Annotated in this window: 45 protein-coding genes and 4 tRNA genes; 24 read left to right on the top strand and 25 right to left on the bottom strand. The window is 70.5% G+C overall.

The features are described 5' to 3' along the window. Window positions 1-124 precede the first annotated feature (124 nt). From ACFQ53_RS13665 to ACFQ53_RS13645, 5 genes are all read right to left on the bottom strand, one after another. Window positions 125-1,711, bottom strand: coding sequence for a cation acetate symporter (locus tag ACFQ53_RS13665; RefSeq protein ID WP_377860560.1), 1,587 nt, complete (start codon window positions 1,709-1,711; stop codon window positions 125-127). Next, window positions 1,708-2,136 (bottom strand): DUF485 domain-containing protein, encoded by a 429-nt coding sequence (locus tag ACFQ53_RS13660; RefSeq protein WP_377860558.1) that lies wholly within the window; start codon window positions 2,134-2,136, stop codon window positions 1,708-1,710. Before ACFQ53_RS13660 ends, ACFQ53_RS13665 begins: the two co-directional genes overlap by 4 nt. Window positions 2,137-2,249: 113 nt before the next feature. Next, window positions 2,250-3,653: an MFS transporter gene (locus ACFQ53_RS13655; RefSeq protein WP_377860556.1), complete on the bottom strand. Its 1,404-nt coding sequence runs from the start codon at window positions 3,651-3,653 to the stop codon at window positions 2,250-2,252. A 124-nt stretch (window positions 3,654-3,777) separates the two neighbouring features. Further along, window positions 3,778-4,584, bottom strand: coding sequence for an IclR family transcriptional regulator (locus ACFQ53_RS13650; RefSeq protein WP_377860554.1), 807 nt, complete (start codon window positions 4,582-4,584; stop codon window positions 3,778-3,780). Window positions 4,585-4,665: 81 nt separating this feature from the next. Further along, the gene (locus ACFQ53_RS13645) at window positions 4,666-5,763 is read right to left on the bottom strand and encodes a D-2-hydroxyacid dehydrogenase (RefSeq protein ID WP_377860552.1); all 1,098 of its coding nucleotides are present in this window, start codon (window positions 5,761-5,763) and stop codon (window positions 4,666-4,668) included. A 101-nt stretch (window positions 5,764-5,864) separates the two neighbouring features. Between ACFQ53_RS13645 and ACFQ53_RS13640 the strand changes: the two genes are divergently transcribed. Further along, window positions 5,865-6,788: an NAD(P)-dependent oxidoreductase gene (locus tag ACFQ53_RS13640; protein ID WP_377860550.1), complete on the top strand. Its 924-nt coding sequence runs from the start codon at window positions 5,865-5,867 to the stop codon at window positions 6,786-6,788. On the opposite strand, the gene ACFQ53_RS13635 is transcribed toward ACFQ53_RS13640, so the two are convergent. Both ACFQ53_RS13635 and ACFQ53_RS13630 read right to left on the bottom strand, forming a co-directional pair. Continuing rightward, a complete protein-coding gene (locus ACFQ53_RS13635) occupies window positions 6,769-7,089 on the bottom strand; it encodes a hypothetical protein (protein WP_377860548.1) in 321 nt (106 codons plus the stop codon). The two genes, ACFQ53_RS13640 and ACFQ53_RS13635, sit on opposite strands and share 20 nt — an antisense overlap. Before the next feature lie 42 nt (window positions 7,090-7,131). Beyond that, complete coding sequence (locus tag ACFQ53_RS13630; RefSeq protein ID WP_377860546.1) at window positions 7,132-7,674, bottom strand: hypothetical protein; 543 nt, start codon at window positions 7,672-7,674, stop codon at window positions 7,132-7,134. A 186-nt stretch (window positions 7,675-7,860) separates the two neighbouring features. On the opposite strand from ACFQ53_RS13630, the gene ACFQ53_RS13625 reads away from it, so the two are divergent. Genes ACFQ53_RS13625 through ACFQ53_RS13615 form a run of 3 tightly spaced genes read left to right on the top strand, consistent with a single transcriptional unit; the run spans window position 7,861 to window position 9,966 of the window. Continuing rightward, window positions 7,861-8,742 (top strand): WXG100 family type VII secretion target, encoded by an 882-nt coding sequence (locus ACFQ53_RS13625; RefSeq protein WP_377860544.1) that lies wholly within the window; start codon window positions 7,861-7,863, stop codon window positions 8,740-8,742. 52 nt (window positions 8,743-8,794) lie between these two features. Continuing rightward, window positions 8,795-9,316, top strand: a complete 522-nt coding sequence (locus ACFQ53_RS13620) for a hypothetical protein (RefSeq protein ID WP_377860542.1) — start codon at window positions 8,795-8,797, stop codon at window positions 9,314-9,316. Next, window positions 9,313-9,966 carry a hypothetical protein gene (locus ACFQ53_RS13615; protein WP_377860540.1) on the top strand — a complete coding sequence of 218 codons (654 nt, stop codon included), beginning with the start codon at window positions 9,313-9,315 and terminating at the stop codon, window positions 9,964-9,966. Before ACFQ53_RS13620 ends, ACFQ53_RS13615 begins: the two co-directional genes overlap by 4 nt. A gap of 125 nt (window positions 9,967-10,091) precedes the next feature. Here the strand turns inward: ACFQ53_RS13615 and nrdE are convergent, their stop codons facing one another. The 4 genes from nrdE to ACFQ53_RS13595 all read right to left on the bottom strand — a co-directional run bounded on the left by nrdE (window position 10,092) and on the right by ACFQ53_RS13595 (window position 15,175). Further along, window positions 10,092-12,224 (bottom strand): class 1b ribonucleoside-diphosphate reductase subunit alpha, encoded by a 2,133-nt coding sequence (gene nrdE / locus ACFQ53_RS13610; RefSeq protein ID WP_377860538.1) that lies wholly within the window; start codon window positions 12,222-12,224, stop codon window positions 10,092-10,094. Between the two features lie 5 nt (window positions 12,225-12,229). After that, window positions 12,230-12,628 carry a class Ib ribonucleoside-diphosphate reductase assembly flavoprotein NrdI gene (nrdI, locus tag ACFQ53_RS13605; RefSeq protein WP_152352162.1) on the bottom strand — a complete coding sequence of 133 codons (399 nt, stop codon included), beginning with the start codon at window positions 12,626-12,628 and terminating at the stop codon, window positions 12,230-12,232. Window positions 12,629-12,657: 29 nt separating this feature from the next. Then, complete coding sequence (gene nrdH / locus ACFQ53_RS13600) at window positions 12,658-12,915, bottom strand: glutaredoxin-like protein NrdH (protein ID WP_377860536.1); 258 nt, start codon at window positions 12,913-12,915, stop codon at window positions 12,658-12,660. Window positions 12,916-13,519: 604 nt separating this feature from the next. Then, window positions 13,520-15,175, bottom strand: coding sequence for a Gfo/Idh/MocA family oxidoreductase (locus ACFQ53_RS13595; RefSeq protein WP_377860534.1), 1,656 nt, complete (start codon window positions 15,173-15,175; stop codon window positions 13,520-13,522). 21 nt (window positions 15,176-15,196) lie between these two features. Between ACFQ53_RS13595 and ACFQ53_RS13590 the strand changes: the two genes are divergently transcribed. Together ACFQ53_RS13590 and ACFQ53_RS13585 are read left to right on the top strand one after the other, a co-directional pair. Beyond that, on the top strand, window positions 15,197-16,108 hold the full coding sequence (locus tag ACFQ53_RS13590; RefSeq protein ID WP_377860532.1) for a lysophospholipid acyltransferase family protein: 912 nt from the start codon (window positions 15,197-15,199) through the stop codon (window positions 16,106-16,108). Window positions 16,109-16,141: 33 nt separating this feature from the next. After that, window positions 16,142-16,525: a universal stress protein gene (locus tag ACFQ53_RS13585; protein ID WP_152352165.1), complete on the top strand. Its 384-nt coding sequence runs from the start codon at window positions 16,142-16,144 to the stop codon at window positions 16,523-16,525. A 146-nt stretch (window positions 16,526-16,671) separates the two neighbouring features. Here the strand turns inward: ACFQ53_RS13585 and ACFQ53_RS13580 are convergent, their stop codons facing one another. The 3 genes from ACFQ53_RS13580 to ACFQ53_RS13570 form a co-directional block, all read right to left on the bottom strand. Beyond that, window positions 16,672-18,183 carry a catalase gene (locus ACFQ53_RS13580; protein ID WP_377860529.1) on the bottom strand — a complete coding sequence of 504 codons (1,512 nt, stop codon included), beginning with the start codon at window positions 18,181-18,183 and terminating at the stop codon, window positions 16,672-16,674. 149 nt (window positions 18,184-18,332) lie between these two features. Beyond that, entirely contained in the window at window positions 18,333-18,797 is a 465-nt protein-coding gene (locus tag ACFQ53_RS13575; RefSeq protein ID WP_249480913.1) for a Fur family transcriptional regulator, read from the bottom strand. Window positions 18,798-18,955: 158 nt separating this feature from the next. Beyond that, window positions 18,956-19,225 (bottom strand): hypothetical protein, encoded by a 270-nt coding sequence (locus tag ACFQ53_RS13570; RefSeq protein ID WP_377860527.1) that lies wholly within the window; start codon window positions 19,223-19,225, stop codon window positions 18,956-18,958. Window positions 19,226-19,362: 137 nt separating this feature from the next. Here ACFQ53_RS13570 and ACFQ53_RS13565 point away from each other — a divergent pair, with 137 nt between their 5' ends. Both ACFQ53_RS13565 and ACFQ53_RS13560 read left to right on the top strand, forming a co-directional pair. Further along, complete coding sequence (locus tag ACFQ53_RS13565) at window positions 19,363-20,604, top strand: histidine kinase (protein ID WP_377860525.1); 1,242 nt, start codon at window positions 19,363-19,365, stop codon at window positions 20,602-20,604. A 50-nt stretch (window positions 20,605-20,654) separates the two neighbouring features. Beyond that, window positions 20,655-21,473: a response regulator gene (locus ACFQ53_RS13560; RefSeq protein ID WP_377860523.1), complete on the top strand. Its 819-nt coding sequence runs from the start codon at window positions 20,655-20,657 to the stop codon at window positions 21,471-21,473. Between the two features lie 93 nt (window positions 21,474-21,566). Here ACFQ53_RS13560 and ACFQ53_RS13555 read toward each other — a convergent pair whose 3' ends face one another. From ACFQ53_RS13555 to ACFQ53_RS13535, 5 genes are all read right to left on the bottom strand, one after another. Beyond that, window positions 21,567-22,238, bottom strand: coding sequence for an Ltp family lipoprotein (locus ACFQ53_RS13555; protein WP_377860521.1), 672 nt, complete (start codon window positions 22,236-22,238; stop codon window positions 21,567-21,569). A 411-nt stretch (window positions 22,239-22,649) separates the two neighbouring features. Further along, window positions 22,650-22,722: transfer RNA gene (locus tag ACFQ53_RS13550), tRNA-Thr, on the bottom strand. 108 nt (window positions 22,723-22,830) lie between these two features. Continuing rightward, window positions 22,831-24,504, bottom strand: a complete 1,674-nt coding sequence (locus ACFQ53_RS13545) for an alpha/beta hydrolase (protein WP_377860519.1) — start codon at window positions 24,502-24,504, stop codon at window positions 22,831-22,833. A gap of 93 nt (window positions 24,505-24,597) precedes the next feature. Further along, window positions 24,598-25,395, bottom strand: coding sequence for a hypothetical protein (locus tag ACFQ53_RS13540; protein ID WP_377860517.1), 798 nt, complete (start codon window positions 25,393-25,395; stop codon window positions 24,598-24,600). Window positions 25,396-25,397: 2 nt separating this feature from the next. Beyond that, window positions 25,398-26,411, bottom strand: coding sequence for an ABC transporter ATP-binding protein (locus ACFQ53_RS13535; protein WP_377860515.1), 1,014 nt, complete (start codon window positions 26,409-26,411; stop codon window positions 25,398-25,400). A 204-nt stretch (window positions 26,412-26,615) separates the two neighbouring features. Here ACFQ53_RS13535 and ACFQ53_RS13530 point away from each other — a divergent pair, with 204 nt between their 5' ends. Both ACFQ53_RS13530 and ACFQ53_RS13525 read left to right on the top strand, forming a co-directional pair. Beyond that, entirely contained in the window at window positions 26,616-27,812 is a 1,197-nt protein-coding gene (locus ACFQ53_RS13530) for a sensor histidine kinase (protein WP_249480920.1), read from the top strand. Then, complete coding sequence (locus tag ACFQ53_RS13525) at window positions 27,809-28,504, top strand: response regulator (protein WP_377860562.1); 696 nt, start codon at window positions 27,809-27,811, stop codon at window positions 28,502-28,504. The genes ACFQ53_RS13530 and ACFQ53_RS13525 overlap by 4 nt, the downstream gene beginning before the upstream one ends. Window positions 28,505-28,533: 29 nt before the next feature. Here the strand turns inward: ACFQ53_RS13525 and ACFQ53_RS13520 are convergent, their stop codons facing one another. From ACFQ53_RS13520 to ACFQ53_RS13510, 3 genes are read right to left on the bottom strand one after another with little or no spacing between them, the layout of a single operon-like run. Continuing rightward, window positions 28,534-28,905, bottom strand: coding sequence for a metallopeptidase family protein (locus tag ACFQ53_RS13520; RefSeq protein ID WP_377860512.1), 372 nt, complete (start codon window positions 28,903-28,905; stop codon window positions 28,534-28,536). Then, window positions 28,902-29,696: an NADPH-dependent F420 reductase gene (locus ACFQ53_RS13515; protein WP_377860510.1), complete on the bottom strand. Its 795-nt coding sequence runs from the start codon at window positions 29,694-29,696 to the stop codon at window positions 28,902-28,904. Before ACFQ53_RS13515 ends, ACFQ53_RS13520 begins: the two co-directional genes overlap by 4 nt. Continuing rightward, window positions 29,693-30,757 carry an LLM class flavin-dependent oxidoreductase gene (locus tag ACFQ53_RS13510; protein ID WP_377860508.1) on the bottom strand — a complete coding sequence of 355 codons (1,065 nt, stop codon included), beginning with the start codon at window positions 30,755-30,757 and terminating at the stop codon, window positions 29,693-29,695. Before ACFQ53_RS13510 ends, ACFQ53_RS13515 begins: the two co-directional genes overlap by 4 nt. 166 nt (window positions 30,758-30,923) lie before the next feature. Here ACFQ53_RS13510 and ACFQ53_RS13505 point away from each other — a divergent pair. The 4 genes from ACFQ53_RS13505 to ACFQ53_RS13490 all read left to right on the top strand — a co-directional run bounded on the left by ACFQ53_RS13505 (window position 30,924) and on the right by ACFQ53_RS13490 (window position 32,561). Continuing rightward, window positions 30,924-30,996, top strand: a tRNA-Glu gene (locus ACFQ53_RS13505). Between the two features lie 154 nt (window positions 30,997-31,150). Further along, a tRNA-Asp gene (locus ACFQ53_RS13500) sits at window positions 31,151-31,224 on the top strand. Between the two features lie 142 nt (window positions 31,225-31,366). Beyond that, on the top strand, window positions 31,367-32,389 hold the full coding sequence (locus tag ACFQ53_RS13495; protein WP_377860506.1) for an NADP-dependent oxidoreductase: 1,023 nt from the start codon (window positions 31,367-31,369) through the stop codon (window positions 32,387-32,389). Window positions 32,390-32,485: 96 nt separating this feature from the next. Then, a tRNA-Phe gene (locus ACFQ53_RS13490) sits at window positions 32,486-32,561 on the top strand. 87 nt (window positions 32,562-32,648) lie between these two features. On the opposite strand, the gene ACFQ53_RS13485 is transcribed toward ACFQ53_RS13490, so the two are convergent. Both ACFQ53_RS13485 and ACFQ53_RS13480 read right to left on the bottom strand, forming a co-directional pair. Beyond that, window positions 32,649-33,809 (bottom strand): tyrosine-type recombinase/integrase, encoded by a 1,161-nt coding sequence (locus ACFQ53_RS13485; protein ID WP_377860504.1) that lies wholly within the window; start codon window positions 33,807-33,809, stop codon window positions 32,649-32,651. Then, on the bottom strand, window positions 33,809-34,018 hold the full coding sequence (locus ACFQ53_RS13480; RefSeq protein ID WP_377860502.1) for a helix-turn-helix transcriptional regulator: 210 nt from the start codon (window positions 34,016-34,018) through the stop codon (window positions 33,809-33,811). Before ACFQ53_RS13480 ends, ACFQ53_RS13485 begins: the two co-directional genes overlap by 1 nt. 87 nt (window positions 34,019-34,105) lie before the next feature. Between ACFQ53_RS13480 and ACFQ53_RS13475 the strand changes: the two genes are divergently transcribed. Together ACFQ53_RS13475 and ACFQ53_RS13470 are read left to right on the top strand one after the other, a co-directional pair. Then, window positions 34,106-34,705, top strand: coding sequence for a hypothetical protein (locus ACFQ53_RS13475; RefSeq protein ID WP_377860500.1), 600 nt, complete (start codon window positions 34,106-34,108; stop codon window positions 34,703-34,705). Beyond that, entirely contained in the window at window positions 34,702-35,082 is a 381-nt protein-coding gene (locus ACFQ53_RS13470; RefSeq protein ID WP_377860498.1) for a hypothetical protein, read from the top strand. Before ACFQ53_RS13475 ends, ACFQ53_RS13470 begins: the two co-directional genes overlap by 4 nt. A gap of 806 nt (window positions 35,083-35,888) precedes the next feature. Here ACFQ53_RS13470 and ACFQ53_RS13465 read toward each other — a convergent pair. Further along, window positions 35,889-36,497, bottom strand: coding sequence for a hypothetical protein (locus ACFQ53_RS13465; protein WP_377860496.1), 609 nt, complete (start codon window positions 36,495-36,497; stop codon window positions 35,889-35,891). A gap of 136 nt (window positions 36,498-36,633) precedes the next feature. Here ACFQ53_RS13465 and ACFQ53_RS13460 point away from each other — a divergent pair, with 136 nt between their 5' ends. The 8 genes from ACFQ53_RS13460 (at window position 36,634) to ACFQ53_RS13425 (ending at window position 44,750) form a co-directional block, all read left to right on the top strand. After that, window positions 36,634-36,858 carry a helix-turn-helix transcriptional regulator gene (locus ACFQ53_RS13460; protein ID WP_377860494.1) on the top strand — a complete coding sequence of 75 codons (225 nt, stop codon included), beginning with the start codon at window positions 36,634-36,636 and terminating at the stop codon, window positions 36,856-36,858. Between the two features lie 94 nt (window positions 36,859-36,952). Further along, window positions 36,953-39,559: a hypothetical protein gene (locus tag ACFQ53_RS13455; protein ID WP_377860492.1), complete on the top strand. Its 2,607-nt coding sequence runs from the start codon at window positions 36,953-36,955 to the stop codon at window positions 39,557-39,559. Beyond that, window positions 39,559-41,409: a DNA polymerase gene (locus tag ACFQ53_RS13450; RefSeq protein ID WP_377860490.1), complete on the top strand. Its 1,851-nt coding sequence runs from the start codon at window positions 39,559-39,561 to the stop codon at window positions 41,407-41,409. The genes ACFQ53_RS13455 and ACFQ53_RS13450 overlap by 1 nt, the downstream gene beginning before the upstream one ends. A 24-nt stretch (window positions 41,410-41,433) precedes the next feature. Next, entirely contained in the window at window positions 41,434-42,234 is an 801-nt protein-coding gene (locus ACFQ53_RS13445) for a hypothetical protein (protein ID WP_377860488.1), read from the top strand. After that, a complete protein-coding gene (locus ACFQ53_RS13440) occupies window positions 42,234-43,172 on the top strand; it encodes a DUF2637 domain-containing protein (protein ID WP_377860486.1) in 939 nt (312 codons plus the stop codon). Before ACFQ53_RS13445 ends, ACFQ53_RS13440 begins: the two co-directional genes overlap by 1 nt. Before the next feature lie 31 nt (window positions 43,173-43,203). Beyond that, entirely contained in the window at window positions 43,204-43,656 is a 453-nt protein-coding gene (locus ACFQ53_RS13435) for a hypothetical protein (RefSeq protein WP_377860484.1), read from the top strand. Between the two features lie 99 nt (window positions 43,657-43,755). Beyond that, a complete protein-coding gene (locus ACFQ53_RS13430; RefSeq protein ID WP_377860482.1) occupies window positions 43,756-44,259 on the top strand; it encodes a hypothetical protein in 504 nt (167 codons plus the stop codon). A gap of 2 nt (window positions 44,260-44,261) precedes the next feature. After that, entirely contained in the window at window positions 44,262-44,750 is a 489-nt protein-coding gene (locus tag ACFQ53_RS13425; RefSeq protein ID WP_377860480.1) for a hypothetical protein, read from the top strand. Window positions 44,751-44,804: the final 54 nt, after the last annotated feature.

Raw genomic sequence — 44,804 nt, 5'->3', positions numbered from 1 at the left:
GTCGTTATGAGCGCTCATAACGACCACTGCGCAGCACTCAACGGCCTGGGCGGGATCGGGGCGGGGCGGACCGCACACGCCCCGCCGCAGCGCGCATGCGACCCGCCCCAGCGCCCGGCTCCCCTCAGTGCTCCGACGCGCCCTCCGCCCCAGCGCCGGTGAAGGCGCGGACCTCCATCTCGGCGGCCTTCACGTCGTGCTCGGGCGCGGGCTTGGTGACGAGGGTGCCGACGATCCCGAGCAGGAAGCCCAGCGGGATCGAGACGATGCCGGGGTTCGAGAGCGGGAACAGGTCGAAGTCGGCGCCCGGGAACATCGCCTTCTCGTTGCCGGAGACGGCCGGGGAGAGCACGATCAGGATGAGACAGGCCGCGAGTCCGCCGATCATCGAGAACAGTGCGCCGCCGGTGTTGAACCGTCGCCAGAACAGGGAGAAGAGGATCGTCGGCAGGTTGGCGCTCGCGGCGACCGCGAAGGCGAGCGCCACCAGGAAGGCGACGTTCTGCCCGAGGGCCACCACGCCGCCCACGATCGCGAGGATCCCGATCGCGACGACGGTCCAGCGGGCGATCTTCACCTCGTCGTCCGCGGGGACCTCGCCGCCGCGGATCACGGAGGCGTAGATGTCGTGCGCGAAGCTCGTGGCCGCCGTGATCGCGAGCCCCGCGACCACCGCGAGGATCGTCGCGAAGGCGATCGCCGAGACCACGGCCATCAGCACCGGTCCGCCGAGGGCGAGCGCGAGCAGCGGGGCCGCCGCGTTCTCCCCGCCGGGCGTCGCGGGATCCCCGAGCACCTCGGGGCCGACGAGGGCCGCGGCGCCGTAGCCGAGGATCAGGGTGAGCACGTAGAAGATGCCGATGATCCAGATCGCCCAGACCACCGAGCGCCGCGCCTCCTTGCCGCTGGGCACGGTGTAGAAGCGCATGAGCACATGCGGGAGGCCAGCGGTGCCCAGGACCAGCGCGAGCCCGAGCGACAGGAAGTCCACGGGGTTGGGGTACTTCAGGCCCGGCGTGAGGATCGCCTCGCCGTCGGGCGACATCGCGATCGCTTGATCCAGCACGGCGGAGAAGTTGAAGCCATAGCGGCCCATGACCATGATCGCGAGGATCGCGACGCCGACGACGAGCAGCACTGCCTTGATGATCTGCACCCAGGTGGTGCCCTTCATGCCGCCCACGATCACGTAGACGATCATCAGGACGCCCACGACCACCACGGTCAGGGCCGTCGGCAGCTTGCCCTCGAGCCCCAGCAGCAGGGCGACGAGCCCGCCCGCGCCCGCCATCTGGGCGATGAGGTAGAAGAAGCAGACGGCGAGGGTGGTGAGCGAGGCCGCCAGGCGCACGGGGCGCTGGTTCAGGCGGAAGGAGAGGACGTCGGCCATCGTGAACTTGCCGGTGTTGCGCAGCAGCTCGGCGACCAGCAGGAGCGCGACGAGCCAGGCGACGAGGAAGCCGATCGAGTAGAGGAAGCCGTCGTAGCCGGCCATGGCGATCGCCCCGCAGATGCCCAGGAAGCTCGCGGCGCTGAGGTAGTCACCGGAGATCGCGATGCCGTTCTGCGGTCCGGAGAACGAGCGGCTGCCGGCGTAGAACTCGGCGGCGCTCGCCTTCTGGCGGGAGACGCGGAAGACGATGAACAGCGTGAACGCGACGAACAGCGCGAACACGATCATGTTGATGACGGGGTTGATCTCGTGGCTCATCGCAGCTCGCCCTCCTGCCCGTCGGCCGGGCGGGCGGAGTCCTCGAGGATCTCCCCGCTCTCCATCTCGGCGCGGATCGCCTCGGCATGGGGGTCGTAGCGCTTGTCGGCCCACCAGCGGTAGAGCATGGTGATCACGAAGGTGGTGATGACCTGGCCGAAGCCGAAGAGAAGGCCCACGGTGAGGTTGCCGGCGACCTTGATCGCGAAGAACTCGTGGGTCCAGCCCGCGAGGATCACGTACAGCAGGTACCAGACCAGGAACAGCACCGTGATCGGCACGATGAAGGTGAGGAACGAGCGGCGCAGCCGCTGGAAGTCCTCGGACTGCTGGACGGCGAGGCTGCGGGCGCCGACGGAGGAGGGATCTCCGAGCGGGTCGCGGCCCGAGGATCTGGGATCGGGCAGGGATGCGGACTCTGACATGCCGGGCTCCTTCGCTCGGACGTGCACAGGGGATCGCGGGAGGAGACCGCGATGCGTCCAATGTATCGTGCATCACACCTCCGGCGCCGGAGGAGCCCCGGGTGTCGCCCGTGTCAGCGCGCCGCGGCGGCCATGCGGTGGTCGTGCTCCTCCTCGGAGAGCCGCAGGGCGTCGGTCTCCTTCAGCAGGTCACGGCCGCGGGTCTCGGGCACGAGGAACGTCGCGCCGGTGGTGATCGCGGCGAGGGTCGCCATGTAGACGGCGAGCACGATCCAGTTGCTGTCGGTCCAGGCGAGCAGCGCCGCGCCGAGGACGCCCGCCAGTCCGCCCGCGAGGACGGCGGAGATCTCGCGGGCCATCGCCACGCCCAGGTAGCGGTGGCGGGCGCCGAACATCTCGGGGAGCAGGGAGCACTGCGGGCCGAGCATCGAGTTCACGGCGACGCCGATGCCGATGGCGATCACGGCGATCGCCACGGCCTCGGTCCCCACGGACAGCAGGTACCAGGCGGGGAACGTGTACAGGAGCATGAACACGGCGCCGAAGCGGTAGACGGGCACGCGCCCGAAGCGATCGGAGAGGTGGCCGGTGAGGGGCACCGAGAAGATCCCGATGAGACTGCCCAGGGTCACGCCCCAGGCGACGGCGCCCTTGTCCAGCCCGATCGCCGCGGAGGTCACGAAGGCCAGGGCGAGCGACTGGAACATGTAGCTGCCGCCGTTCTCGGCCATGCGCAGGCCGATGCCGACGACCACGCCCGGGCGGCCGGTCGTGAAGATCTCGCGGATCGGGTGGTCGGCGATCTGCTCGTGCTTCTCGAGCTGGACGAAGGTGGGCGTCTCGCGCAGCCGCGCCCGGATGAACAGGGCGATGAGGATCAGCACGAAGGAGGCCAGGAACGGCAGCCGCCAGCCGTAGGAGAGGAAGGCGTCCTCGGGCATCAGCAGGGTGAGCAGGGAGAAGACGAGCCCGGCGAGCAGCGTGCCCGCCTGGATGCCGATGAACGGCAGGGCCGAGAAGAACCCGCGCCGACGCACCGGGGCGTACTCGGCCATGAGCACGGTCGCACCGGCCTGCTCGGCGCCGGCGCCGAAGCCCTGGAGCAGGCGGAGGATCACCAGCAGGATCGGGGCGACGTATCCGGCGGAGTGGAAGGTGGGCAGCACGCCGATCAGGGTCGAGGCGCCGCCCATCAGCAGCACCGTGATCACGAGGATGGTCTTGCGGCCCACCTTGTCGCCGAGGGCGCCGAAGAAGAGGCCGCCGAAGGGCCGGGCCACGAAGCCGACCCCGTAGATCCCGAAGGCGGCGACGGTGTTCATCGCGGCGTTGCCCTCGGGGAAGAAGAGGGTGTTGAACACCAGGGCGGTCATCAGCCCGTACATCGCGAAGTCGAAGTACTCCATCGCGCTGCCGATGGACGAGGAGAGCGTCGCGCGACGCAGGTTCGCGGCGTACTCGGCCTCGGGCATGTCCTGGGCGCCCTCGGGGCGGGCGGAGCGTGGCGTCGAGCTCATGGCATCTCCTTCGATGCGGGCGGGGCGGCCCGAGCGGGCCGGACCGGGCGCGGCCGACGGGGCCGGCCGATGGCCCTACTGTACTCATTCGCGAACGCAGTGCAACCCGTTGAACGCTCGGATCTCAGGGACGGCGCGAGAGGGGGTTGGTGAGCGCGTCGGCGAGCGTCAGCAGCGCGGCGCCGAGCTCGTCGACCACGGCGTCGCCGGCCTCGGAGGCGGCGAGCGCGACGCCCACCGCCATGCGCGGATCACCGGGCTGCCAGGGCTCGAGCGGGACGGCGACGCCGTGGATGCCGGGGAAGGACTCGCCGCGGTCGATCGCGTATCCGCGCCCGCGGCCGGCGCCGATCTTCTCTCGCACCGCTTCGGGGCTGGTCACCGACTCCTCGGTGGTGGGCGTGAAGTCGGCGGCACCGAGCACCGCGTCCACCTCGGCGTCGTCCATGGCGAGCAGCATGGCGTTGCCGACCGCGCAGTGGATGAGCGGCAGGCGGGAGCCGAGCGGGGTGCCCAGGCGCTGGCGGCGCCCCTCGTGGCGGGCGAGGTAGAGGGCGTCGGGGGCGTCCAGCATCGCGATCTGGACGACGTGCCCGCGCAGCACGGGATCGCCCTCCACGGCGGCGAAGAACTCGCGGACCTGGTTGAACTGGGAGGCGAAGGCGCCGCCCAGCTCGGCGGTGCGGATGCCGAGCCGGTATCCGCTCTCGACGCGATCGATCATGCCCTCGTTCTCGAGCGCCTGGCAGATGTTGGACGCCGAGGACTTCGCCATGCCCACCTCGCGCGAGATCTCGGAGAGGGTGAGCGGTCCCCGCGCCCGCTCGAGCGCCCCGAGGATCCGCAGGGAGCGGGTCACGGCGGGCGAGGGATCGCGGGGCTCGGTCGACGGGCTCTCGTGACGGGTGGTCTTCGTGCTCTGGGGCGCCACGGCGCTCCCCTTCCCTGCGCGGTCGACGCGGCGGGCGCCGCGCGGGGCGCTCGCCCCCGTCGGCCCGTCGCGCCGCCGCACTCAGTAGAACTCGACGGTGTCCACGGCGTTGCGCAGCGGGCGCCCGTCGAGGTGGTGGGCGAGGTTGTCCACGAACAGTCGCACGATCCTCTCCTCCTCGCGGGTGTCGAGGGCGGCGGTGTGCGGGCTGACCAGGACATGGGGATGATCCCACAGAGGGCTCGCCGCGGGCAGCGGCTCGGTCGCGAAGACGTCGAGCGCGGCGAAGCCGATGCGGCCGTCCTCGAGCGCGCGCAGCAGGGCGGGCTCGTCGACGACGGTGCCGCGTCCGACGTTCACGAGGATCGTCCCCGGGCGCGCCTTCGCGAGCACGTCCTCGCCCACGAGGCGCTCGGTCGCGTCGGTGCCGGGGAGGGTGAGCACGACGGCGTCGGCGCGGGCGACGGCGGCCGCGAGGTCGTCGATCGGCACGAGTTCGTCGACGCCCTCGACCGCCTCGCCGCTGCGGGTCGTGCCGAGCACGTGGGCGCCGAGCGCGCTGAAGCGCGCCGCGCAGGCCTTGCCGATGCCGCCGAGACCGACGACGAGCACGGTCATCTCGTCGAGGTGCCGCATCTCCCAGCGCTCGCTCCACTCGTGCTCGCGCTGCTGGGCGAGCAGGCGCGGGAGCGACTTCGCGCCGGCGAGCACCCCGAGCACGGCGAACTCGGCGAGCGGGGCGCCGTGCACACCGGCGGTGGTCGTGAAGGCGATGCGCTCGAGGTCCTCGGAGGCGAGTCCGGCGGCGCGCACCTGGGAGCCGCCGCCGGCGGCCATCGTCTGCACCCAGCGCAGGCGCGGGTTCGCGCGGACGGTGCGGGCGAGGGCCGCGGGGTCGACGTCGGGCAGCGAGAAGAGCACGTCGGCCGAGTCGACGAGCGCCTCGTAGTCGGCCTGCTCCTGGGCGGTGCGCACGTGGTCGGGGTCCCCCGCCCAGTCGGCGGGACCGCGGCGGGGCCGGTAGAGGCGATGGTCGTAGGCGACCTCGACGCGCGGCTCGGACTCCTCGATGAGTCGGCACAGCTGATCCGGGAGGTCCACGGCGATGACGACGCGGGGACGCTCCCCGGGCGCGGTGGGGACGGCAGGGGCGGCGTCGGTGGATGCGTGACGGGGCACGGGGAGCTCCTTCGCTCGGTGGGTGGCGGTCCACCCACCCTAGCGGACGTTCAACATGTTGAACACTGTTCCGTCCACTGGTCCCTGGGTAGTCTGCGTCCATGAGCCACGACGACACCGTCCGCCCCGATCCCTCCGCGACCGCCCAGCCCTCCTCCCCCGCTCGCGTGGGCGTGCTGGGCCTGGGGGCCATGGGCCTGCCCATGGCCGAGCACCTCCTCGCGGCGCACGGAGCGCTCACGATCCACTCCCGCACCCCGAAGCAGCAGCTCGTCGACCAGGGGGCCCGCTGGGTCGGGACCCCGCGCGAGCTCGCCGAGGCCTCCGACGCGGTGCTGGTCATGCTCCCCGATCTGCCGGAGCTCGAGGCGCTGCTCGAGGGGGCGGACGGGCTCCTCGCCGGCGCGGGCGAGCTGCTCGTGATGATCGGCTCGACCTCCTCGTCGATCGGCGTCCGCGCGCTCGACGAGCGGCTGCGCGCGAACACCGAGGGCCGGGTGCGCCTCGTGGACTGCCCGGTCTCCGGCGGGGAGGACGGCGCGAGGGCCGGGACCCTCTCGATCATGCTGGGCGGCGAGCAGGCCGACACCGACCGCGCCGCGGCGCTCCTCGCGCTCTGCGGGACACCCGTGCGACTGGGTCCTCTCGGGGCCGGTGAGGTCGCGAAGTCCTGCAACCAGATGATCGTCAGCGCGACCGCGCTCGCCCTCGGGGAGGTCACGGTGCTCGCCGAGCGCAGCGGCCTGGACCTGGACACCCTGTTCGACGTGCTGCAGGGCGGCTACGCGGGATCGAACCTCACGGCCTCCCGCCGCGAGAAGTTCGTGACGGGCGACGACTCCCCCTCGGGCGTCGCGAAGTACATGGTCAAGGACCTCCGCTTCGCCGGCGAGATCGCCGAGGCGACCGGCACCCGCGGAGCCCTCCTGCCCGCCCTGCGCGCGGCGTTCGACGAGCTCGTCGAGGCGGGCCTGGGCGACCGCGACCTCGCGACCACGCGGCGCTTCACCGAGCAGCGGGGCTGAGGGGCACCTGCGGGAGCCTGCGCAGGCGCCGCATGATGTGCGCCGCGACGAAGGGAACCTCGAGGTCGCGGAGGGCGAGGTCCAGCAGCTGGGCCCGATCACGCGGCTGCGCGATCCGCGTCGTCGCGTCGACGTTCTCGTACCGATCCAACAGCGTGGAGATCAGCTCAGGACAGCGCATGCTCTCGTTCGAGGTCTGCGAGATCGTGAGGACCAGCGCACCGCTGCGCCACACGGCGCGGCGCAGGCCCTTGTCGAGAGCGGCGATCGCTCGATCGCGCGCGGATCCGCCGAAGAGCACCGCATGACTTCCCCACCGTCGAGGCGATCGGGACGGCGCCGGTCACGATCGTGGCACGCCACGCGCGCCGTCGGGCGCCCCGTTCTCCTCAAGCGCCGTCCAGGGGTGAGTCCCCACCTCGGACCTCTCCCAGACCGGCAGAAGCTGCTCCTTCTCCCAGCGTCGCTCCGTCGCGCGCAGGGCTCGAAGCCACCGGGGGTACATCCATGGGCGCAGAAGGTTGGCGTTTCCCGGAGCAGCAGTGATGCCAATGCCGGAAATCAGCAACATCACGACGATGACGGCGAGGGCTGCCAGCCCCCCGAGCAGAGCCACGATCGCGTCGAGGTTGGACCCGCCGACACCGAGCAGAGAGAGGAACCCAGCGCACCCGACGCTGAGGACCCACACAGCCGTGACCGGCCACCACAGGAGGAAGAACATCTCTGCGTCGAGTTGGCGTTGTGGCTGCCAGGCTTCCCACCCCCGCACCCAGAACCTCGCTCGGCGCGTGCGACCTCGCCGCATCCAGATCGCCAGGACGAGCAGCATCGCTCCGACGGGGAGGCACGCGAGCTCCAAAGCCGACAACAGCACGTCGGTCACGGCAACTCCTCCTCGGAGCGGGTTCAATGCGTCCGGTTCCACTGGGGACACCGTTCGGACGCACCATCCTGACACCGTCGCAAGATCTTCGCCATGGGGAGTTCTCACCATGGTGCTGCGGAACGCTCCAATTTAGGATCTTGTCCTGCACGCCCCAGGGAACCATAACGGCACAGAGGCAAGGTCATGAACTCATTCTTCGGCATGGACGTCGATTCCGCTCGGGCCCATGCACAGAAGCTGGACGCCTCTGCTCAATCCGTCCTCTCGACCATGGACGCTCTCGACGAGCTGATCAATTCGATTGTGGGCAGCGCGTGGAGCGGCCCCGATGCTGATGACTTCCGGGAGACCTGGGCCTCGCGAGTGCTCGGATCCGGTCATGCCGCCGGGGAGCGTCTGCGCCAGCTCCGTGGCAACCTCCTCGACCAAGCGGACGATCAGGAACGAGCTTCGGGTGCGGAGGCGAGCGACGGAGGACTGGAACCGTTCGGGCCGACCACCACACCTCCGATCGCTCCGCCTTCTGCAGGTCCCATCTCTGCCGCAGCGAACGCCAGTTTCCTCGGGATCGACTTCGGCGACATCTCCTGGGGAGAGTTCGGGTCCAATCTTCTCGAACGGATCGGCATCAGCCCCGAGGACTGGACCGGAGGCATCGTCTCGGGCACACACAGCTTCGCCAAGCGATTCGGCGAGCATGCCATCGGCAAAGTTCCCGGGTTCGTCCCCGTGATCGGTGACGTATTCACCGGCCTCCTCGCGGGGGTTGATCGGTGGAACCAGGACGAGGGTCGCGACGACCTCAGCATCCCCGAGCGCCTCGGGCGCGCGGGGGTGGATGGGATCGCCAACGGCTTCGGTTCATTTGTCGGGGGCGCCCTCGGCTCTGGACTGCTCGGCCTCCTGGGAGTCGGTGGGGGTGCCGTCGCCGGTGCGGAGACAGGCCCAGGCGCCGTGGTGACCGGAGGCGCCGGCGGAGTCGTGGGGCTCATCGCCGGCGATCTGATCGGGGGCTACGTCGGAGCGACAGTCGCTGATGCAGCCGTCGACACGTTCCTCGATTGACGCCCCCTCTCCTCCACTGCCTGCCCGCACAACACGACACGGAGGAAACGCCATGCCAAGCGACGCGAAGTCCGAACACCTCATCTCCGTCGAAGGGCTCCCACCACAGCGCCTCTCTCTGCCCTCGACCTGGCAGCGGACTGCGTCATTCCGTGACCAGGAGCTCGAGCGGCCGGACAGTCAGATCCTCGCGACATTCGTGGAGGACCGCACTCTGGACCCAGCCGTCCGCAGTAGTGCCGTGCTCGCCCGCGTTCGCAGTCTTGGTTCTGCAGACCTCGCGACCTGGCAGGATGCAGTCCTGGCTCGTCGCCTTGACACGTTGCCCGACCTGCAGGTTCTCGAAGGCCGAGCGGCACGCGCCGACGGCGACCCAAGGGGCACCTGGTACACGGCACTGCTGATGACAGATCCCAGCGCGGTCACGCTTCTCGTGCGCTCGTGGTCGCGAATAGTGGATGGGCAGGGCGTGACCTTGACCCTCACGACTCTCCCCACCGTTGACTCCGCATACTCGGAGATGCTCGACTCCATCGCCCTCTCATGGCGATTCGAGAAGGGAGGCCATGCATGAGCACTGCCATCCCACAGTTCCCGACGCTCATCTCAACTGCCGAGGCTCAAGCCCTCCGCTCTCTTCGGAGCGGCGACTTGGAGGCCGGGGATGCGTTCGACGCAGGTGAGCGTCTCGCGGCCGTTCGGCACATCTGTGAAGCCAGCGGCCCGCATCTTCGTCTGGACGTCGCCGCGCCCGGACTGATGACACGGCACGACCTGTATCCGTCCCGATACGGCCTTGCTCGCATCTCATCCGGCCACGACGACGCCGAGGCCGTTGTCGCCCCGGTTCCGTTGCTGCCAGGAATCCTCGCGAGACTCATCGGTCTCGCCCCCACGGCAGCTCCGGATCCGAGCGTCACCTTGGGGCAGGTCCCGGTTGAGTGTCTCGATGCCGTATTTGAAGAGTCGCCCGCACGCTCGGAGGCGGCTCTTGCATACATCGCACGCAACGTCGAGGACCCGAGGGCTGTCGGGACGCACTCGGCACCGTTGCGCCGCCTGTTCAGATTGCGGCGCACCCCAGCGGGGGCCGGGCCGACGGTGATCGGTGGGATCCTCGGCGCCACGTCCATGATCCTCATCAAGGGTGCTCTGCGTCCTGCCAGCTCGACTGAGCTGTTCCGAGCGGTGTTCACCGCTGCTCGACCGAGCCGCTCTCGCTGACCCACGCGGGGACGAGCTCGCCTGCCTCCGCGCGCACGAACGGGCGGGCCTCCCGAAGGAGACCCGCCCGTCGTGGCCCGTCGGCCGTCCGGAGACGGCGCCTGGGGCTCAGAGCTCGCGGAGCGTCACAGCATGCAGCTGACGCAGCCCTCGACCTCGGTGCCCTCGATCGCCATCTGGCGCAGGCGGATGTAGTAGAGGGTCTTGATGCCCTTGCGCCATGCGTAGATCTGCGCCTTGTTGACGTCGCGCGTGGTGGCGGTGTCGGGGAAGAAGAGCGTGAGGCTCAGGCCCTGGTCCACGTGCTTGGTGGCCTCGGCGTAGGTGTCCACGATCTTCTCGTAGCCGATCTCGTACGCGTCCTGGTAGTACTCCAGGTTGTCGTTCGTCATGAACGGCGCCGGGTAGTAGACGCGGCCGATCTTCCCCTCCTTGCGGATCTCGATCTTGGAGACGATCGGGTGGATCGACGAGGTCGAGTGGTTGATGTAGGAGATCGACCCGGTCGGCGGGACCGCCTGCAGGTACGCGTTGTACATGCCGTGGGTCTTCACGTCCTCGCGCAGCTGCTTCCAGTCGTCCTGGCTGGGCAGGTGCACGTTCGAGTTCGCGAACAGCTCGCGGACCTTCGCGGTGCGCGGCTCCCACACCTGGTCGGTGTACTTGTCGAAGTACTCGCCGGTCCCGTACTTCGAGTTCTCGAAGTCGTAGAACGTCTCGCCGAGCTCCTTGGCGAGCCCCATGGAGGCCATGATGGCCTGGTAGGTGACCGCGTAGAAGTACATGTTCGTGAAGTCCAGGCCCTCGTCGGACCCGTAGTAGATGCCCTCGCGCGCCAGGTAGCCGTGGAGGTTCATCTGCCCCAGGCCGATCGCGTGGGACTTGCGGTTGCCCTCGGCGATCGTGGGCACGGACTCGATGTCCGAGGTGTCCGAGACCGCCGTCAGCGCGCGGATCGCGGTGCTGATCGTGCGCTCGAAGTCCGGCGAGTCCATTGCCTTGGCGATGTTCAGCGACCCCAGGTTGCAGGAGATGTCGCGACCCATCTCGTCGTAGGTGAGGTCGTTGTTCATGTGCGACGGGGTCGCGACCTGGAGGATCTCCGAGCACAGGTTCGAGTGGGTGACCTTGCCGGCGATCGGGTTCGCCTTGTTCACCGTGTCCTCGAACATGATGTACGGGTAGCCGGACTCGAACTGGATCTCCGCGAGGGTCTGGAAGAAGTCACGGGCCTTGATCTTCTTCTTCGCGATCCGCGGGTTGTCGACCATCTCGCGGTAGTTCTCGGAGATCGACACGTCCGCGTACGGCTTGCCGTACTCGCGCTCCACGTCGTACGGGGAGAACAGGTACATCGGCTCGTTGTTCTTCGCGAGCTCGAAGGTGATGTCGGGGATCACGACGCCCAGCGAGAGGGTCTTGATGCGGATCTTCTCGTCCGCGTTCTCGCGCTTGGTGTCCAGGAACCGCATGATGTCCGGGTGGTGCGCGTGGAGGTACACCGCGCCCGCCCCCTGACGCGCGCCGAGCTGGTTCGCGTAGGAGAAGGAGTCCTCGAGCAGCTTCATCACGGGGATGACGCCGCTGGACTGGTTCTCGATGTGCTTGATCGGCGCACCGTACTCGCGCAGGTTCGAGAGCAGCAGGGCGACGCCGCCGCCGCGCTTGGACAGCTGCAGCGCCGAGTTGATGCCACGGCCGATGGACTCCATGTTGTCCTCGATGCGCAGCAGGAAGCACGAGACGAGCTCGCCGCGCTGGGCCTTGCCGGCGTTGAGGAACGTGGGGGTCGCGGGCTGGAAGCGGCCGTCGAGCACCTCGTCGACGATCCGGCGGGCCAGCTCCTCGTCACCGCGGGCGAGGGTCAGGGCCACCATGACCACGCGGTCCTCGAAGCGCTCGAGGTACCGCTTGCCGTCGAAGGTCTTCAGCGTGTACGAGGTGTAGTACTTGAAGGCGCCCAGGAACGTCGGGAAGCGGAACTTCTTCGCGAAGGCCTGCTCCGACAGCTCCTCGACGAAGTCGAAGGAGTACTGGTCCAGCACCTCGGACTCGTAGTACTCGTTCTCGACGAGGTAGTCGATCTTCTCCCGCAGCGAGTGGAAGAACACCGTGTTGGGGTTCACGTGCTGCAGGAAGTACTCACGGGCGGCGAGACGATCCTTGTCGAACTGGATCTTCCCGTCGGCCCCGTAGAGGTTCAGCATCGCGTTCAGCGCGTGATAGTCGAGGGACTTGTGATGCTCCACCGAAGGCATCTCGGTCAGTGTCGCCAAAACTCTTCCAATCCGTCGTGGACCTGCTGCACGTCTCGCGGCGTGCCCAACAGCTCGAACCTGTACATGTGCGGGACCCGGCACTTCGCCGAGATGATCTCGCCGGCCAGCCCGTAGGCCTCGCCGAAATTCGTGTTCCCCGCGGTGATGACGCCCCGGATCAGATCCCGGTTGCGCTGATCGTTGAGGAACTTGATGACCTGCTTCGGGACTGCTCCGCGTCCGTTGCCGCCGCCATAGGTCGGCACCATCAGCACGTACTCCTCGTCCATGACGAGGGGATCCTCCGTGCGATGGAGTGGGATCCTGCTGGCCGGCATGTCCAGCTTCTGCACGAAGCGATGGGTGTTGCCGGACACGGAGGAGAAGTAGACGAGGGTTCCCATCCTCCTCACCTCCGCATGATCGGGAGCGCTCAGATGGCTGCGGCGCGGGCGCCCTCGGCGCCGACGGCCGCCACGGCCTTGATCTTGTCGGGGCGGAAGCCCGACCAGTGGTCCTCACCTGCGACCACGACGGGTGCCTGCACGTAGCCCATCGACTTCACGTGGGCGAGCGCCTCGGCGTCCTCGGTGATGTCGACGACGTCGTAGTCGACGCCCGACTTGGTGAGAGCGCGCTTGGTCGCGTCGCACTGGACGCACATGGGCTTCGAGTACACGGTGATGGCCATCGGGCGATGCCTTTCTCGGTGGGGATCGTGTCGCCGGGGCCCGCGCTGCGGGATCCGGTGTGCGAAGGAGGGTGTGTGGGGCGGGGATCGAAGGGTGTTCGACGAGGTCGTCGAGGGGTTCTCGCGGCCTGCCGAGCGCTGCCCTGCGGGATCCGCGCCGACCTCTCCAACACTACACCTAGTGGTGCCCCGACGTCTGCACCACAAGATGTACTGAACTACAAGACTGTTATCCACAATCCGATGGTGACGGACTGTGGATGGACGTGGGTCAGCTGGGGACGAACGCGCATCGTCTGCGCGGATGCTGTGGACAGCGCTGTGGAACGTCCCGATGCACCCCGTCCTACGGTGGACGACGGCTCCCCCGCCGACCCGTCGGACAGTGGCGCGCGCCCCGAAAATCGGTGTCGGATCGGCGTGTCGTCGGCGTGTCGTGCCGCGCCGCCTCCGGACCGCCCCTGCGGGGCCCTTCGTCCACAGTCGGACGCCCTCTCGGCGTGTCGTCAGAACCTCGCCGGCGGGGCACCCCGATGCGGCTCGACATGAGGGCGCAGCTCGACCCCGGAGCACGGGCACTCCGTTCAGTTGCGTGGGGCTCCGGTCAGGAGCGCGGGGGCTCCTCGCCCTCCGTCGTGCCGTCCTCCGCGGCGTCGTCGGCCGCTGCCGCCCAGGCGTCGCCGTCGGCCGGCTCGGTGCGATCGATGCCGGCAGCGGTGGCCTGATGCGGCTCGTCCCCGGACTCGGGGACTGCGGCGCTCGTCGCCTCCGGCTGCGCCGACCGCGCCGCCTCGAGCTGATCGGCGGCCGCGGAGAGGTCCTCGGTCGGTGCCGCGGGCGGGATCTCGCCGGTGCCGGGCACAGGTGTCAGCGGACCGATCCTCACGGAGGTGCTCTCGGCCGACGACGCGGCCGCATCCTCGTCCGATGCGGTCGACGCGGCCGCGGCTTCCGATCCGTCCGGCTCGGCCACGGAGTCGGCGTCAGAGACGACGTCGCCGTCGGCGGACGCCTCAGGCGCCGCGACGGGCTCGTCGGAGTCCTCAGCCTCGCCGGGGCCCTCGGTCGTGCCGGCGTCCGCCGCCTGTTCCGAGGCCTCCTCCTGGTCAGAGGCCTCGTCCTCCGGATCCGCCTCGAGGGATCGGCCGTCGGCCTCGACGAGGGTCCTCAGGACCTCGCGCAGGATCTCGACCTGGGCGAGGGCCTCGGCCGCGCCGGCATGGGGCTCCTTGCCCTTCTCGACGAACTCGTGGAAGGCCTCCCACATGGACTCGGCCGCACCGAGATCGGAGGAGCGGGAGGTGACGACCACGCGGCCGTGCTCCTTCTCGCGCAGGGAGCTGCGCGAGCGCGAGTCCACGAACGACGGCGGCTCGAGCGCGAGGTCGATCCGCTTGCGGGCCGAGAGCACCTCGTAGGTCTCCGAGTACTCGGGGGCGAAGGGGAGGTAGTGCCAGACCAGGCGCACGGGAGCGCCGTCCTCGAGCTCACCCAGCAGCTCGAGGGAACCGGGGATGACGCCCTTGGGCCAGTGGCGCACGGCGGTGAGCTCGGTGAGCGGACCGTAGATGCGCTCGGTGATGGCGAGCTGGTGGGCGATGCCCGTGAGCAGCCCCTTCACGTAGAGGTCGCGATCGCGCTGGGTCGCGCCCTCCCCCGCGCCGGCGACGACGGCCTCCTGCAGGGTCTTGCGACGCTCCTGGCGCTTCTCGGAGGGCAGGTCGTAGGCCGAAGCGGTCACGTGGGCGCGTCCGAAGAGGGGGCCGGAGGCGGGCATCAGCACCTCGTGGTCGATCATGCGCACGTCGCGCGCGCGGATGTTCTCGACCACCTCCTCGAGCACTTCGTCGTACTGCTGCGGGTAGGCCATCATCACCAGACGTCGGCCCACGAGCCGCTCGAAGTCGCTGATCCTGGCGACCTCCTGGGCGGAGTACCCCAGCGGGGGCTCGACGAGCACGGGGATCCCGCGCCGCAGCAGCAGCAGGAGATCCTCGACGTGCAGGCCGTCGGTCGCGAGGACCGCCGCATCGAGGGCGACGTCCTTCGCGCGCACGGCGGTCATGAGGTCGGCGACGGTCTCGAAGCGATGCTCCTCCTCGACGCCCCAGACGTCGGCCGATTCGCGCCGACGCCGCGGCGAGTGGTCCACGAGAGCGGTCACCGCGAAGCGGTCCCAGCGGCGGCGCAGCACGGGCAGATGCACGGCCTGCGCCATCGTTCCGGCACCGATGACGGCGATGTTCAGGATCCTCGGCATGCGGGCGGTTCTCCTCGCGGGATGAGCGGGACGGGCAGGTCACGGGCGGAGCGGGCCGACCAGGAGCCGGAGCGTGCACGGGCGCGCGCGGGCATGCGCGAGGTGCTCGGGCTCCGCGTCCACCGCCGTCGGCACGTGCCGCTGTTCTACCACAGCGCGCTGATCCGGACCCTCGCGCGGCCCGCGCGGCGAGGGCGCCGACACAGGGTGTGGGAGGCGCGACCGAGCGCCGCTATCGTGGTGCCCGTGCCGTTCCTCTACACGCTCACCCGCCCGTTCCTGGGGCCCATGTTCACCGCCTATTGGCGCCCGCGCATCACCGGGATCGAGAACATCCCGCGCACCGGCGCGTTCCTGGTGGCCTCCAACCACCTCGCCAACGTGGACAGCTTCCTCATCCCCGTGGTGTCCCCGCGCATGGTCCGGTTCGTCTCCAAGGACGTGTTCTGGAAGACCGGCGGCCTCAAGGGCCGCATCCAGAAGTGGTTCATGAACTCGGTGGGCACGGTGCCGCTGGACCGCGAGGCGCTGAGCTCCGGCCGGGGCGCGCTCGACGCCGCCCTGGACGTGCTGAAGGCCGGTGAGGGCTTCGGCATCTATCCCGAGGGCTCCCGCAGCCGGGACGGGCTGCTGCACAAGGGTCAGCCAGGCGCGGCCTGGCTCGCCCTCGAGTCCGGCGCCCCCGTCATCCCGCTGGGCCTCGCAGGCACGCAGAACCTGTTCCTGAAGGGCCGGAAGATGCCCACCCGGTACCGTCCCGACATGCGCTTCGGGGCACCGATCGATCTCTCGGACCTGCCGACGGACCTGAGTGCGGGCGCCCGCAGGCGCCTGGCCACCGATCGGATCATGACCGAGATCCAGCGTCTCTCCGGCCAGGAGTGGGCCCCGGGCGCGCAGCCCCGCGGCGCGGGGACCGGCGCGAGCGCATAGGATCGTTCTCCCCGCCCGACACAGGAGGTCAACGTGGCAGTGGTGGTCGGCTTCATCCCCACCCCGGTGGGATTCGACGCGCTGGACACGGCGCGCACCGCGGCCGAGGAGCGCGGCGGCCCGCTGATCGTGGTCAACGTGGTCAGGCAGGGCGACGAGCAGGATCCCCGCCACGCGAGCGAGGGCGACCTCGATGCGGCGGCGGACCGCCTGCGCGGCTCGGCCGTGCGGGTCGACATCCGCCAGGAGAGCAGCGAGGATGACATCGCCGACGTCCTGCTGGACACCGTCGAGCGTGAGAAGGCCGAGCTGCTGGTGATCGGTCTGCGCCGCGAGCGCGACGTCGCCCGGCACCTCCTGGGCGTCACCCCGCAGAAGCTGCTCCTCTCCGCCCCCTGCGACGTGCTCGTCGTCTGAGGGCTTCCCCCTCCTCCGGGGGCTTCCCCCTCGTCCGAGGGTGCTCCGCGCGTCCGCGCGCGCACCGGACACAGCGAGGCCCGGACCCGATCGCTCGGGTCCGGGCCTCGCCCGTGCGGCGGCGTGCTCTCACGCCGCCGGTGGGATCACTCGGAGCGCGGGTCCGCGCCGGGGATCTGGTCGCCGCCGTTCTCGCGCACGGCCTTCTCGATGCGCTCGCCGACCTCCTGGTCGATGTTCTTCCAGTACTGGAAGGCGTTCGAGAGCACCGGCTCGATCACGGTGGCGAGGCCGCCGGAGACGGTCTCGATGAGACGCTCGCGCTCGCCCTCGTCCATGACCTCGCGGACCAGCGTGTGGGCCTGGCCGAAGTCGTCGTCATCGGAGCGCAGGGTGTAGGCCTGGCGCACCAGGGTGCCGTCGGACTCCCAGCCGTTGTCGACCGGGCCCTGGGCGTCCTGGTACGAGCGCCCGAACGAGTTCGGGGAGTACACCGGGGCGTTGCCGCTGTGGAAGAACTCCATCGAGCCCTCCTTGTCGTAGGAGTTGGTCTCCACGACAGGACGGTTCACGGGCAGCTGGTTGAAGTTGGTGCCCAGGCGGTTGCGCTGCGCGTCCGGGTAGGAGAACACGCGGCCCAGCAGCATCTTGTCGGGCGAGACGCCGGTGCCGGGCACGAGGTTCGAGGGGCTGAAGGCGGCCTGCTCGACCTGCGCGAAGTGGTTGACCGGGTTCTGGTTCAGCGTGAAGCGGCCGACGGGGATGCGGGGGTAGTCCTTCTTCGACCAGGTCTTCGTGAGGTCGAAGGGGTTGAAGCGGTAGGTCTTCGCGTCCTCGTAGGGCATGATCTGCACCTCGAGCCTCCAGGACGGGAAGTCGCCGTTCGAGATCGACTCGAAGAGGTCGCGGCGGTGGTAGTCGCCGTCCAGGCCGGCGAGCTCGTCGGCCTCGTCGTTGGTGAGGAACTCCAGGCCCTGCTCGGTGAGGAAGTGGTACTTGACCCAGAACTTCTCGCCGGCCTCGTTGACCCACAGGTAGGTGTGGGAGGAGTAGCCGTTCATGTGGCGCCAGCTCTTGGGCAGGCCGCGGTCGCCCATGAGGTAGGAGACCTGGTGGGCACTCTCCGGGGAGAGGGTCCAGAAGTCCCACTGCATCGTGTTGTCGCGCAGGCCGGAGTCCGGGGTACGCTTCTGGGAGTGGATGAAGTCGGGGAACTTCATGGGATCGCGGACGAAGAACACCGGGGTGTTGTTCCCGACGATGTCGAAGTTGCCCTCCTGCGTGTAGAACTTCAGCGCGAAGCCGCGCACGTCACGCCAGGTGTCGGGAGAGCCGAGCTCGCCGGCGACGGTTGAGAACCGCGCGAGCATCGGGGTCTTGGCGCCCTTCTGGAAGAGGCCGGCCTTCGTGTACTGCGAGACGTCCTCGGTGATCTCGAGCTCGCCGAAGGCGCCGGAGCCCTTGGCGTGCGGGCTGCGCTCCGGGATGCGCTCGCGATCGAAGCGCGCGAGCTTCTCGACGAGGGCGACGTCGTGGAGCATCAGAGGACCGTCGGGGCCGACGGAGAGGGAGTTCGCATCGCTCTCGCGCGGGGCGCCGTTCTCGGTGGACGAGGGGATGGTCGGCGTGGTGTCGCCGGTGGGGTCGAACGTGGTCACGATCTCTCCTTCTCGGGGCGAGCCCCGGCAGCGTTCGCCGGGACGTTGGGGGTCCCGCACCGCTCGGGCGAGAGCGGTGCGGGGGTTCGCAGTTCTTCGCAGTGTTCGACGGATGTCGCTGGGATCGACGGAACTCTGATCAGCAGATCTCAGCCGGCTCCGGCGCCGCTCGGGACCGTGGCCCCGGGAGACGCCGATGCCGTGCGGCATGCGGAGCACACGCCGCGGAACAGCACCTCCGCGACCTCGATCTCGAAACCGTGGTCGTGGGAGGGCGTCAGGCACGGCGCCTCGCCGATCGTGCAGGGCACGTCCTCGAGGCGACCGCACACCCGGCACACCATGTGGTGGTGGTTGTCGTGCCGGTGGATCTCGTAGCGGGCTGCGCTGCGGGCACCGGTGGCGACGCGGCGCAGCAGGCCCGCATCGGTGAGCGCGTGCAGCACGTCGTAGACGGCCTGGCGCGACACCGTGCCGAGTCGTTCGCGCACCGCGGCGGCGATGTCATCCGCCTCGGCATGCTGACACTCGGCGACGACCGCGAGCGTCGCCAGCCGCGGAGCGGTGACGCGCAGACCCGCGGAACGCAGGTCTTCAGCCATGTCGGTCGTCATGTCTCCAGGCTACTACGTTTTCTGGACCAGATCCAGAAGATGACTGCGTCAAGCCTGTGTCACGCACAACCATCGATGGTTTTCTGACACACCGCGACCCGACCGCCATCTGCGATCGGGTCGCGGACATCATGCGAGCTGTCACCGCACGGGCGGGGTCACTTCCCGGGCTGGCGGCAGATCCACGGGAACGCGGGAGCGATCCAGCAGATCACTGCCTCCTGGTGCAGCGGATCGGACGCGGCGACGCCGCCCTCGAGGGCGCGCTCCCGGGGTGTCTGGACCTGCTGCCCGTCACCGGCGATGACGGCACCCTGGGACTCGGCTGCGGAGGCCGCTCCCGGGATGGCGAGGCCACCGATGCAGAGCGCCGTCGCGGCGAGCAGAGCGGACGTGGGACGCGAGAGGGTACGAAGTGAACGGGACATGGCAGGGCTCCTCAGCAGATCAACCAGGTGGACGGGCCGTCGTCGGCCCTACGACCATGGCCCACCTGCCGCCTGAGCACCGCACTCGGTTCCTGACACAGGAGGAGCCGCGATCGTGCTCGCACACTACGCTGAGCATGATGCGCTCCCAGGGAACCCTTGAGACACGACGCGTCGAGTCGACGGTGAAGACCGGTCGACTCCACGCCCTGTGGGCGCGCGCCCTGAACGGGCTGTTCCGACCCTCGGGCGACATGTCGGGGTCACTGAGGATCAGCGCCGGAGCGACCGTCGCGATCACCCTCTTCCTCGCGGTCCTCATCGTTCCCTCCACGTTCCCCTACGGCGCGCCGTCGGCTCTCATGGGGATAGGCCTCAGCCTTGCCGGCGGCCTCGCCCTGGTCCGCCCCGTCTCCGGAGGCGTTCTGACCGGCATCGTGCTCAGCCTCGCGCTGATCGATCCGGGCTCGACCCCGGGGCTCGGTGTGCTCGTCTCGCCGATCTCACTCGCCACCTGCGCCGGTGTCGGGAGACTGCTCCCTGCGATCGCGATCGGGGTGTGGCATACCGGCGTCATCACGATCGCCTCGGAGCGGACGGCGCACACGAACGCCGAGCTGTTCGCCAACGCGCTCGTGTGGATCTTCCTGCTCGCAGCCGCCTATCTGCTGGGGGCCATGTGGCGCTCGATGATCGTCCATCTCGCCGCCGAGCGCGCCCGTCACGCCTTCGACCTCGCCGAGCAGCGCCGCGCCATCGCGCGCGACCTGCACGACACGGGGGTCCGGGCGATCACCGAGGTCATCCTGCTCGCGGAGACCGCGCAGCACGCCGACGGCGTCTCCCCCGCGGAGGCCGAGGCGTTCGCGAGGATCTCGCGCACCGCTCGCCTCTCGACCGATGAGCTGCGCAGCCTGATGGAGTCGCTGCGCACGGACGTGCCGGTCGACGGGGCCACGGGCCCGACGACCTACGGCGTCACGGTCCACGCGGCGAGCTGGGACGATGCGCTCCAGGCCGCGCGCGATCGGCTGCAGGCCGCGGACTTCACCGTGAATCTCAGCTCGGAGTCCGATGCGCCGGTGCCGCCGTCGGCCAGCCCGGTGCTCTCGCGGTGCCTGTGGGAGATCGTGGCCAACGTGATCCGCCACGCCGACAGCGAGTACCCCGTCGCGATCATGTCCGCGAGCATGTCGGATGGTGTGGAACTGCTGGTCCGCAATACGATCGACCACGACCCCGTCGTCCGCGTGGACGGCGGCGACGGTCTTCGGGGCCTCGGCGAGCAGCTCGAGGCCGCCGGCGGATCCATCGAGACCCAGCGCGACGGGGACACCTTCCTCACTCGCATCCAGCTCCCCACCGATACCGACCGGTGACGGCCCGACCCAACCCTCGCGCCCCATCGCCCCGAGAGGACGACGCCCCTATGATCACCGTGCTGATCTGCGACGACGACCCCATCGTCCGCACAGCCCTCGAGGGCTACCTCGCCCGGGAGGACGACGTGCACGTGGAGCGGTCGGTCGACAGCGCGGAGGCAGCTCTCGAAGTCCTGGACGCGGGGGCGCCCGACGTGGTGCTCATGGACCTGGTGCTGCCGGGCATGGATGGCATCGCCGCGACGCGTCGGATCAGCGCCCGTCCCGGAGCGCCCGCCGTCATGGTGCTCACGACCTTCGGCACCGAGGAGCAGGTCGCGGCGGCGATCGGCGCGGGCGCCGTGGGCTTCCTGCTGAAGTCGACCACCGCTGCGGCCCTCGCCGCGGCCGTGCGCGCGGCGGCGGTGCGCGCGGGGACCGTGATCACCCCGGAGCTCGCTGCGCATCTCGCCCAGACCGCGTCGAAGGAGAGCGGCGACGGCTCGCTCGCCCCGCAGGCCAGCGCCGAGCGCTCCCCCTCCCCGTCCACGCACCCGCAGGACGGCGCCTCGCCGGACGCCGCCGGCGGCTCGATGCCCCTGCCGGTGGCGTCCCCGACGTCGGACGACGCGGACGGGATGCAGGACACCGACGCCGACGCCGCCGCGGCGCGCTTCGCCCTCACCGACCGCGAGCGGGACGTCCTCGAGCTCGTCTGCGAGGCGGAGTCCAACGCGCGGATCGCCGAGCGCCTGAGCCTCTCGGAGTCCACGGTGAAGTCGCACGTCGGCTCCCTGATGACGAAGCTCGACTGCTCCTCGCGCCTGCAGGTCGCCGTGCGCGCGTTCGAGCTGGGGCTCGTCTCCGCTCCCCATCGGAGGCAGTAAGCAAACCGCCCCAGGGCGAGGACGCAGGACGCACCACGCACAAATGGGCAACGCCCCCGGCCTGCTCGGGCCAGGGGCGTTGCGTGATACTACTCAGTCGTCCAGGTGGTCGATGGCGTAATCCGCCTCTTCCTGGGTGAACTGCTCGCCATACTCCGAGGTGAGCTGGTCGCGAATCTCCTCGTTGGACATGGACATGGTCTCTCGGTAGCTCTTCGCCGACTTCACAGCGTTGGCCTTCCAATCAGCATCGACGTTGTCCACCGCGTACTGCGCAGCGTCATCGGGGAACTGGCCGCCGGCATCCGCCGTCAGCTGGTCGAAGAGTCCCTTCTTCGACATCGGGAAGGTCTCCAGGTAGCTCTCGGCCTGGTTCAGCGCCGCCTCGTACTCCGCGGGCACATCGCCCGACTTGTCGTCAGCCTTCTCGTCCTCGGCCTTCTCGTCCTGAGTCGTCTCGTCCTCAGTCGTCTTCTCGGCCTTCTCCTCGGAGGCACTCTCGTCGCCATCCGTTGTCTGCTCCTGGCTGGTGGCGGCGCTCGGCTCCGCCGACGACTCGTCATCGGAGCCTCCCCCGCTCATGGCGGTGGCGATGACCGCGATGATGACGATCACGAGCACGAGCACAGCGCAACCGCCGCAGCCGAGCCCGATCCATTTCCCCTTCCCGGCCTTCTTGGCCGGTACCGGCTGCTGAGAGCCGGTCTGCCCATCGGGCTGAGACCCGAACTGCGGTGCCGGCGGGGGCGTCGAATTCTCTGTCATGGCGGTTCCTTCGAGGAGATGGGGACGATGCTCGCTCAGTATCTGGTTACCAACCGGTCGTTTCGGGCGAAGTTACGCATTTGAGACCCGCCGTGACCTAACTGAGACGCAGGTCAGCGGCGAGTTCGTCGATGACTGCGAACACCACGCCGCGGAGTACCGAGGAAGAGAGGCTGAGCCTGGCAGTCGTGCTCGAAGAGCCCCAGCGCGCTTCTCACGCCGGTGATGCGGGATGCGTGTCTGCATTCGCTCTGCCAGGGCGCCATGACGAATCTCGGATCCGACGCCTGCGTCAGAAGGACAGGTCGGGCGATCCGTGGATCGTGAATGCCGGGGCACACGCACGTGCCCACATGAGATCGACCCCCGCCGCTCGAAAGCGACGGGGGTCGATCTGGGGTGCTACCGCGGAGCCGCCAAGGAGAATCGAACTCCTGACCTATTCATTACGAGTGAATCGCTCTGCCGACTGAGCTATGGCGGCCTGCCCGCCGCACGCGGCGGACCCGGCTATTCTACGAGACCGGCGCACACCGGCGCAAAGCGGAGCCGTGAGCGACGCGCCACACTGACGGCGCGCCAACGTCGCCCGTCAGCAGGTCAGACCCTTCTCCGGCGAGGTGCCGTCCACGAGGTAGGCGTCCACGGCGTCCTCGACGCAGCCGCCGCTGCGGCCGTAGGCGGTGTGGCCGTCGCCGTCGAAGGTGATGAGCGTCGAGTTGTCGAGCTGGGAGTCGAGGCTCTTCGCCCACGCGTACGGGGTCGCGGGGTCGCGGGTCGTGCCGATCACGACGATCTGGTCGCTCCCCTTCGCGTGGACCTCGGCGGGCTCGCGCAGCGGCTTGACGGGCCAGGTGTCGCACATGGCCTGCGAGTAGTCGGTCATCCCCGCGGCCGGGTACTCCTTCAGCAGCCGAGCGCTCTCCTGCTTCTGCCAGTCCAGGGAGGCGACGCCGGGGTGGTCCAGGCAGTTCACGGCGTTGATCGCGTACAGGTCATTGCCCTTGTAGCTGCCGTCGTCCTGGCGGCCGGCGGAGAGGTCGGCGAGCGCGAGCAGGGTCGAGCCGTCGCCGTCGGAGGCGTCGCTGAGCGCCTGCACGCCCAGGCTCCAGTACTCGTCGCTGTACATCATCATCTGCACGCCGGCGGTCGCGAGCGCACCGGTGAGCGGACGGTCGGGGTCCTTGGTGCTGATCGGGTCGTCGGAGATCGAGTCGAGGAGGGCGGTGAGCTCCTTCGTGGCCTCCTCGGGCGTGGAGCCCGTGAGCGGGCAGTCGTCCCGCTCGATGCAGAACTTCGCGAACTGCTCGGTGGCCTGCTGGAAGCCCTTCGCCTGGCCCTCGACGATCTGGTCGCCGGTGAGGCTCGGATCCATGACGCCGTCGAGCACGAAGCGGCCCACGCGGTCCGGGTAGAGGTCGGCGTAGGTCGCCCCCAGGTAGGTGCCGTAGGAGAAGCCCAGGTAGTTCAGGGAGTCGTCGCCGACAGCCGATCGCAGCACGTCCATGTCCCGCGCGGCGGAATAGGTGTCGAGGTACGGCAGCAGATCGCCGGAGTCCTTCTCGCAGGCGTCGGAGATCTTCTGCATCCAGTTCAGGGACTTCTGCAGCCCCTCGGGCGTGCCGCCGTCGTAGGTGTCCGCGCGGTACTCATCGGTCTGCGAGTCGTCGAGGCACTCGATGCCCTCGGAGCGGGACACGCCCCGGGGGTCGAAGCTGATGAGGTCGTAGTTCTCGCGGACCTTCTGGCTGAACAGGTAGTCCGCGCTCTGGGCGAGGAAGTCGACGCCCGAGCCGCCGGGGCCGCCCGGGTTCGTGAGCAGCGACCCCTTCGCCTCGCCGGTCGCCGGCAGGCGCACGAGCGAGATCTCGACATCGCCCGCGCCCGGGTCGTCCCAGACCTTGGGGACCTTCACCGTCGCGCACTGCAGGCCCTGCACGGCGGCCTCGTCGAGCACGTCCTGCCCGCAGCCCTCCCAGACGGCGTCCTGGCCGTAGAAGTCGGCGTAGGCGGAATCCTCGGCGGGGTCCGACGGCAGGTCCTGCGCGTGGGACGTGCCGAGCTCGGCGAGCGCAGTGGTCGCGTCGCCCGAACCACCGCTCCCCGAGCCGCCGTCGCTCGAAGCGCCCGAGTCCGAGGCGCCCGAGCGTCCGTCGGCCCCGTCCTCTCCCCCGTCGAGCAGGCTGCATCCGGAGACCAGGAGGGCCGTCGCGGCGGCGCCGGCGAGAACGCGCAGGGCGCCTCGACGCGATCGGGTGCGCTGCATGGGGAAGCTCCTGGGGTGGGGTGCGGGGTGCCCGCCCATCCTAGGGGCGGGCACCCGCGGAAGCCCGTTCAGACGGGCCTTTCGGACGCCGGGTCAGCCGATCTCCCGGCGGGCCCAGCGCACGCCGCCGGCGACGAGCGGGATGAGGATCAGCAGCACGATCGCGCCGATCGCGGAGGCGGTCACGTCGCCGCGGGCGAGGGTGTCCGCGGAGCTCGTGAGGTCGACGTAGCGCATGACCTCCGCGACGGTCTCCGAGCCGAGGACGGCCACCATGGAGGTCGCGACGGTGACCACGAAGGGCAGCACGACCGAGATCACCATCGCGAGCGCGGTGCCCTGCAGCAGGGCCGCGCATCCGGCGGCGAACAGGGTGCCCAGCAGGAGCTCGAGGCCGGTGCTGCGCAGCATGCTGCCGACGTTCTCGAACGTGGACCCATCACCCGAGATGGCGCCCACGAGAGAGGCGAGTCCCAGCGCGGCGCCGAGGCCGATCGCGGTGACGACGAGCGCGATGATCAGCGCGGCGACGACCTTGGACAGCAGCACGCCGGTGCGGCGCGGGCGCAGCAGGAAGGTCTGCTGGATCGCGCCGGGCCACTCCCCGACCACGGTGAGCACCGTGAGCACGGGCAGGACGACGCCGAGGACGAGGCCGACGGCGACAATCGAGCCGTAGGCGATCACCGGCGAGTCCTCGAGGAGCAGCGGCTGCAGCGCGGTCGAGAGCAGGGCCATGCCGAGCACGGCGACGGCGCTGACGATGAGCAGGATGCGCATGGCCAGGGTGTCGAGCACCTGGCGCAGGTCGAGCAGCGGTCGGAAGGTGCCGGGGCCGGAGGCGCCGGCGGAGGTGCCGGCGGTGGCGAGCGCAGAGGATGCGGTGGTCATGATCAGGCCTCCTGGGAGGTGGTCGGTGCGGCGGCTGCGACAGTCGCCGGGGCGGGGCGCGGCGCCTGGCCGTCCTCGGTGAGGGAGAAGAAGACGTCCTCGAGGGAGCCGTCGCTCAGACGCTGCAGCTCGGTGAGGACGAGGCCGTGCTCGAGGGCCAGCCGGCCGACGTCGGCCGGCTCGAGGGCGAGGGTGAAGGAGCCGTCGCTGCCGCGGGTGGCGCCGACGCCGCTGGCCTCGACCGCGCGGCCCAGGGCCCCGGGGTCGAGGGCCGCGACGCGGGTGCCGCCCTGGGCGGTGACGTCCTCGAGACTGCCCTCGGCGACGAGCCGGCCGTGGGCGATCATGGCGACGCGGTCCACGGTGGCCTGCACCTCGGCGAGCTGGTGGCTCGAGAGCAGCACGGTGCCGCCGGCGTCGGCGAAGGAACGCAGGAGCCGGCGCATCCAGCGGATACCCTCGGGGTCCAGGCCGTTCGCGGGCTCGTCGAGGATGAGCGCGGCGGGGTCGCCGATGAGGGCGACGCCGATGCCGAGCCGCTGCCGCATGCCGTAGGAGTACCCGCGCACGCGCTTGCGGCCGGCCCCGGACAGGCCCACCATCTCCAGGACCTCGTCGGCGCGGGAGGCGGGCATGCCGCAGGTGCGGGCCGCCAGGCGCAGGGTCTCCAGGCCGGTGCGGCCGGGGTGCAGGGTGCGCGCGTCGAGCATGACGCCGATGACGCGGCCGGGCTGCGGGATCGTCCGGAAGGACATGCCGCCCACGAGCGCCGTGCCCGAGTCGGCCTCGGCGAGGCCGGTGAGGATCCGCAGGGTCGTGGACTTCCCGGCGCCGTTGGGGCCGAGGAAGCCGGTCACCGTGCCGGGTTCGCACAGCAGGTCGAGGCCGTCGACGGCCGTCTGCTCTCCGTAGGTCTTGCGCAGGGACTCGATGCGCAGGTCGACGCTCGCGTCGCTCCGACGGGTCCCTGCGGGCTCGGTGCCGCGAGCCTCGGTGGGGGTGCTGGTGGTGGTCATGGCTCCACCCTGTCGGTCGAGGGGCCGGGCGCGGATCCTCCCGCGGGTCCGCCGGCGACCGACTTTGGTCGCCTCGCACGACGGCGCGGGGTCGACCGAAGGTACGGCCGGACGGGACCGTCGCTCCCCAGCCGGTCGGACCGGCGCGCTCCCGGCCGGAGGCGCCGTCGGCCCTGGTTACAGTGGCCCGATGGAGGAGTGCGGATGAGGCGGCGGGCGGCATCGGACGAGCGCGCCGCGCGCGGGGCCGGGGCCGAGGTCCGCGACCGCGACGGCGCCGGATGGATCGGGCACGTCTGGGTCGATGTCGTGCTCGTGATCGCCGTGCTCGCCGAGGGGGTCGGGCGCGCCGTCTGGCACGTGCCCTTCAGCCACGGCGACGACCCGGTCGCGATCGGGGTGGGCGTCCTCGCGGGGCTCGCGCTGCTCGCGCGCCGCCGCACCTGGCGCTGGCTGCTGCCGCTCGTGCTCGTGGTCAACGTGCTGGGCGCCTCCCAGGTGGTGCTCGCGATCGCCTCCTTCGCGCTCGCCGGACGCCTGCGGGGACGCTGGCAGCCGCTCGGGGCGATGGCCCTCGCTGTGCTCACGGGCGTGCTCCCCCACCTCGCGAACCCGCTGCGCCCCGCGGTGGCGGGCGCGCTGGTGAGCGGCCTGGTCGCGGCGATCGCGGCGGTCGTCGGGATGTACCTGCGGGCCCGCGCCGACCTGCTCGCGGAGCTCACGGCGCGCGCGGAGGAGGCCGAGCACCGCCGGTCGACGGCCGAGCAGGACGCCCGGCGTGCCGAGCGCACGCGCATCGCCCGGGAGATGCACGACATCGTCGCGCACAAGATCTCGCTGGTCGCGCTGCAGGCCGGCGCGCTCGAGGTCAACCAGAACCTCGAGCGCGAGGAGGTCTCGCGCTCGGCCGGGCTGATCCGTCAGACCGCGGCCGACGCCCTCTCCGAGCTGCGCGAGGTGCTCGGCGTGCTGCGCGGCGAGGAGGAGGCCGCCCCGCTGAACCCGCAGCCCACCTGGGAGGACGTGCGGCGCCTCGTGGAGTCGACGAAGGAGGCCGGGGTGCAGGTGGAGCTGTTCGACTTCATCGACGACCCGGTCCCCGACGCCCTCGCGCGCACGGCCTACCGGGTGGTGCAGGAGGGGCTGACGAACATCCACAAGCACGCCCGGCACACGCGGGCGCGGATCGCGCTGATCGGCGAGCCGGGCGACGACCTGCTCATCGAGATCAGTAATGTGCTCCCGAAGGGGTTCACGACGGATCTGCCCGGGGCGCGGATGGGTCTCTCGGGCATCGAGACGCGGGTGACGCATGCCGGCGGCACGATCACGTCGGGCCCCACGGACGACGGACGTTTCGAGGTGAAGGCGGTGATCCCGTGGCCGATTCCGCAGGGATGAACGAGAGCCCGGCGAGCACCGGGGTGAAGAGGATCGCCCTGGTCGACGACGACTCGCTGGTGAGGGCGGGCCTCGCGATGATCCTGGGCGCGGATCCGGGCATCGAGGTCGTCGGCGAGGGGTCCGACGGCAATCAGGCGGTCACGCTCGTGCAGAAGCACCGGCCCGACGTGCTGCTGATGGACGTGCGGATGCCGGGCATGGACGGCATCGCCGCGACGCGGGCGGTGTGCGCGCAGTCGGAGCCGCCGAAGATCATCATGCTCACGACCTTCGACATGGACGAGTACGTCTTCGAGGCGCTCGAGGCCGGGGCCAGCGGGTTCCTGCTCAAGGACACTCCCCCGCAGGACCTGATCCGCGCCGTGCACGTGGTCGCCCAGGGGGACGCGATGCTCGCTCCCACGGTCACCCGGCGCATGCTCTCGCACTTCTCGCAGTCCAATCCCGGGACGCGCAGCGCCGAGCACGACGGCCTGGATCAGCTCACCGAGCGCGAGACGGAGGTGCTGGGGGCCGTCGGCGCCGGGCTGTCGAACGCGCAGATCGGCGAGCGCCTGTTCATGAGCGAGGCCACCGTGAAGGCGCACGTGTCGAAGATCTTCGCGAAGCTCGACTGCTCGAACCGCGTGCAGATCGCGATCATCGCCCACGAGGCCGGGCTGAGCGACGGGCTCGACGCCCCCGAGTGAGGGCTCCGCCCGAGAGCGGCGCCGACGGCTCAGCCCCAGCCGAGCTCGTGCAGACGCGACTCGGAGAGACCGAACAGGTGGCCGAGCTCGTGGAGCACGGTCACCCGGATCTCGGCGACGAGCGCCTCGCGGCTCGCGCTCACGCGCTGCAGGGGCCCGCGGAAGATGAGGATCCGATCGGGCTCGATGTAGCTGTCGAAGACGCTGCGCTGGTCCAGCGGGATGCCGTGGTAGATGCCCAGCAGCTCGGTGGCCTGGCGGCCGTCGCGCGCGGGATCGGGCTCCTCCTCGATGAGGATCACGACGTTCGACTCGGCGATCAGGCGCGCGGTCTCGTCCGGGAGCGAGTCGAGGGCGTCGTCGACGGCCTCCTCGAAGTCCTCGCGGGTGATGGCGATCATGCGCTCATCGAACCATTGCGGCCTGTGCCCGTGCCGCCCGGGGCGACATCGAGCGCGGCGGGATCGAGCGCTGCGGCATCGAGCGCGGCGGCATCGAGCGCGGCGAGCACCTCGCGTCCGCGCTCGGTGCGGGGGAACTCGTCGACGATGCGCGCGAGCTCCTCCCGGTCGGCGGCCGCGCCGAAGGCACCGGCGAACGGCTGCAGCCGCACGCCGCTGCGCAGGTCGCCGATGAGGAGCGGGTCGAAGCCGAGGGCGTCGACGATGCGCGCGGTCCGGTCGGCGTCCGCCGGGGCTCCCGCGATCGCGATCGCGAGGCGATCGGGTGCCCCGGCGGGGCGAGCCCTCTCGTCGAGGTCGTGGTAGCCCATGTGGTTCAGCGCCTTCACGACGTGAGACTCCGCCAGATGCTCCTGGACGAGCTCGCTCGTGGAGGCGGCCGGTCCGCCGAGCTCCTCGCTGATGCCGTCGGTCTCCCACCAGTGGTTCATCGCGTCGATCACGAGCGCGCCGCGCAGGGCGTCCGCCGGCAGCTCGCGGAACCTGCCCAGGGGCAGGGCGAGGATCACGGCGTCGGCGTCGCGAGCGGCCTCCTCGGGGCGCACCGCACGCGCACCGGGGGCGAGCACCGAGGTGATCAGGGCGATCGCCGCCGGGTCCCCGGATCCGGAGATCAGCACCTCGTACCCGGCCTCGAGCGCGCGGCGGGCGAGAACCGTGCCCACCTTCCCCGCGCCGAGGATCCCGAGGGTGCGGATCGGCGCGGAGGACCCTGCGCTGTCCGCGCTCATGCCGCCCCGTCCTCGCCCGATCGCTCGGACCCGGCGAGCATCTCGCGGACCATCGGCACCACCTGCGACCCGTAGAGCTCGACGGACTGGCGGCGCAGCGAGGGCAGGCTCTGCCCCGCGGTGTAGATGAAGTCGAAGCGCTGGACGTCCAGGGCGCGGATGTTGCGCACCATCTTCTCGGCGACCGTGCGGGGAGAGCCCACGTACAGCGCCCCGTGCTCGACCTCCTGCAGGAAGTGCTCCTCGGTCATGGCCGGCCAGCCGCGCTCGGCGCCGAGGCGGGCGTTGTGGGCCCGGTACGCGGGCCAGTACTCCTCGCGGGCCTGCTCGTCGGTGGCGGCGATGTGCCCGTGGGAGTGCATGCCGACCTGCTGCCGCGCCACCCCGAGCTGGTCGGCCGCGCGGTGGAAGAGGTCCACGTACGGGGCGAAGCGCTGGGGCTCGCCACCGATGATCGCGAGCATGAGCGGCAGGCCGTGGGCGGCGGCGCGCACGACGGACTGCGGGGAGCCGCCCACGCCGATCCAAGTGGGGATGCCGCCCTCGTGGTCGGTGCGCGGATAGACCTGCGCATCCTGCAGGCCGGGACGCGTGCTACCGGACCAGGTGACGGGCTGCTCCTTCATGAGCTCGATCCACATGCCGAGCTTCTCCTCGAAGAGCACCTCGTAGTCCTCCAGGGAGTACCCGAACAGCGGGAAGGACTCGGTGAACGACCCGCGGCCGAGGATGACCTCGGCGCGTCCCTCGGAGAGGGCGTCCACGGTCGCGAAGCGCTGGTAGACGCGCACGGGATCGTCGGAGCTGAGGACCGTGACGGCGCTCGAGAGATGGATGTCCTGCGTGCGCGTGGCGAGGCCCGCGAGCAGGGTCTCCGGGGCGGAGATCGCGTAGTCGTCGCGGTGGTGCTCGCCGACGGCGAAGACGTCGAGCCCCGTCTGGTCCGCGATGATCCCCTCCTCGAGGACGTGCCGGAGCGACGCGGCCTCGCCGAGGGTCCGTCCCTTCTCATCGACCATGACGTCCCCGAAGGTGTCGACGCCGAGCGTGATCCGGTCCATGTGCTCTCCTCCTCGTGCCGCGGGATCCCAACCTGATGCCGGTTCGTTGAGAGGTCAACTATTTCGCGGGGCCGCTTCTTCCCTCAGCACCCTCGATGTCGCGTACGCCGCATCGCCCCGGAAGGCGGTCGCGGCCGTCGCGGGGCGATCGGTATGCTTCCCCCGGGCCCCCATCGTCTAGCGGCCCAGGACACTGGCCTTTCACGCCGGCGACACGGGTTCGAATCCCGTTGGGGGTACGACTGGACGGCTCCGGATCCGGGGTCGGGACCACCGCCGCGAGCACCGGGAACGGGCACTGCGAGGTGTTTCACAGGCCGAGTGGTCGAGGGCCCGGAAAAGGTCCGGTAGAGTTGTCCAGGTCGGAAACGCGAGAGCGCGGACGACGAGAATGGCCCTGTAGCTCAGTTGGTTAGAGTGCCGCCCTGTCACGGCGGAGGTCGCCGGTTCAAGCCCGGTCAGGGTCGCCCCGCACGAGAGGCCCCGGAGCAGATGCTCCGGGGCCTCTCGCCGTCTCGGCCGTCACGTCCGCATCCGGACGTCGAGAGCCATCTCCCGCCGTCACCCGCTGGTGGCCCACGAGCGGCGCGCGCGTCCTAGGGTCGAAGGATGAGCACGCACCTCCAGAACCACCGCATCCGCCTCGCCGCGCGCCCGCACGGAGAGCCCACGGACGCGGACTACCAGCACGACATGGTGGACGTCCCCTCCCCCGCCGAGGGACAGGTCCTCCTGCGCACACGGTTCCTCTCGCTCGACCCGTACGTGCGCGGGCGCATGAGCGACGCCGAGTCCTACGCCGCCCCCATGGAGATCGGGGACGTGATCGTGGGCGCGACCGTGTCGGAGGTCGTGGAGTCCGCCGCCGACGGATTCAGCGCCGGCGACACGGTGCTCTCCTACGGCGGCTGGCAGGAGTACAGCGTGGAGGCGGCGGAGGGCCTGCGTCGACTCGACCCCGCGAGCGCACCGGTCACCACCGCGCTCGGCGTGCTGGGGATGCCCGGCTTCACCGCCTACGCGGGGCTGCTCGCGATCGGCCGGCCGCAGCCCGGGGAGACCGTGGCTGTGGCCGCGGCCACCGGACCGGTGGGCTCGGCCGTGGGACAGATCGCACGGGTCCTCGGAGCGCGCGCGGTGGGCATCGCCGGCGGCGAGCGCAAGGTCGAGCGCATGCGGGAGCTCGGATTCGACGCCGCGCTGGACCACCGGGCACCCGGCCTCGGCGCCCGCCTCGCCGACGCCGCGCCCGACGGCATCGACGTGTACTTCGAGAACGTCGGCGGCGCCGTCTGGGACGCCGTGCTCCCCCACCTCAACGAGTTCGCGCGCGTGCCCGTGTGCGGCCTCGCCGCGAGCTACAACGCGACCGCCCTCCCCGAGGGGCCGGACCGCAGCGGCGAGCTGATGGGAGCGGTGCTGCGCAAGAGCCTGACGCTGCGAGGCTTCATCCAGCGCGAGTTCGCGCCCACGATGTTCGAGGACTTCCTGCGGGACATGACCGGCTGGGTCGCGAGCGGGCAGGTCCGCTACCTCGAGGACATCCACGAGGGACTCGACAGCGCCCCCGACGCCTTCCTGGGGATGCTGCGCGGCGCGAACCTCGGGAAGACGATCGTGCAGGTCTCCTGACGCGCCGCCCCGTGGCATGCCTCTCACCCGCGCCGTCCGGTTGGGAGCACCGCACGCCGACTGCTAGCCTTGTCGTCGGTCGCCCTCGGCGATCACGGCTCTGTAGCTCAGTTGGTAGAGCGTTCGACTGAAAATCGAAAGGTCACCGGATCGACGCCGGTCGGAGCCACCAGCAGGACACGAAACCCCCGGTCAGCCGGGGGTTTCGTCGTTCCGTGGGCCGGGACGAGGTTGGCGGCCCATCATCTACCCATCACTTTCAGCCCGACTGGATGACGCCGGACAGCGCCTCCGCCATGACCGAGCCGGCCCGGGTGTCGCCCGCCAGAGTGTTCATGTAGACGTCCTGGGTGAGGGACGGGTTCGCGTGGCCGAGGTAGGCCGCGATCTCCGTGGCCGACATCCCGGCCCGGTCCAGCATGGTCGCCGCCGTCTTGCGGAACGTGTGGGTGGACAGCTTCGGGTATCCCAGGCCCTCGCGGACCTCGCGCAGCTCGCGCTGCGTGTTCGACGGGTCGCGCAGGCGCATCAGCACGGTCGGGAACAGCAGGTTCGTCTCGGCCTTCAGGCGCTCGTGGCGGCGCGCCAGCAGGTCGGTGGTGGCCCTCGGCAGCGGGGTGGTCCTCGCCGAGGAGTCCGTCTTGGGCACTCCCTGGCGGACGATCCCCCTGCCCTTCACGCGGACGTTGGTCGCCTCGACGGTCGCGGTGGACGCCTCGAAGTCGACGGAGGAGACGTCCAGGGCGCACGCCTCTCCGACCCGCCATGCGGAGGCGAGCATGAATTCGAAGAGCTCCACGGTGTCCTGCTCGACGAGGGAGGGAGTCGCGCGGATCGCCCGCATGAGGGCGGGCAGATCCTCGGGCGCGATGGCGGAGGACCCCTTCTTCCCCCTCGGCCGGGAGAGCCGTTCGACGTCGTGGACGGGATTTCGGTCGGCCGCCCCGTTGGACACCGCCAGTGCCATCATCCCCGACAGGGCCGAGCGGCAGTTCTTCGCCGCTCCGGGCCCGGAGTCGCGGCTGGTCGCGTTGAGGAAGGTGGACAGGCGCGACGGCGTCGCCTCGGCGATCGTGAGGTCGCCCAGTCGGGGGACGATGTGCGCGCCGACGGCGTAGCCGTAGGTCTCCAGCGTGCCGTCGGAGCGGCCCATGTCGCGCTTGTGGTCCAAGAAGAGCGCACCGAGGGCCTTGAGCGTCGTCGTCGGCTTGAGCATGTCGCCGCGCGCCGCCTCCACGTCCAGCAGGGCCCTCTTGAGCGCGGCCTCGGCCTTCGCCGCCGTCGGGCGCGTGCGTTCGACCAGTCGGGACTTGCCGTCGGCGAAGCGGTACCGGGTGCGCGCCCGCCAGCGCCCCCCTCCGGACAGCTCGACGGTGCTGATCTTCCCGTAGGTGCCGATCTCCTGCCTGGGACGGGGCATCAGGCCCCCTCCTCGAGGCACCTCTCCACCCAGGCGTCGACGTCGGCCTGACGCCAGCGGACCGAGGAGCCGATCTTCAGGGCGCGGGGCAGGGACTCGCCCAGCGACCTCATGCGGTAGATCGACGAGGCGGAGATGCCCAGCTGCTCGGACAGGTCGTCCACGGTGAGCAGCTTCGACGGCGTGAGCGCCGCGGCGGTCGTGGTCATGCGTACCTCCTGATGTACACGTTCTAGCACTTGTGGACGATAGTAGGGGTTGCTCCAATCATTTTGCAAACGCTGTAATCTGTGGGGATGACGACCGTGACGCTGAACGAGGCCGTGGGCTCCTACGCCGCCAGGACGCGCGCCGAGCACGGGGCGACGCTGGACCGCGTCGCGGGGCTGGCGCGCCCGTACGGGGCGACGTGGTCCGCCTCGAGCGTGCGCAACATCGAGCAGGGCACCGCCTCGCTGGGCCTGACCACGCTGCTCCACCTGGCGCTGGCCCTGCAGGGCCTCACCGGGAGGCCGCACACGCTCTCCGACCTGCTCGGCGACGCCGAGGCCGTGTACCTGGGCAACCGCCGACGGAACCCGGTCAGGCGGGAGTGGTTCGACCGCGTCCTCGCCGGCGCGGAGCTCGCGCTATCCCCGGACGACGTGCCCGAGGCGTCCGACTGGGAGGGCGGAGCGGACGAGGGCGAGCCGAGCCTGGCCGAGCAGCGCGCCTCGAAGAGGCTGGGGATCACGCCAGAGCGGCTGCAGCGATGGGCCGAGCGGCTGTGGGGGCACGCCCTGGACGCCGAGGCGGCGCGCAGGGCGGGCGACGACTCCACGCCGCAGGCACGGGGCCGCGTCACGCGGATCCTGGTGCAAGAGGTGCGGACGGCCATCGACGAGGAGGAGCGGTGACCACGGACGAGGGCTCCACGAACCAGGGCGACGACCCGATCGTCGTCGATCAGGCTACGTACTGGCGGCTCTTCGACAAGGCGCGGAGCCGGCTGGGCGACCCGGACGCCACGGAGGCCTCCAAGGAGAGGGCGCGGGAGATCCTGCGCATGCTGGGCGAGGACGTCGAGAGGATCGAGGCGGAAGCGCGCCCGCGCCGGTTCATGGAGGTGCGGGACCCCGTCAAGCGCAAAGAGTTCATCGAAGGGTCCTGGGAGGACCTGCGCGCGCCCGACAGCACGCCGTTCTCCAGGGGCCTGGCACGGGAGCGGCTGAGGATGCTGGGCGTGGACCCGGACGCGGAAGAGGGCGACGCAGGCGGCGGGCAAGAGGGCTGAGGACGGTCCGACCGGTGGAGCGGGGCCGCCGATCGGCCTCCGGCCGCCGGGGCCTGCAGCCCCTCAGGCTAGGCCCGGCCTCCGGCCGGGGAAGGCCAGTCCGCTCGCTCCGCTCGCGGGTTGCCTCAGGGAGGAGGGGCGGGAGGGATGTGCCGGGCGAGGCCGGGCGGAGCGGCGTGGCGCGGGCCACAGGCAGCACAGAGGATTTCTACCTCTCGTCCCCGGCGGTCGGCGGGAGGGATGAGCGCAGACAGACGAAGGGCCCCGGCTTCGCAGCCGGGGCCCACCTCGATCATTCCCATCCACCCGGCGAGTTAGCGGCTCATATACCAGGTGAACTTGAAAGTGTTTCCAGCGACCAGCTTACCAGGTAGCGACTATCTGCGTCAATCGAGGTAGATCACGGAAAATCGGGGTGGACCGAAGCATCCGCCCAGGGGCAGACCGAGGTCGTTCGCTCGTGCGGCCTGAGGTCGGCCGGCGGAGAGCAGGAGAGCAGACGGAGAGCACCCTGCTCTCCGCCGTGATCCATGAGATTCCGGGGCGAACGACCTGTGGAGAGCACGGAGAGCACGTTTGAGAGTCCGACGTGCATGACCGTGTGTGTTTTTTCTGCATACGCGGATGGCGCACACACCCCAAAAAAAAACACGCACACGCGTGTGGGGCCCGTCGGCCGGGTCATGCTCTCCTGCTCTCCCGACTCTCCCCACGCGCTGCGATCCCCGGACTTCCGGGCCAGACGCCTGGAGAGCACGCGGAGAGCTTCCTGTCGCCCTTGCTCTCCTGCTCTCCCGTCCGGAGAGCTACAGGAGTCCCTGCGCCTTCGCCCGTTTGATCCAGTTGGTGGCCGTGCGTGCCTGCAGCCCGAGCGCGGTGGCCACGGCTTTCGCCGGCGGCTCCCTCACGACCTCGGCGAGGCGGTAGATGGTGGCCGCGTCCTGGACGGTCGGGGCTGGCCGCTCCTGCTCTGCTGATTCCCTGAGCGTGTCCATCTCGGGAGCGACGAACGATGCGACCGAGGGCGTGAGCGCCGCGTCGTCGGTGTCGAACACCCTGGGTAGCACCCAGCGCAGGATGCTCAGCGGCGCGATGCGGCGCAGCAGCACCCCCGTGACCTCCCCTGCGTCCGAAGCGGTGATCGAGAGTCCGCGCAACCTGTACCGGCCCGCCTTGGCGTCGTAGACCGCTTCGACCTCGACCCGGACCCCCTCCACCTCGGAGTCGGTGGCTCCTTGAACGGCTTCGGCGGGCAGGGACTGTAGCGGCCCCTCGGCCCGCACCCAGGTCGGCATCACGACGCCCGGGATCGGCTCGACGGTGTCGGTGCCATCGGGCAGGCGGAGGTCCCATGTCGGCTCTGGCGTCACGGACCACCCGCGCTCGGCGAGGTCGGTCATCGGTGTGATCGGCATGGCCGGGAGCCTACTACCCGGCTCTGACACAGGTACGAAGCGGCAGTTCACGGCACTCGGTGTTCCTAGTGTTGTCATTACTGCGCATCTTGTGTAGAGTGGAGTCATTCCCACCGCTGACACGACAAGGAACGCCATGACTGATCTTGAGTTCGAAGACGACTTCATCGACGAGACCGAGGCTGCACAGCTCCTCCGTCGGGCCGTCCGTACTCTCCGGCTCGACCGTTACAACGGCGAGGGCCCTGCGTACATCAAGGCCGGTCGCACCGTGCTGTACCGCCGGAGCACCGTGCTCGCCTGGCTGGCGGCTCAGGAGCGTCCTGCGGCCGAGCTGGCCCACCGCGCCGTCAGCGCGTGAAAAGGGCTTCTGCCCCCTCTTAGACCTTCAGATCATTTCCATCCGCCTGGCGAGTTAGCGGCTCGTACGCCAGGCACGCTTGAAAGGCATCGCCATGTTCGAATACGACGACGAGCTCGACGCCGAGCCCGTGTGGTCCGAGCCCGAGGTCGACGACCTCGGCGACTACTCCGACCTCGCCGACGAGCACGCCCGCGAGCTCGCCGACAGCGCCGTCCCGGCCTCTGTGGCCGCGGAGCAGGGCGTGTTCACCGCCTACGCTGCCGAGGACCTGCCCGCATGGGCCCGCTGGATCTACGAGGCCAACGGCGACGCCGTGCTTCCCGCCATCGTCTACCCGATGACCCAGCCCGACGGCTCCGAGACCGGCCAGGTCAAGCCCGCGCCCGGCAGCGTGACGAACGCCGACGGGCACGTGCTCAAGTACGTTTCTCCCGGGCGGAACGACAACCCGGTCAAGCTCTCCGCGCTGCGTGAGGTCGACGCGCCGGAGAAGGTGCTGATCGTCGAGGGCGTGAAGCAGGCCCTGGCCGCGCTGGCCTGGGCACCCGAGACCTGGTCGATCTACCGGATCGCCGGCATCTGGTCGTGGATGGTCGCCGGTGACGGCGACGAGCCCGGATCCCCGACCGAGCAGCTGTCCGTGGTCCTGGACCAGGACGTCGTGATCGTCCCCGACGCCGACGCCAAGTCCAACCCCCGCGTGTTCGACGGCGCGAAGGCCCTCGGCGACGCGTGCAAGGACTTCGGTGCCAAGAGCGCGCGCTTCGCCCGTCTGCCCGGCGCTGGCAAGGAGGGGGTCGACGACCTGCTGGCCGCGTGCGCCGACGACGAGAAGCGGCGGAACCTGCTCAAGGCCTGGGTGAAGAACTCCAAGGCCAAGCCGGCCGACCTCGACAAGCGGCAGCTGAACCAGCTGCGCTCCCGGCTTGCCGAGGATCGCGCGGAGGAGGACCTCGAGGCCGTGTTGAGCGACGAGGGTGCCTTCGAGGGCCGGCGCGGCATCGACGTCGGGTCCGACCCCCGCCAGGTCACGCTCGACCTTTTCGAGGAGCTGTCGCTGAAGCGCGGCGGCACCACCGTCTTCAAGCGCAACAGCGGCATGGTGCGCCTCGAGCGCAACGACGCCGGCGCGCTGGTCTCCAACGAGCTCGGGATGCACGGGCTGCACAAGGAACTGCTGAACGTCGCCTGCCCCTACACGCTGGTCAAGAACGAGCCCAAGCGGGTCGTGCTCGGCAACGCCCTCCTCGGCATCGTCGCCGACCACTGGAACGAGCTCCCCCAGCTCCAGGGCGTCACCCGCACCCCCGTCGTCCGCCCCGACGGCACGGTCAACGCCGCCAACGGCTACGACGCGGAGACCGGCATGGTGCTCGACCTGACCGAGGACGTCCTCGGTCTGGAGGTCCCGGAGCACCCCTCGGACTCCGACCTTAAGGACGCCGTGTCGCTGCTGCGCGACGACCTCTTCGCCCCCGACGGGGCTGGCGGCTATGACGGCTGGGTCTTCAAGGACGTCTCCGACCAGGCCAACGCCCTCGCCGCGCTGATCACGCCGACCGTGCGCGCCATGACCGGGCCCGCCCCGCTGTTCCTACTCGACGGCCTCCAGCCCGGCGTGGGCAAGGGCGGTGCCGTCGACACGATCTCCAAGATCTGCTTCGGCACGCACGCCAAGCCCCAGGCGACCCCGAAGTCCGACGAGGAGATGGACAAGCGGATCTCGGCGGCGCTGCTGGACAGCGCGGACTCGATCATCCTCGACGAGGTGCAGGACGAGGACGGCACCTGCCGCCTGGAGTCGGCCGCCCTGCGCGCGGCGCTGACCGCGGAGGTCTACAGCGGCCGGGAGCTGGCCAAGACGCGGATGCTAAGCCTGCCCAACCTCGCCACGTGGTTCGGCCTGGGAAACAACGTCCAGGTTCCCCGCGACATGGCCCGCCGCGTCGTCCCGATCCGGCTCTCCTCCGACCGCCCCGACCTCGAGAACCGTGACTACTTCCGCCACGACCTCGGCGTCTGGATCCCGCAGATGCGCGGGAAGCTCCTCGCCGCCGTGCTGACGATGGTGCGCGCCTGGTTCGACCGCGGCCAGCCCGAGGCTCCGCGGTCCTTCGGCTTCGCCTCGTTCTCCACGTGGCAGCGGGTGCTGGGCGGCATCCTCCACCTGGCCGGCGTGGAGGGCTTCCTCGGCAACGTCATGGAGGTCCGGCAGAGCGCCGACAGCGAGGCCGTGGACAACCTCGAGCACTGGACCTGGGTCGAGTCGGCGTTCCCGGCGGGCACCCGCTTCGGCGCGGGCGAGGTCATCAAGCAGGCCAAGCTCGACCCCGACGCGCCCCCGCCGTATGGCCGCTCCTGGGACGAGCTCGACGCCCGCGGGCTGTCGGCCTACTACGGCCAGCACCCCAAGTGGTACGGCGACCTGCGGATCCGCCACGACGGGAAGCTGCACGGCAGCGGCAAGGCCTACGTCATCGACGTGCTGCCCTCGAACGTGGCCCCGATCCCGAGCACCGTCGCCTCAGCGCCGACGTCCGCTCCTTCGCCGTCTTCGGATCTGCGCCCGGCCGCCGGTGCCGCCCCCGGCGAGGTCATCGAGTTCACCGACCGCAAGGGCTTCAAGCTCACTGTGCCCCGGGCGATGCCGCCCATGAGGGGCAAGACCATCGCCGAGCTGGGAGAGGAGGACGCCTGATGAGCAAGACGATCGTCTACTTCGACCTCGAGACAGCAGACGCCGAGAGGCTGTGGGACTACGGCCCCGGCTTCGTCCGGATCGCCTCCGTGGCCGTCAACGGCGGCGACGCCTACACGACCACCGACATCGACGGTCTCGTGGAGCTGCTCCACAGCGCCGACCTCGCGGTGGCCCACAACGGCCTTGGCTTCGACCTGCTCGCCCTCGAGCGCTACCACGGCCTCGACCTGGCCCGCCTGGTCGAGGAGGGCCGGGTGCTGGACACCCTCCTCGTGGTTCGCCAGAACGACCCTCCGCTGCCGGCGAAGGTCGACGGCAAGCGCTACGACCTGGACTCGGTGTGCAAGCGGATGGGCATCGGCGGCAAGCTCGCCTCCGGTGACGGCTCCGTGCTGAAGAAGCTGGCCCGCGAGCACGGCGGCTACGACCGCATCCCGGTCGACCACCCCGACTACCTCGCCTACGCGCTCGAGGACGTCGAACTGCTGCGCGAGCTGTGCAAGCGTCTCGCGGTCGACGACTACTGCTGGCGCGAGACCCACGTGATGTACCGGCTCAGCCGCATCTCGAAGTACGGGTTCCGCGTCGACGTGCCGCTGGCGGAACGTCTGATCGCCGAGCAGGACGCACGCGTCGAGGCGCTCAAGCAGGAGCTGCACGAGCGCTACGGCCTCCCGCTCACGGGCAAGAAGCCCCAGCTGTCCAAGGCCGGGAAGACCGCGCTGGAGGCGGCGTTCCGCGACTGCGGTGTCGAGCCTCCCTTGACGGACAAGGGCAACTTCGGCACCGGCAAGGAGCTGCTGGACCGGGTGCTCGAGGAGAACCCGGGCAACGAGAGGCTCGCGTCGCTGTGCATGGTGCTGCGCTCGATGAACGGGGAGCGCTCCGTCGCCGGGACGATCCACGACTGCACGAAGGCCGACGGGCGGGTCCACCCGCACATCAGCGCCGAGCAGGGCTCCGGGAGGATCTCGGTGACGAAGCCCGGCCTGACGGTCTTCGGCAAGCGCGACCGGAAGAACGGCCTGGAGAGGGCGCTGCTGCTGCCCGACGAGGGCGACGTGCTCATCGGGGCGGACCTGTCCCAGATCGACGCCCGCGCCATGGCCGTGCACAGCCAGGACGAGGGCTACATCGCCGCCCTGGAGCCCGGCAAGGACCTGCACGACGAGATGGCCGCCGCCGTCTTCGGGGAGTCCGGCTGGGACCGCAGCGCCGGCCACCACCCCCGCCGGGGCGAGGCCAAGGCGATCACGCACGCGACCTCCTACGGCATGGGGGCCGCCGGGCTCGCCAAGTACGCCGGCTGCACCCTGCCGGAGGCCGAGGCGCAGCTGACGGCGCTGGCGGTGCAGTTCCCGAAGCTGGACGCCTACAAGCGGTTCATCCGCGACGAGGGCCGTCGCCAGGTCCTGGAGAACGCCTTCGGACGCCGCATGCGCGTCGAGCCGGGCAAGGAGCACACGAAGGCCCCCGCCTCGATGGGGCAGGGCACCGCGCGGGACCTGCTCATGGAGGGCATCCTGCGCCTGCCGACGTGGCTGCTCCGGTGCCTGAGGGCGATCATCCACGACGAGATCATCCTCTCCGTCCCCGAGGCCCGGGCCGACGAGGCCGAGACCGCGGTGCTGGGGGCCCTGCAGTTCCCTTACCTCATCGAGCAGGGGGCGCTCGAGGTGCCGGTCCTGGCCGGCCTCTGCGATCGCGGAAGGGACTGGGCCGACTGCTACCGGACCGACCACGCCGGCTGGCCCGAGATCGCCTGGGAGCACCGCCAGCAGCCCACCTGCGACGACGCCGATTGCACCTGGCACACCGCCCCCGACACCACCACGAACGCCGCCTGAGCGGCGAGGAGAAGGAGAATCGACATGAAGATCCGCGACATCCCGATCAACCGCCAGCTCCGCGAGAACCCCGAGCTCCGGGCCAGTGTCGATGCCCGCGCGGCATCGGCGGGCATCACGAACGAGACGTGGCCCTACGGCGCGAACAACAACCTGTTCACCCGGGACCGCCTGCTGGACTGGGCCATCGGCCATGACCTGCGCCTGGCCAGGAAGCGCGACTGGTGCCTGCACTGGCTGGTGGGCGTCCGGTGCCCCGACACGGCCTGCAAGTCCGTCTACTTGCGTGATCAGCTCACTGCGATCTCGCCCGACCACGGGTTCGGTGACCTCAGCGCCGCGGGGATCGAGCTCGGCAACACGGCGACGTCGGATTGGCTCGACCACGTGACGCTCTGGACGCGCGGCGGCAGCCCCGCCGCGATCGTGGCCCAGCCGTACGGCCTCTGCGACGAGTACCGCGAGGGGCTCCTCAAGCTCGGCACCAAGCCCGGCCTGCGCGTGGAGATCGACGACGCCGGCGGGTGGTACGGCATGGGCACTACGTGGGTCGCGATCTGGCGCGACGGAGAGGTGCGGTTGCCGTCGCCTTCGCTCGTGTGCGACTCCTGCGGGGCCGTACGGAGCGGGTCGTGGTGGGTCAACCGCGAGACGCACGTCCTCCGCTGCCTTAAGTGCGCGATCGCCGAGGGCCTGACCGGTCCTCGTCCGCGCGACCGCGAGAACAGCCCGTGGCTGGAGGCCCGCCGTCGGGAGGTCACCCGATGGTTGCGCGGAGCCCAGTTCCTCTTCGACGCCCCGGCCAAGGACCAGGAGGACCTGTGATGGAGACTGCGAACCGCGCCCCGAGGTGGGCCACCCGACTTGCGATCCTCCTCGTGGCCGTCCTGACGGTCACCGCGTTCGGCATGTCCTTCGTCGCACTGCAGGACCTCATGGGCCGCACGGGTGCGAACCCGGCGGTCGCAGCCGGCCTGCCCGTGATCGTCGACGGCGCGATCGTCGTCGGGATGCTGCTGCTGTTCGTGCTGCACGACCGCCGCAGCAAGGGCGTCGCATGGGTGCTGCTGATCGGCTTCGCGGCGGTCTCCCTGGTCTGCAACGGCGTCCACATCGCCGTGGTGTTCGACCCGGCCCGCGGGCTCGGCCTGCCGTTCGCGATCTTCCTCGGCACGCTGCCCCCGCTGGCCCTGCTGACCACCAGCGAGGCCCTGGTCTGCCTCCTGACGCGCTCGGGGCCCGAGGAGGCGGACGAGGCCGCCGAGGAGCAGGAAGAGGCCGAGCAGGCCGCCGAGGCCCTGCCGTCGGCGCTCCCAGCCCCCGCCGCGCCGGTCGCAGCGCCGGATCCCGTGGCGACCCTGGTCGAGGAACCTGCGGAACCGGCTGCGGAGCCCCTCGCAGGGCCCGCGGTGGCCGCTGGCGAGCCCGCTGTTGAAGAGCGGTTCGACGAGGCCCTGCTGCAAGGCCCTTCGCAGGCCCCTCTCGCAGCCTGCGAGGACGCCATCCGCACCCACGAGGCCGGTGCGGACGATCCCGTCGCAACCGAGGGTGCGGACCGCGCGGCAGGACTCCAGGTCGTCCGCCCCGAGCCCCCGACGCCGACGGAACCGGCCGATCAGGTCGCCTGGATCCTCGACGAGGCCAGGGCCGGCCGCGAGGTCACCTGGAAGGTCGTGGCCGAGCGGCTGGGCCTCACGGACCGCACGGCGCAGTACCGGCTCACGACCGCCCGCAAGAAGGACCCCGAGGCCTTCGCGGCCTGAGCACCCGAAACCCCAGCGAAAGGAACCCACCATGTTCAGCACCAGCCCCTCCACGATCCTCAAGCGCATGGCGGCGAACCGCCGCCGGTACGCGGCGCGCCAGGCCCGCCTCGAGCTCAAGATCCTCCGCGCGGCCGAGCAGGAGGAGGCCCGGGCCGAGGCGCTGCGCCGCCTCCGTGCGCAGGAGGCCGCCGCACGGACGATCCGCCCCGCCGGGCTGGCCGACCCCGGAACCATCGACCGCGAGGCCGCAGACGGCCCCCTGACGGCCCCGGAGCCGCTCCCGCGGGACCGGGAGGGCCAGGTCGACTGGATCGCCCAGCGGGCCCGTGAGGGCCGCGAGACGGGCACCGCGGACCGCGTCGGGCTCTTCCGGGACGCCGGGGTCCTCATGAGCAAGAGGACCGTCCAGAGGCGCGCCGCCGAGGCCCGCGCCCAGCACCCCGAGGCCTTCGCCGCCCACCCGAGCGTCCCCACCCCCTGAGGGGCCTTCCGGCCCTTCGGCCAAGCATGGCCCGCGCGGAGCGCGGAGCCCGGTTGAGCACCACGAACCACCACCGAACCGAACACGAAGGAGAACACCATGGCCACCACCGAGGACGAGGGGTTCCGCGTCAGCGACGACGGCCTCGTCAACGACACCGGCTGGACCCGCCACCTCGCGGCGGAAGCCGCCGCCTGCGCTGCCGCTCCGGCGACGCCCCGCACGCCCTCCGCTCCCGCTCCGGACGAGCGGGAGGTGCGCGGGCCCGATCCCTACGAGGACGACACGGTCTGGCCGAAGGTCGGGCAGGTTTGGTACGTCATCGGCGAGCACCGCAGTGTGCGGTTCGTGACCGCCAGGTCCGGCGTCAAGGGCGGCACGATCCACTGGGTCAGCAAGCATCGCACGTCGCCGCTCCCGGTGTTCGGCACCGCGCCGCTGAAGAACTGGATGCGCGAGAACGAGTTCGTCCACGACGACATGGACGACTGGTACGCCGAGCTGCTCGAGAAGCATGGCGTGATCCCCTCCGCTGCCGCTGCGGAGGCCGAGGCGAAGGACGACGAGACCACCAACGAGAACAACGAGAACAAGGAGATTTGATCATGAAGAGCACCAACGCGCGCGACGCGAAGATCATCGAGCTGCGCCGCCGGCTCGAGGAGGCGGAGGCCGAGGCCCGCGCCGAGGAGAGGGCCGAGCAGAAGGAGATCGAGAAGGCCAAGAAGCTGGCCGGGGACGCCCACACCAGGGCCGTGCTGGGCCTGTACGAGCTGCTCGGGATCGAGCCCGAGGTGCCCAACGTCCGCAGGGTCAGGGGCGAGGAGCGCGAGGTCGCCGTGGACCGCGACGAGAAGCTGCGCTCCTCCCGGCTGCTGGCCTTCGTCGAGGGCCTGGTCGACGGGGCCGACGAGGGGCTCTTGGAGCGCCTGCGCGACGAGGACGAGTCCGGCCGCCAGGAGCGCCGCCCCAAGCCCAAGGGGCGCGCTGCGGGCACGGCCACCGATCTGCCCGTCGGTGAGGCCTCCGAGCCGGAGGCCGACGGCGGGGAGGAAGGGCAGGACGGCGACGAGCGCCGGTCCTGGTCGGCGTAGACGCCGCAGCACCGCAGGGTCGAACGGGGAAGCCCCGGCCCGCCACGACGGCGG

This window comes from Brachybacterium sp. NPDC056505, assembly GCF_042794925.1.
Taxonomy (GTDB): Bacteria; Actinomycetota; Actinomycetes; order Actinomycetales; family Dermabacteraceae; genus Brachybacterium; species Brachybacterium kimchii.
Note: the sequence above shows the minus strand (reverse complement) of the source record. Positions and strands in the feature narration are given on the sequence as shown.

Bases quoted from the DNA above. Each gene is read 5' to 3' on its own strand.
- ACFQ53_RS13435 (WP_377860484.1), top strand. From the start codon at position 43,204: ATGTTCAGCACCAGCCCCTCCACGATCCTCAAGCGCATGGCGGCGAAC.
- nrdI (WP_152352162.1), bottom strand. From the start codon at position 12,628: ATGGGAACCCTCGTCTACTTCTCCTCCGTGTCCGGCAACACCCATCGC.
- ACFQ53_RS13520 (WP_377860512.1), bottom strand. From the start codon at position 28,905: ATGATCGCCATCACCCGCGAGGACTTCGAGGAGGCCGTCGACGACGCC.
- ACFQ53_RS13480 (WP_377860502.1), bottom strand. From the start codon at position 34,018: ATGACCACGACCGCCGCGGCGCTCACGCCGTCGAAGCTGCTCACCGTG.
- ACFQ53_RS13660 (WP_377860558.1), bottom strand. From the start codon at position 2,136: ATGTCAGAGTCCGCATCCCTGCCCGATCCCAGATCCTCGGGCCGCGAC.
- ACFQ53_RS13495 (WP_377860506.1), top strand. From the start codon at position 31,367: ATGAGCACGCACCTCCAGAACCACCGCATCCGCCTCGCCGCGCGCCCG.
- ACFQ53_RS13540 (WP_377860517.1), bottom strand. From the start codon at position 25,395: ATGACCACCGCATCCTCTGCGCTCGCCACCGCCGGCACCTCCGCCGGC.
- ACFQ53_RS13525 (WP_377860562.1), top strand. From the start codon at position 27,809: ATGAACGAGAGCCCGGCGAGCACCGGGGTGAAGAGGATCGCCCTGGTC.
- ACFQ53_RS13485 (WP_377860504.1), bottom strand. From the start codon at position 33,809: ATGCCCCGTCCCAGGCAGGAGATCGGCACCTACGGGAAGATCAGCACC.
- ACFQ53_RS13655 (WP_377860556.1), bottom strand. From the start codon at position 3,653: ATGAGCTCGACGCCACGCTCCGCCCGCCCCGAGGGCGCCCAGGACATG.
- ACFQ53_RS13620 (WP_377860542.1), top strand. From the start codon at position 8,795: ATGCCAAGCGACGCGAAGTCCGAACACCTCATCTCCGTCGAAGGGCTC.
- ACFQ53_RS13545 (WP_377860519.1), bottom strand. From the start codon at position 24,504: ATGCAGCGCACCCGATCGCGTCGAGGCGCCCTGCGCGTTCTCGCCGGC.
- ACFQ53_RS13430 (WP_377860482.1), top strand. From the start codon at position 43,756: ATGGCCACCACCGAGGACGAGGGGTTCCGCGTCAGCGACGACGGCCTC.
- ACFQ53_RS13455 (WP_377860492.1), top strand. From the start codon at position 36,953: ATGTTCGAATACGACGACGAGCTCGACGCCGAGCCCGTGTGGTCCGAG.
- nrdH (WP_377860536.1), bottom strand. From the start codon at position 12,915: ATGGCCATCACCGTGTACTCGAAGCCCATGTGCGTCCAGTGCGACGCG.
- ACFQ53_RS13555 (WP_377860521.1), bottom strand. From the start codon at position 22,238: ATGACAGAGAATTCGACGCCCCCGCCGGCACCGCAGTTCGGGTCTCAG.
- ACFQ53_RS13590 (WP_377860532.1), top strand. From the start codon at position 15,197: ATGAGCGGGACGGGCAGGTCACGGGCGGAGCGGGCCGACCAGGAGCCG.
- ACFQ53_RS13475 (WP_377860500.1), top strand. From the start codon at position 34,106: ATGACGACCGTGACGCTGAACGAGGCCGTGGGCTCCTACGCCGCCAGG.
- ACFQ53_RS13615 (WP_377860540.1), top strand. From the start codon at position 9,313: ATGAGCACTGCCATCCCACAGTTCCCGACGCTCATCTCAACTGCCGAG.
- ACFQ53_RS13560 (WP_377860523.1), top strand. From the start codon at position 20,655: ATGATCACCGTGCTGATCTGCGACGACGACCCCATCGTCCGCACAGCC.
- ACFQ53_RS13530 (WP_249480920.1), top strand. From the start codon at position 26,616: ATGAGGCGGCGGGCGGCATCGGACGAGCGCGCCGCGCGCGGGGCCGGG.
- ACFQ53_RS13440 (WP_377860486.1), top strand. From the start codon at position 42,234: ATGGAGACTGCGAACCGCGCCCCGAGGTGGGCCACCCGACTTGCGATC.
- ACFQ53_RS13625 (WP_377860544.1), top strand. From the start codon at position 7,861: ATGAACTCATTCTTCGGCATGGACGTCGATTCCGCTCGGGCCCATGCA.
- ACFQ53_RS13640 (WP_377860550.1), top strand. From the start codon at position 5,865: ATGAGCCACGACGACACCGTCCGCCCCGATCCCTCCGCGACCGCCCAG.
- ACFQ53_RS13575 (WP_249480913.1), bottom strand. From the start codon at position 18,797: ATGACGACCGACATGGCTGAAGACCTGCGTTCCGCGGGTCTGCGCGTC.
- ACFQ53_RS13595 (WP_377860534.1), bottom strand. From the start codon at position 15,175: ATGCCGAGGATCCTGAACATCGCCGTCATCGGTGCCGGAACGATGGCG.
- ACFQ53_RS13570 (WP_377860527.1), bottom strand. From the start codon at position 19,225: ATGTCCCGTTCACTTCGTACCCTCTCGCGTCCCACGTCCGCTCTGCTC.
- ACFQ53_RS13450 (WP_377860490.1), top strand. From the start codon at position 39,559: ATGAGCAAGACGATCGTCTACTTCGACCTCGAGACAGCAGACGCCGAG.
- ACFQ53_RS13425 (WP_377860480.1), top strand. From the start codon at position 44,262: ATGAAGAGCACCAACGCGCGCGACGCGAAGATCATCGAGCTGCGCCGC.
- ACFQ53_RS13445 (WP_377860488.1), top strand. From the start codon at position 41,434: ATGAAGATCCGCGACATCCCGATCAACCGCCAGCTCCGCGAGAACCCC.
- ACFQ53_RS13535 (WP_377860515.1), bottom strand. From the start codon at position 26,411: ATGACCACCACCAGCACCCCCACCGAGGCTCGCGGCACCGAGCCCGCA.
- ACFQ53_RS13515 (WP_377860510.1), bottom strand. From the start codon at position 29,696: ATGAGCGCGGACAGCGCAGGGTCCTCCGCGCCGATCCGCACCCTCGGG.
- ACFQ53_RS13465 (WP_377860496.1), bottom strand. From the start codon at position 36,497: ATGCCGATCACACCGATGACCGACCTCGCCGAGCGCGGGTGGTCCGTG.
- nrdE (WP_377860538.1), bottom strand. From the start codon at position 12,224: ATGCCTTCGGTGGAGCATCACAAGTCCCTCGACTATCACGCGCTGAAC.
- ACFQ53_RS13665 (WP_377860560.1), bottom strand. From the start codon at position 1,711: ATGAGCCACGAGATCAACCCCGTCATCAACATGATCGTGTTCGCGCTG.
- ACFQ53_RS13460 (WP_377860494.1), top strand. From the start codon at position 36,634: ATGACTGATCTTGAGTTCGAAGACGACTTCATCGACGAGACCGAGGCT.
- ACFQ53_RS13510 (WP_377860508.1), bottom strand. From the start codon at position 30,757: ATGGACCGGATCACGCTCGGCGTCGACACCTTCGGGGACGTCATGGTC.
- ACFQ53_RS13565 (WP_377860525.1), top strand. From the start codon at position 19,363: ATGATGCGCTCCCAGGGAACCCTTGAGACACGACGCGTCGAGTCGACG.